This is a genomic window from Actinomyces sp. ICM39 (genome assembly GCF_000282935.1).
Taxonomy (GTDB): domain Bacteria; phylum Actinomycetota; class Actinomycetes; order Actinomycetales; family Actinomycetaceae; genus Pauljensenia; species Pauljensenia odontolytica_B.
In genome coordinates this window covers 1-46,148 of sequence record NZ_ALCB01000143.1, presented here as the reverse complement: position 1 = coordinate 46,148, position 46,148 = coordinate 1, and the positions used below count along the sequence as shown (strand labels likewise).

Below are 46,148 nucleotides of genomic sequence, written 5' to 3'. Positions count from 1 at the left end.
GGCGGGCGACCCCGCCACGCCCAGCACCCCGCCCAGCGCGGCGCCGAGGCGGGCCCCGGCCTCGTCGAGAAAATCGGAGAGATCGGTGCGCGAGGAGTGCTTGGCGGCCAAGACGATGCGCCTCAGTGATCCCGCGTAGTCGCCCATGGCTAGCGCTGGCAGGTCGCCGCGCGCACCGTCAACGACGGTCGGGATTGGCTCCGCCTGCGCACGGCGACGGCACGACGGGCACAGGACCTCGTCCCAGGCGCGACACCCGGCGCATTGCACGGGAAGCAGCGCACCCACGAATCCTCTCCCAAGGGCACCCAGGCCGCGCACTCCCGCCACGTCTCTCACCCCGCGTAGCGCGCGGAGGTCAGTGTGTCAGGGGCATTTTGCCACAGGGCGCCCGAACGGATGAGCACCTGTTCCATACCGGCGGCATCGGTGCCCGTAATGACGACGGCAGAAGATGACCCACCGGCGCTCATCGACGTCACATGAATCGGAAGGGACACGTTGGACGGCAGACCGCCCAGGGGCATCGTGACGAGCTGATCGTCCTCACCTGTCGCGCGCACGACAAGCGCGAGACCCGTCGGCGTCGTCCACGAGGCATCGACAACCGAGCCGTGTTCGAGGGGAATCTCTTCGAGGGAACGGATTGCCAGCGGACGCCCGCTCGCTCCACGTTCAACGACGCCTACCCACGCGGTTGCGTCGCTGCCCCGCAGGACGAGGGCGCGCGTACCGTCGGGCGAGATGCGAACCGCGCGGATCTGCCCGGCACTTTCAGACTCAACGCTCACACTGAACGCGCCGTCGACTCCCCCGCCGACGCTCACCGACGAGACCGTGGCCGGACCCCACACCCATCCGAAGCGGTCCACCGACGGACCGAGAGGTGCTTGTCCGGGCAGGAACGCAACCGTCGTCCCACCGCGCTGCGCGTACACCCCGTCAGTGCCGCTCCAGGCCACGAGAGAAGAGTCGACGGGCGACACCGTCGGATTTGAGGCATCGGTGACCGCGGCCAGCTCCGTCACCGATGAGGAGGAAACGAGCCCAACCCCGCCAGGACCGGCACCCACAAGGGTGTCCAGCGAGTAGGTGGGCGGTACCGGAATCGCCTGCGTATCCAGCACATCACCGGACAGGGAGGCATTGACACGCGACACGTCCGCTACCTGAGTCAGGGTGCGGACCAGTTCCCACGCGAGGGTCGTGCGCGCACTCTCGCTGCTGGGCATCACCGCGTTGAGCTCGACGCGCGCAACCCCATCGGCGACGTCCAGCCCCTGGGACGGGACGGTCGTGCCCGCCGGGATCGCGTTCGCCGTCACCGGAGCGAGGGATTGACGGGGACCTTCGACGAGGCCCGCAAGCAGGTGCGAGGCCAGACGCCGAGAGGGATACCAGCGCGGGTCTGCAACCAGGTCACCACCCTCCGCCGTCGGAAAGTAGAGGTTGGCGAGCGAGAACGAGGCCGTGAAGGACGCCCGGCTCATCAGAACCATGTTCTCGGGGTTGTTAATGCGCCACTGTCCCTCCTCACGCACGAGGGTGAAGGTACGAGACACAGTCGAGGCGGCCACGCGGGTCAACACGCCAAAGGCATCGACGCTGGCCACACCGAGCACGGCGACCGTCACATCGACCTGCGTTGCGGTCTCGGAGCCGGCAGTAACGGAGGGTGCCGTGTCTGTGTCGTACACGAGGATCTCGGTCTCCGGCTGCCAGGAGCGCGCCGAGGCTGCACTCAAGAACAGGCGAGCCGTCGCATAGTCGTCCTGGGGGCCGGCGGCACAGGCGAGCAGGAAGTCATTGACCAGGGTCGCGGCATCGGCGTCCGCGGAGGGACCCTCCGCGGAAAACTGGATGCCGCTGCCGTCCTTGGCGGACACGTCGAAGGGGGCCGGGGCCGATGAGGTGGGCAGCGAGGTACACCCGGCGAGGGCCAAGCAGGCGGCGAGAGCGAGAGGCATCAGTCGGCGTTTCATTCGTTCTCCCACAGGGCCAGGGGGCGGCTAACGATGTCCTCGCCGGCTTTCTTCGGCAGCGTCATCAGGAAGGAAGCCCCGCGTCCGGGCTCCCCGTATGCCTGAAGGCGCCCACCGTGGATGGCGACGTCTTCCGTCGCAATCGCGAGGCCGAGGCCGGTTCCACCGGTCGTACGTGCGCGCGCGGTGTCCGCCCGGTAGAAGCGATCAAAGACGTGGTCCGCAACCTCCTGGGTCATGCCCACTCCACGGTCGCGGACGCGGCAGGCGACATCGGTCTCGGTCGTTGCGAGCGTAATCGTCACGGGCGTGCCGTCGGCGTGCTCGATCGCATTGACGACGAGGTTGCGGATGACGCGTTCGATGCGGCGCTCGTCAACCTCGGCGGCGACGCGGGTGGGGGCGACGATCTCGACCGCGACCCCCTGACGCTCGGCGAGATCGGCGCACGCCTCGACGACGCGGGTGACGATGGGACGCAGGTCGCGGTCTTCTGCGTCCAGCAGGGCGCTCGCCGCGTCGTAGCGAGAGATCTCGAGCAGATCCGCAAGCATCTGTTCCATGCGTTCGGTCTGGTCATGCAAGAGCTCAGCGGAGCGGCGCGCGTGCGCGGGTAGGTCGTCGCGATTATCCCAGACGATGTCGTCTGCCATACGGATAGTCGTCAGCGGCGTGCGCAGCTCGTGGGACACGTCGGACACGAAGCGCTGCTGCAGTTTGGCAAGCTCGTCGTATCGCGAAATGGTGTCTTGCAGCGAGGACGTCATCGCGTTGAAGGCGCGCCCCAGGTCCGCCATCTCATCGTCACCGCGAACCTCGACGCGCACGTCCAGGTCCCCCTCCGAGGCTTTCGTCGCGGCCGCAGCGGTCACGCGCACGGGCAGGAGCAACCGGTGCAGGAGCGCAAACACGCCAATCGGTAGGGCGATGATGATCGGCAAAGCGGACAGGAAGAGAACCCGAAGGACCACGTCCACCTGCGCCTGATCGGCGGAGAGCGAATAGAGAATGTAGAGCTCGTGTGTGCCCGCGCGGGGCAGCTGGACCTGTGTACCGACCAGGATCCCCGGCTCTTCCCTCTTGTCCTCACCGGAACGAATGGCGACCGACTGCCACTGCGCCCCTCCCCCAGCGACCGCCGCACGCATCTCGCTCGTCACGAGGGCACGCATCTGCTCATCTTCGATCTGATTGATGCGCAGCGAGGCTGTGGTGCCCTCCGAGCGCAGCAGCGCCACGTTCGTCGCACCCGCGCCGGCCGCCGAGGCCTTGAGCGAGGCCAACGCCCCCCGCGCGGATTCCTGGACCTGCGCCGGGGACGAGGCGGTCGAGGAGGAGAACACGGACTGAGCCGAGGAGAAACGCAGTGACGCATCCGCCAGGATCGCATCCCTGCGCGTCTCGAACATGGACGTGCGTAGCTGGGAGGCGATGATCACGCCAAAGACAAGAACGATGATGAGAGTGGCGACCGTGATCGCGAGGGCAATTCTGGCCGACAGGGAGTGTCGAATGCGGCTGGCGAGGTGCGACGAGGCGAGGAGGGCCCACGGCCTCGAGCCTGTGATGGCGCGCAGCAGGTACCTCAGCGCGTCCCTACGCCCCTGCGCCTGCACGGTACCCAACCCCGCGGACAGTCACGACGAGCTCCGGACGCTCGGGATCTCGTTCGATCTTCGAACGCAGACGCTGCACGTGAACATTCACGAGCCTCGTGTCGGCGGCGTGACGGTATCCCCACACCTGTTCGAGAAGTTCCTCGCGAGAAAAAACCTTCCAGGGCGCGCGCGCCAGCGTCACCAGCAGATCGAATTCGAGGGGCGTCAGGGCGATCACGCGGCCCTCACGCTTGACGATGTGTCCGGCCACGTCGATGGACAGGTCCTGCAAGCTGAGGCCCTCTTCCACCTGGGCGTCCTCGCGTCCGCGCAGGCGAGCACGCACGCGGGCCACCAGCTCCTTCGGTTTAAAGGGCTTGGGCACGTAGTCGTCCGCCCCGGCTTCGAGCCCCGTCACCACATCAGAGGTGTCAGAACGAGCGGTCAACATAACGATCGGGGCATCCGACACGCGTCGAATCGCGCGGCACACGTCGAAACCGTCCATGCCGGGAAGCATCACATCGAGAAGAACCAGGTCTGGGTGATGCTCCTGGAATTGAGCCAACGCCTGGGATCCGTCGGCACAAAAGACGACGTCGAAGCCCTCGTTCTGGAGGACAATCCCGATCATCTCGGCCAGGGCGACGTCGTCGTCGACGACGAGGATGCGCGAACTCATGTCACGATAGTGTCACGAAATCGTCACAAACGCAGAAGACTCGCGCATCAACGGCCCAATTTCTCAACCGGACAAGGTTTCACGCAACGGCGCTGTGTGGCAGGATTGATGACAGACCAGCACCATCAACATGGAGGCACGAATGAGCACCCCGTGGACCGCTCCCGACTCGTCGACCCCGTACCAGTCTTCCCCGACCCCTTCAGGTGCGGGCGACCAAGGCTATGGCGCTCAGCCCTCCTACGGTGCGCAGCAGGGTTACGGCGCCCAGCCTGGCTACGGCGCTCAGTCGGGTTACGGCGCCCAGCCCGGATACGGCGCTCAGTCGGGATACGGCGCACAGCAAGGCTACGCGCAGCAAGGCTACGCGCAGCCCGGATACGACGCCCAGCAGGGTTACGGCGCGCAGCAAGGTTACGCGCAGCCCGGCTACGGTGCTCAGCCAGGATACGGAGGCCAACAGAGTTACGCGTCGTCGCAGCCCGGTGCTTCCGGCTACAGCGTCAACGCCAACCAGTGGGGCTGGGAGGCCAAGCCCGGCATCATCCCCCTGCGTCCGCTCACCATCGGTGACCTGATGAGCGGCTCCTTCGCAGCAATCCGCCAGAACCCGAAGATCCTTTTCGGCTTCACCCTGGCGGTCATGGCGGTCATTTCTCTCCTCACCATGGTGACGTCGTTCCTCCCGACCTCCCTCGGGTCTATCACCGGATCGAGCGATCCCCAGGGTTCCCTCACGGGTACGGAGGACTTGGCCATCATGCTGCTCGGTAGCCTCGCGTCGCAGGGTGTGCAGACGCTGGCGACACTCGCGGGCACCACCATCATCATGGGCATGCTGGCAACCACGGTCTCGCAGATGATGATCGGCAACAAGGTGACGCTCTCGCAGGCCTGGACCATGACCCAGCCGCGCCTGGGTGCTCTCATCGGCACGTTCCTCCTCACCGGCATTGCGACGTCGATCCCGCTGATCATCTACGCCGTGCTCATGTTCGTCCTGTTCTTTGCTTTCATCGGGTCCGACTCGGTCAGCTGGCTTGTTCTGATCGGAATCCTTCTCCTCATTCCGACCTTGGTTGCCACGTACTTCGTGACCATTAAGCTTGCCTTCGGCTCCGTCATCACGGTGCTCGAGGAGATCGGACCGATCGCGGCCATGAAGCGTTCGTGGACCCTGAGCAACGGCTACTTCTGGCCGACGCTCGGGCGGTTCATGCTCATCTCCGTGGTCGCCGGCTTTATCGGTGGTTTCATCGGTGGTTTCGTCGGCGGTTTCGCGGGCGTGGCGATGTTTGCAGCGGCCGATAGCGAGACCGGTTCGACAATTGTCTTGGCTGTGACGGCAGGTCTGACCACGCTCGTGAGCGGCCTCGTCACGCCGCTGACGGCCACCTACGAGACGCTCATGTACGCGGACCTGCGCATCCGTAAGGAGAACTTCGCAGCGGTCCTCATCCAGGCGAGCACCCAGCCTCAGTGAGCCCCATGCTCGGATGCGAGATTCCGCTGACGCCCGATCAGGGCGAGGCTCGAGACTGGCTCCTGGAGGAGCTTTCGAAGGGTGTCTACGGTGAGATTTCGGGCCCTATCGTCAGCTTCGTCTCGGACCTGATCGATGGTTTTTTCCATCTCTTGTCGTGGAGGGGCGAGGGCACCCCACCGATCTCGTTGATCCTCACGATCCTCGCGATCATCGCGATTGCCGCCCTGATCGTTGTGCTCATCCTCCATCCGATTCGACTGGCTAAGCGCCGGTCCGGATCCGTTTTCGAGGAGGAGACCAGCACTCCGCAGGTTCGGGCCTCGTTCGACGAGGCCGTGGCCTCCCAGGATTGGAACCTCGCGTACGTGTGGGCCTACCGTCTCATGGTCCTAGGCCTCGACGACCACGACGTCGTCTCCTCGACTCCGGGCTTGACCGCCCGCGAGGCTGCCGACGCCGCGACCCGTGTCGCCCCCGGACTTGCCCCGCAGCTGTCCACCTACGCCGAGACTTTCGACAAGGTGCGCTACGGTCACTCCACGATCACTCGCGAGGAGGTGGATGCGCTGCGTTCCTTCACGCCGGTCCTCCTCGATGTCTGTAGCCACGCGAAGGACCTGTCATGAAGTCCCGGCAGGTTTCCATCGTCACCCCGACGGCCCGTGAACGTTTTTCGACGGCACGACCGATGCTGCTCCTCATCGCCATCACAGTGATTGCTCTGATGGGCTCTGTGGTCCTCAGCCAGATGGGATACAACAACGAGCCCGTCGGTATTCGCAACAGGCACGGCAACGGTGCCCGGGCGCTCGCCCAAGTTCTTGGCAACCACGGAGTGTCCGTACGCGAGGTCAACGCCGATCAAGCCGCCACTGTGGACGATGACACGACTCTCGTCGTCATCTTTCCCTCGCGCATGCGCGACTCTGTCGCCAAGGCAATAGAAACTCGCGCGAACGTCGTCTACGTCGGGCTCGAAGAACAATACGATTCGTCCTCCCCCTATCTGGGTGGACTGCGCGCGCAACGCGACTGGGAGAGCCCGCGTGTCGTCACAGCCGGGTGCCAATCCGAGATCGCAACTCGTGCGGCCTCACTGACATCTTCTGCCTACACGATCACGGGCAGTGCTCACGGCTGGGAGCTGTGCTTCTCAACGACGAGAGACGCCTACGGGTACGCAGAAAAGATCGAGGATGGCCGTTTCCGTGCGATCATCCCCGATTCCCTTCGCCTGCGTAACCGCGCGATCACCGACGAAGGAAACGCCGCCCTCGCCATCAACGCGATCGGGCGCACCCCGAAGGTCGCATGGTATTCGCCAACGGAAAAAGATACCCTCGGCCGCGATCAAGACCTCGGCACCGAGGCTCCTTTCCTCGCGCCCGCGTTCCTCCTGACCATCGGCGCGTGCCTCATCGCTGCCGTTGCTCGAGGCAGGCGCCTCGGCCCCCTGACACCGGAGAATCTACCGATCGAGGTTCCCGCCTCTGAAACCATCATCGGCAAAGCCCGCCTGATGCGCTCTCAGCGTGCCTACGAGCACGCCGCCACGGCGCTGCGCAGCGCGAGCGCGTCACGTATCGCGACCGCGGTTGGCGTCGCCCACACGGCTGACCGTGAGACTCTCACCCACGCGATTGAGCAACGAGGCCTGCTCACGTCACGCTCGACCACTCTCTTGTGGGGGCCTCCCCCCACCTCCGAGAAAGAACTCGTCCGCCTCGCCCATGACCTCGACGCTCTCGAAAAGGAGATTCGCCAATGACTAGCCCGATTCCCGGCCCCTCGTCCGACGGCGTGCCCCAGCCCGGGCCCGCCCCCACGGGAGCGCCCCAGCCGGTTCCGGCGCCCACGGCGGCTCCGGGCGGTTACGCACCGCAGGGAGAGGCACCCACACAGGGCGCTCCGGCCTCGTACGTGCCGACCGCGCCCACGGCCCAGGCAGCTGCGCCTCAGGAAGGTGCACCCCAGGGGGCGCCGCAGCAGGCCCCCTCATACTCGGCCCCGACGGGCGAAGGCTGGTCCGGTCGTTCGCTGAGCGAGAGTGAACGACGCACGCAGGAGTCTCTCCTCACCCTCAAGTCGGAAATTGGCAAAGCCGTCGTCGGCCAGGACGGCGCTATCACCGGCCTGATCGTCGCCCTCGTCGCCGGCGGTCACGCGCTGCTGGAAGGCGTCCCCGGCGTCGCCAAGACGCTGCTCGTGCGCACGCTGGCCCGCGCCCTCGACGTCGACATGGCGCGCATCCAGTTCACGCCCGACCTCATGCCCGCGGACATCACGGGCTCCATGGTGTGGGACGCGGGTCAGTCCAAGTTCGTGTTCCGCGAGGGCCCGGTGTTCACGAACCTGCTGCTCGCCGACGAAATCAACCGCACTCCCCCCAAGACTCAGTCCGCGCTGCTGGAGTCCATGGAGGAACACACCGTCTCGATCGACGGTGAGACGCGCATCCTGCCGGATCCCTTCATGGTGATTGCCACCCAGAACCCGGTCGAATACGAGGGCACCTACCCGCTGCCCGAGGCCCAGCTGGACCGTTTCCTCCTCAAGCTCGAGCTGCCCCTGCCCTCGCGTGAGGCCGAGATCGATATCATCGCCCGCCACCAGGCTGGCTTTAACCCGATGTCCCTGGCCGAGGCCGGCATCCAGCCCGTAGCGGGTGCCGCCGACATCCAGGCCGCTCACGAGGCTGCATCCCGCATTGAGGTCGCCCCCGCCGTCATGGCCTACCTCGTGGACCTGTGCCGAGCGACGCGCACCTCCGCCGCCGTGCGCATGGGCGTATCCCCGCGTGGTGCGACTGCTCTGCTGCGTACCTCGCGCGTGTGGGCGTTCCTCCAGGGACGCGGCTTCGTCACCCCTGACGACGTCAAGACGATGGCCCCCGTCACCCTCGCACACCGACTCGGGCTGCGCGCCGAGGCCAACCTCGAGGGCGTCAGCGCTACCGACGTCATCACGGGTGTCCTCGCGGCCACTCCCGTCCCCCGCTGAGGCTGCCCGTGGCGATCTCAGCGCGCAGCGCGCTCCTCGTCCTGGTGGGCCTGATTCCGCTCGCCTTCGCCCCGTCTCGCGGATTCGCGTGGATGTGGTGTGGCATCGTCGTGCTCGTGTGTCTGCTCGATGCTCTCGCGGCGCCCTCACCGCGCACCCTGCGCATGAGCCGCGAGGTAACGGGCTCGATTCGTGCTGATCAGACAACCGAGGCCTCGCTGCGGCTGACGAATACGACGAGGCGCCAGATGGTCCTGGACGTGCGCGACGCATGGCCTCCCTCGCTGCGCCAGTCGCCGCCGCGCCAGCGTGTGCGCCTGCACCCGAAATCCGCTGAGAAAATCACGACACTTCTGTCCCCCACCAGGCGAGGAACCCGCCACGCTGACGTCGTGACGATCCGGTCCTGGGGTCCCCTGCACCTGGGGGCCCGCCAGGTGTCCATCGCTGCGCCCCTGAGCCTGTCTGTGCTCCCCGAGTTCAAGGCGCGAGTGCTCCTGCCCTCGCGCCTGGCTCGCTTGCACGAGCTCGAGGGCACCACGCCGACGACGCTGCGCGGCGCCGGTACCGAGTTCGACTCGCTGCGCGCCTACGTTGTGGGTGATGACCCCCGCGATATCGACTGGCGCGCCTCCGCCCGCTCAACCGAGCTGATGGTGCGTCAGTGGCGCCCCGAACGCGACCGTCACGTTGTGATCGTCGTGGACTGCGGTCGCGCGTCCTCCGCACTTCTCGGAGCGCCCGAGCACGAGGAGGTCGACTCCATTGCGCTGGGGCGCGCGCCGCGCTTGGATTCCTCGATCGAGACCGCCCTGCTTCTGGCGGCGCTGGCTGACCGCGCGGGCGACAAGGTCCACCTGGTAGCCGTCGATTCGCGCGTGCGTGCCCGCGTCTCCGGCGTGCGCGGCGCCAAGATTATCGAGACACTCGCGCAGACCTTCATGGACTTGAACCCGCGCCTGGACGTCACCGACTGGTCGCGGGCAGCGGACGCGGTCGAGCAGACCGTGCGTCACTCGGCATTCGTCGTCATCGCCACCAAGATTCCGCCCGCCGGACTGGAAACAGAGTTCACCGACGCACTGGCGAGACTCAGCAAACGCCACACGGTCCTCGTGGCCTCGGCAACTGACCCCGACGAGATCCGCGCCCGCAACGGACGCGAGGATGCCGAGTCCGTGTTCCTCGCAGCTTCGGCCTCGCTCGCGGAACGTTCCGACGCAGCTGGGGCAGCCGACGTGCGCCTCGCCGGCGCCCTGACCCTGCAGGCATCGGCTGGGCTGCTCCCCGCGCGTACGGCCGACCGCTACATCGAGTTGAAGAAGAGCGGACGTCTGTAACCGCAGGTAGCGACGCTCAGCCCGATACCGGCTGGTAGTAACCTGCGTCGATGCCGACGTCGGCATTCTGGCCCGCGAGGTGCGCCCTGCGGCCAAGGATCAACGTGTACGCCCATACAGCGGCCGTCATAAGGGCTCCCAGCGTGATCTTAACGGCGTCAGGCAGGTCGGAAGGAGTCACGAAGCCTTCGAGGACACCGGATCCCGCGAGGAGAAGCGCGCAGCCGACAGCCACCGTCATGGCGCTACGCGCGGCCACGCCCACCGCCTGGAAGCGCGTCGCTGGACCGGGAACGAGGAGCGACCAAAATACGCGCAGGCCCGCTGCGACCGAGATGAAGACGGCGGTCAGTTCGGGCAGCCCGTGCGGCAAAATGAAACGGAAAAAGTGCCAGGGGCCCGCGTACACATACACGATTGCGCCAGCCATCCCGACGCCCGTCGCGTTGCCCCACAGGATCCTGAGCGGGTACACACCGGTGATACCCGTGACGACTGCCTGGAGAGCGATCCACGCGTTGTTCGCCCACACGGACAAGCCGAACTCCGCATTGGTGTCCTGGTGGTAGTACTCGACGAAGTCGCTGTGGGCATAGCGACGCAGCTGCTCCGGTGTCCCCAGCTGATTCATCGCCTCCGGTGTGGTGATCAGGTAGTGCGCCTCCAGCACGCCAATGGCGATGAAGACGAGCATGACACCGACCGTTACCCATCGGATCTGATAGAGGGCGTACGGGAGGGACACCTTGAAGAAGCGTGCGATCACAGTCCCGCTGACTCCTCCCGTTCCCGCCAGACGCCCGCGCGCCGCGGACAGGATACGCGAGAGCTCGGCGATGACGTCGGGATCAGGACTGGTCGTGCGGACGCGCGCCAGATCCGTTGCCGCAGAGCGGTAGAGGCGATCGAGCTCGTCGATCTCCTGCCCCGTCAGAGAGCGGGTACGCGTCAACTCCTCAAGACGTTTCCACTCCGTTTTTCCGCTCACCCGCAGCACATCGATGTCCATTGGACTAGCGTGTCATACATGAGCGCGCAACGCAGTCAATCACGCGTCATTCAAGACGACTACGTCCGGACGGGTGAAGCCGTCACCCTCGACATGACCCCAGCTTCGCCGCCCGTACGTTTCGCCGCCGCAATCATGGACGGCATCACGTACCTCGGGGCAGGACTTCTCATTCTTCTCTCTGCGGCACGTACGTGGTCAGGTGATTCTTACTCCCTCGTGCGCGTGTTCGTCGTTGGGCTGATCTCGTCGATCATGTTTTTCATTCCCTTTATTGTCGAGATTGCCACGGGTGGCCGTTCGCTCGGCAAGTGGGCCATGAACCTGCGGGTCGTGCGCGACGACGGCGGCGCGATTACCGCACGGCACAGCGCTGTGCGCGTGGGCGTCGGGATCTTGGAGAACTGGCTCATGTGGGGCGGGCTGGCGTTCTTCGTCGAGCTCTTCAACAAGAAGGGCAAGCGCCTGGGCGACCTGGCCGCGGGAACAATGGTCTGTTCTCAGGGGGACTCGGTGTTTTACCCACCCCTCGTGATGCCCCCGGGGCTTCAAGACTGGGCGCGCACAGCGACAATCCTGCCCCTCGACGACGCACTGGCTGCCGAGGCACGCGCTTTCCTGGGAACGAATCGCGGCATCGCACCGAAGCTGCGCGGAGAGGTCGCCTCATCCCTCGCTGATCGGCTCATCAAGCGCGTTCAGACGCCTCTGCCACCCGGATTACACCCGGAGATTGTGATTGCCGCGATTCTCGTGGCTCGCCGTGATCGCGAGTGGGAGCGTGAGCGTGAGCGCCGAGCGCGCGGCAAGGCACGCTTCCACGAAGCAACACAGGCGCGCTTCGGGCTGTAGCTGCTAGTCCTCGTCGCCCTTCTCAGAACCGTCCACCACCGTGAACTGCGCGCGTCTACGCGCGTATGGGCTCGACGGATCCAGGGGACTCGAGGTGTCGGGAGTTCCGACGGAGCGAGCGGGCCCGAAAGGTCCCGCCTGGGGTCGGCGCGCTGTGTGAGCGGGGGCGGGCTCGGCCTGCGCCTCCTGAGCGACACGACGCACGGCGTCGACGAGCGCGGCAAGGTCGTCACCGGACGGCGGGGCCGGCTCGAAATTCGTCGCCAGTCGAACGACCTGCCAACCCAACGGTGCAGTCAGATTCTGCGCGTGTTCCTCGCACAGATCATAAGAGTTGGGGTCGGCGACGGTCGCCAGGGGGCCGACAACGACCGTCGAATCACGGTAGTCGTAGGTCAAGGTGGCGACGGCGGCCGTCGAGCAGCCGGGCTTCGAGCAGTGGCGTTGGGCAATCACGTCCCTAAGAGTACGACACTCTGTGCGCGTATGGCCCACTCCAGCGCGCCATGCGCCTACCCTGAGGGGGTGTTTTCCACGCGCCGCCACATCTCGAGCCGCAACCGCCACGGTCGCGGCCCTCGTGGTCCCCTCTTTTTCCCGGGAACTCCGGCATGGCGGACGCGTCGCGAAGACTTCGATTCTATGGTGAGTGAGCTCGTCACCGAGCTTATTCGTCGCTGGCCTCAGGTCTCCACGATCGAGTTCGCGGTCGAAGATGTTCCGCCATCAGATCCCGCGCCATGGGAGTCACACAGCGTCGTTGTCGCGCGTATTTTCCCCGCTGATAGGCGCCGGGGTCTGCGGGATCGAATCGTGGTCTACCGCCTGCCGATCACGTTGCGATGCCCGCCCGAGGAGATTGCGATGATGACGCGCAGGGTGCTCGTGGAGAGGATCAGCCACATCCTGGCGCTCCCGCCGGACGAGATCGACGACGCGATGCGCTGAGGAGCGCCCTAGTTTATGGTGCGGATCGAACCGGTCACGGCGCTGATACCCTCGGTGCCGACGTTCCAGGTGGTGCTCATGCGTCCCACCGCCGTATCTGCGGAGATCACCAGGGCAGCCTGAATGGGGGTGTCCGCACTCATCTGGCTGGCTGAATCGGGGAGGCTCACCAAGGTCGGGACGCCGGGCGCGACGTAGATCGTGCGTCCTCCCACGCGCACGGCGACGGCGCCCGGGGTCGAGGCTGAGGTGCCGCTCGACTGCGCTTCCTGCGAGGCGCCGGACTGGGATGCACCCGATTGGGAGGTCACGGGCGAGGGCGAGGCCCAGATGTCGGGTGTTGCGCTCGGTCCGGGCTGGGCCGATTGAGGCGTTTCTTCCTGGCTTGCGGCCGCGGCGGCAGCATCTGCGGGCGCGTACAGCAGGAGGCTAGCAGACGTGGCGTTCACCCCGGAGTCGGTGGCGAGCGAGGTTGCTCGGATGGGGGTCGACGAGAGTACCGAGGAGGTCATCGCGCTCAGCTGGCTTGCTCCCGGGATCGTGGCTTCGGTGAAGGGCGTCGCGGGGCTCGCGTTGGACCGCATGATCCACGCGCTCGCACGCTGCACCCACGGAGCACCCAGGGTGATCGTCGTCGTCTGCGCCACGACCTCGTGATCGGAGGTGACGATCAGCGCGATCGGCGAGGAATCGCTCGATGCGCCGTCGAGGGGCATTTCCAGGGTGGTTCCCTCGGCGACGGTCGCCTGGCCGCCAGGCAGGGGATGCACGCCGGTGGAGTCAGCGACGGAGACACTCACGTGCGCCTCACCCGAGGGCGACACCAGGCGCAGAAGCGACGTGCCCTTGGGGTCAACACCAAGGATCGTCTGCGAGGTGGCGGGCACGACCGCGGAGGCGAGCGTGGCGCCCTGGGGAACCTCGCCGTTCATGAGAGAGGCCTGCACCCAGGCAGCGACCCCTCCCCCGTCTGCACGCACGTGTACGGCGAGGGAGTTTTCGTCGGGGAACCATCCCGCGAGAAGAACCGACACCGAGGAGGTAGCGGGGACAGTGACCTGGCGCGATGAGGCGTTCAGGGGGCCCGACGCCCCGTATCCGTCGATGCTCACGACCGAGGCCGTTGTGCCGGGGTTGGACAGGATGAGCACCATGTCCGCACCGGAAATCGTCGCTCCGGTGGCGATCCACTGGGAGGTACGCGGGGCCGCGCATCCAACGGCACTAAGACCAGCGAGTTCGCCTCCGCCCTGTCCGGCGAGGGTCAGCGCCGAGGGGATGGCTCCCCCGTTGCCCGTCACAGACGCGGGTGCGGGGCTCGTGGGGGCGGATGCGAGGGAGGACCAGGTGGTCCCTGCTGCAACGTTGGTCGTCTCGAAAGGATCGACAATGCCCGAGGGGCACGCGAGGCGCACCTGCGACGGGTGAGCGCTCTGCACTGTCCCCTCGACCCGGCTCGGCGATGCGCCGACCCACATGGATGCGCCAGCCATAACAGCCACGGCGATCCCCGCGCCCGCGAGCGTCGTCAGCGAACTAATGCGGGGCTTTGTCATCTCTTCCTCCACGCGGATAGGGCGCTGGCCATGGCGACGATCAGGCATGCGGCCGCAGCAATGCGCCACGGGACAACCCACCATGCGTTGTAGGTGACGGTCAGGTGCCCCGCGGTGGGCATATCAAACGCCTGCGACCATCCGTCGGCGGCTTCGACGGGGGTCAGCGCCACACCGTCGACCCACGCGCGCCATCCGGAGTCGGCGCGTTCAGCGAGGATGAGGGTGCCGGAAGCCTGCACATCCCCATCCACACGCAGCTGCGAGGACCCGACAGGGGTGGTGACGCCGCTGGCGGACTCAACGCGCACGCGTGCCGGTGTCAGTCCGTCGGGACGCAACCGCCAGACGGTACCGGAATTCGTATCGCCGACCTTCTCAAGCCCATCGGCTCGGTCGAGACCGGAGGTCAAAGCGACAGATCCGCTCGCACCGAGGGGCACGAGGATCGTGTCGATGTCGTGCGCGGCCAGAGTCTGAACGGTGGCGTCGTCGGGGTAGACGACCAGGGTGTAGGCGGCCTGGGCGAGCGAGGCGGTGGCCGGGTCACTCAGGGTGCCCGTTGCTGCACCGTTGCGCGCCTGCGCGAGAGTGAGAGCGTGAATGGCCGGGGTCGATGCCGTGAGCGACGGGCCGTTTCCACGCCACAGCATCGCGTTGACGGTGTCGGTGGTCGGGTCGCCGTCGAGGACGAGGATGCGTCCGGCGCGCGTAGAACGCTGTGCCTGGGATGCGACGGCGGAGACGATGGGCGACGACAGAGCGGACACCGTCTCGCGCTGGGACATCGTAAAGGTCGGGATCTCATCAGCCTTGGAGCGCCCCTCGACGGCGGACACGCTCACGGCGGATCCCGATCCGAGGAGGGCGATGGCGACGAGGGCCCCCGAAGCGCGCAACACGAACGGCCTGGACGCGTCCCATGCCGCACGCTGACTATCCGAGTCGGCAGGCAGCACGGACCTCGTGCGCGTCGACAGGATCACCAGCAAGCCAAAGGCGAGGGACAGCGCGGGCGATGCCCACGCGGAAGCCACCGACGCACCGGTCATGCCCACGCCAACGTGGGAGGCACCCCAGGCGAGTGCGGAGGCAATAAGAGCACAGCAGAAGGTGAGCATCGCGGCATGAGAACGCGAGCGAAGCAGGGCAACGACCGCCAGCAGCGCAGCGCCTCCACCGACGACGCACAGCGCGACTGCCTCGAGTGTGCTCGAGGGGGCAGCGGGCAGACCGATCAATGCCATCCACGAGGGGGCACGAGTGTAGGCATGGATGCCTCCGCTCGTAGAGGCGAGCGCGGGCCATGCGGCGGGGCGCACCAGGATAGAGACATAGGTGGGCAGGAGAAGCGTCAGCGCGGGCAGGGCCACGAGAAGGCTGCGCCGGGAGCGCCACGCGAGCGCGAGCACAGCGACGGGCAGCGTCCACGGTGCACAGCAGGACAGGATGACAAGCGCGAGGCCAGCGCATCCTGCGTTGATGCCACGAGGTGCCAGGGGCGCGGGCTCAACGCCGGAGGCACCCGCCACGAGCAGAGGCTGGGGTGCGCCGACGCAGAACGCAGCGACAACGGGCAACACGATGTGGGCGAGGGTCCCGGCGAGGACGCCGTGGGTTGCACTCAGCACCAGTGCGGGCGCGACAGCCCAGGCCAGCGAGGCAAGGAAACGCACGCGCAACGAGGCACTCAGGCTACGGCTCGGGATCCAGGCGACCAACGCGGCGAGCGGACTGGAGGCCACAAGCAGGAATGTCGCGAGCGCTCCGGGGCTGATTCCCAGCGGCGCGACGGGTGCACTCAGGAGTGCCAGCACTATCGTGAGGGGGTCCGCTCCGCCCGCATATCCGTCGCCACCAGGCACCCACGCGGACCACGCAGCGTTCCACAGCTCGGTCCAGGTCGCGGGCATGGACACCCACGCTCCACCGACGAGGCCAGCAGAGGTCCCCCACCACTGGGCGGCGGCAAGCAACGAGGTCACGAGAGCGAGGCCGAGGCAGGCGGATACGGAACGGACGCGGTATCGCCGCATCGAGGAGACGATGAGCGGATCAATGCGCTCCCCGTGCTCGTCTTCGTCGACACCGGCCGGTTCCTTGCGCAGCGAGGCGGGAGCCGTCTCGAGAGCGCGCAGGGCAGAGCGGGGAACAGTACGAGACTGGGCGGCGCGGGCACGACCGGCCAGGAGGCGCGGGGTCGCGCCGATGAGAGAGACGAGCGCTCCCATTTCAGGTAGTGCCAACGAGGCACGCCCCGTGAGAATCCGTCCCAGGGCACGCGCGGGGCTCCATACGAGGAGCCACAGGGCGAGGAAGGGAAGAAGGAAGGCAGGAACGGCCTTGCACCAGTTGTACATCTGGGCATAGCGGCGTTTACGGAACGATCCGTCGGTCGCGACGTCGCCGTCGGCGATGCCGTCCGAAACGTCACCCGTCGGCTCACTGTGCTCTGTGTCGTGGGTGGTGTCGAGGCCGGAGTAGAGGGATACGCGGGCGTGACGCACGCGGGCCTTGGGGGCGACGATCACGCGGTATCCGGCCAGGTGGAGCCTGCGCCCCAGGTCAAGTCCGTCGCCGAAGGGCCCGAGCGCGGTGTCAAATCCTCCGACGGTCTCGTAGGCCTCGGCGCTGATGAACAGGCCGGCGGTGCCGACGCCAAGAACGTCACTCGTACCGTCGTACTGTCCCTGATCAATGTCGTCGTCGCCGACGCGCTCAAGGCGACGGGCGCTCGCCGTTGCGAAGATTCCCAGTTCAAGGAGGCGAGAGCCGTCCCAGCTCATCTGTTTGACGCCGACGGCACCGACGGTCTTGCCGACGGTGGCGGCCTGGATCAGCTCGTCGAGGCACTCGGGTTCTGGGGCACTGTCCTCGTGAAGGATCCACCACCACTGTTCCGAGGTGAAAGCAGCTCCCTGGGCGCGTGCACGCTTGATGGCGTCGCCCAGGTTGCGGGCACGACCGACGCGCACGAGCTGCGCTCCCTCGGGAACTCGGTCGGCCGGGAAGGGGGTCACGTGACGCCCTGCGACGTCAATGATGGTCAACGAATGCGGGGCCACCGATTGATTCTCGATGGCCCGCACAACGGACTGAGTGAGCGGCGCGTCTCCCCTCGTGACGAGGATCGCACCGACGGAGCGCTGCGTCGGACTCAACCGGCCATACGGCGCAGGCGCCGCCTCTCGCGCTCGGACATGCCGCCCCAAATACCAAAGCGCTCGTCGTTAGCTAGCGCGTACTCGAGGCAATCCTCGCGCACCTGGCAGGCCTGACAAACAGCCTTCGCCTCGCGAGTGGAGCCACCCTTTTCAGGGAAGAACGCCTCCGGATCCGTCTGCGCACAGAGCGCGTGCTGCTGCCACGCAAGGGGGCCGTCAATGCGGGCGTACTGCGCCGCGTCGGCATCCTCGGACCACTCGAGGGGTCCGTCACCGAAGATGTTCCACATTGCGGGAGCTCCTTATAACGAATCAATCACTACGAGAATTACACGCGTGTCATTGCAGGAAGTCAAGCCGTTTCGCGATAATGAGACCTTTTCCGTAGCACTTGACCCAACGGTAAAACAATGCCCTATTTCAAGGACTTCACAGTTACTAAGTATTTGGAATGTCTAGGACCTTCGATATACTTGAAACCATGAACAATAAGTCCTTAGAAACTATGAGCAGGCTCACCCACTGTATCACAGTGATTAACGAATGGTCAGGGCCAGCGCTGACCCAATACGGCCAGGAGCGCGTTGAACTGGGAGGACCCGTGGTCAGCCGGTGGCTAGCGAAGATCGCCAACTACCTGACAAACGAACTTGCGGCCGACCTATTCGGCACAGGCGAACCAACACCGACTCGCATCTACACGACTCTTCAGCCTTGGCAGGACACCCTCTGGCAGATCGCCGCGCGGGCGATGGGATGGGAAGTTCTCGATACACGACGCCCCCTGCCCGGGGACCTTTTCGTCACCAATATTCTCGGTTCCGAAGCATCCAACGCGCTGGACGCTGGCGCGCATGTTCTCGCCCAGCCCGCCCAGTACCTCTCCTTCGCGTGGGATGGTCCCTTGGAGGGCGCAATGGACGGCCTCGCGGAAATCGCCATGCAGCCGGACGCCCTCGTCGTTGACACTCCCCCGCTGCTCGGGGCGGCCCGGGACGAGGCCCTGGCCGGCTTGCGCGCGTCGGTACCGGTTCACGGTCGGCGCGTCGCGCTGCTGTGGGACGCACGAACAGGCGCGGGACAGGTGCTGGATCAGTGGATGCAGGGGCGCTCGGTCGTCATCATTGACCCGCAGGCCGTCTCGCCGGATAATCTCCCCCAGATTCTTGCCACGGAGGACGTGGACGGAGGCCTCGTGACCTATCAGAGGTAGAAGTCACCACACGCCCAGGACGCGCGCAGCTGCGAGCTTGAGGCCCTCCATGCGGTCGCGACGGATCTGATGCCAGCGCAGGGCGAAGCGCAACCTCGAGGCGATGCCCTGTCCCTCGAGCTCGCGCAGGATGGCGCGCAGCTGGCGCGCGCGGCGCTCGTCGAATACGCCGACGTTCTGAGCGGTGCGGGCAGTCAGAATGAACTGGTTGCGATAGAAACCGCTGCGTAGCTTGGCCATGCGGGCATCGCGCGCCCCGGAGCCGGAGTTCGCACCCTGCACGTTGCCGCCGTGCTGACGGTACTCCAGGGTGGGTTCCTCTCCGATCACCCAGGTCAGGCCGATTGAGCGAGCCAGCGCGTAGACATACCAGTCATGCACGCCGATCTCGCTGTAGTCAAGGCCCCTCAGCACGCGCACGAGGGCTTCATGCGCCTGCGGACTGAAGACGTAGGTGGATCCCGGCCCCGCAGCCTCGAAGAGGAAGTCCCAGGCCCGCTGTGGCTGCGACTTGCGGATCAGGCGTCGCTCCCCCACTTCCCCGCCGGGCAGCGACTGGAAGGACGTGACATTCGAGGAGACGACGTCAGCCCCCGTCGCCTCCATGAGGGCCAGCTGAGAACTGAGTTTATCCTCGTGCCACACGTCATCCTGGTCGGTGAATGCGACGTAGGAGCCGTCGGGGACGTGCGTCATGAAAAGGTGGAGGAAGTTGCCCGTCACGCCGGGCGTACCGTCGCGCTGGGGCAGAACCGTGATCCGAGGGTCGGCAGCGGCACGCGCCTCCACGTGCTCGCGTGTTCCGTCACTCGACCCGTCATCGGACACGACGAGACGGACGTCCACGCCCACCTGGGCGAGCACGGAGTCCACCTGTTCGTCGAGCCACGCCCCGCCCTCGGCCATCCCGTTGTAGGTGGCCATGAGGACGGTGACGCGGGGACGAGGCATCGCCTCGTCTCGGGTCACGTTGCCCAAGGACTCAGTGTCCTTCGGCGGCGTACTTCGCCTCGACGGCTTCCTTGAGGGGAGCCCACCACGCCTCGTTCTCGGTGTACCAGGCGATCGTGTCGGCCAGGCCGTCGCGGAAGTTCGTGAACTGGGGTTCCCAGCCGAGCTCGTTGACGAGCTTGGAGTTGTCGATCGCGTAGCGCAGGTCGTGGCCCGGGCGGTCGTTCACGTGATCGAAATCGTCGGGGGCGTAGCCCATGAGCTCGTTGAGGATGGCGACGACGTCGCGGTTGTTCGTCTCACCGTCTGCGCCGATCAGGTAGGTCTCGCCGATGCGGCCCTTCATGAGGATGTCCCACACGGCAGTATTGTGGTCGCGCACATGGATCCAGTCGCGCACGTTCAGGCCGTCGCCGTACAGGCGGGGGCGCACGCCACGCAGGCGGTTCGTGATCATGCGGGGAATGAACTTCTCGATGTGCTGGTACGGGCCGTAGTTGTTCGAGCAGTTCGAGATCGTCGCCTCGACGCCGAAAGAACGCACCCACGCGCGGACCAGCAGGTCCGAGCCAGCCTTGGACGAGGAGTAGGGCGAGGAGGGGTTGTAGGGCGTGGTGGGCGTGAACTTCGCGGGATCGTCCAGCTCGAGGTCACCGTAGACCTCGTCCGTGGAGATGTGGTGGAAGCGGACCTTGTGGCGGCGCACGGCCTCCAGCAGGGTGAAAGTGCCCACCAGGTTGGTCTGGATGAAGGGCGAGGGGTCCAGGAGGGAGTTGTCGTTATGCGACTCCGCGGCGAAGTGCACGACTGCATCGGCACCAGCCACAACGCCGTCGACGAGGTCGGCGTCCGCAATGTCGCCCTCGACGACGGTCAGGCGAGCGGCAAGCTCGGCGGGCACGTCGGTCAGGGACGCACGGTTGCCGGCATAGGTGAACTTGTCCAGGACGACGACGTCGACGTCCGGGTGGTCCTCCAGCAGCGTGTGAACGAAATTCGCTCCGATGAATCCGGCACCGCCGGTCACAACGATCTTCATGAGGTCTTCTCCTTTGCGCGCCCATAGGCGTCCGGGGGTGTAACTCACCCGATTCCTGCCCCTATTATGCCGTAGTTCTCACGCATTCCCCGCCACTGACCTCCACTTCCCCGTCGGATACGTCACTATTCGCCACGCTGGAGGTCCCGTGAGGGGCCGCAGCGCGCTGATAGATTGGACGTATCCCCCAACAGAAACGGACTTCTCGTGACTCGTCTCGTCCCCTCGCTCGCACTGCTCGCCCTGTGCGCCCTAGCCACGGCCTCGTGCTCCCCACTCGAGGACACCCAGAGCGCTCAGTCGACGCCCGCGGCCTCCGTTTCCCCGGGGGACCCCGGCCAGCCATCCAATTCGGCGATGCCGACCCTGCACGCCGCCTCCCCCGGCTGCGCGGCGATGGATGAGATCTTCTCCGAGGCTCTCAACGGTTCCGAGACCGGCCAGGCCTACAGGTCCCTGGCGGCCAAGCGCTCGGGGGAAACGAACGCGGAGGAGCGTCACCGCGCGTGGGAGGCATTCGCGGCCGCCTTCAAGAACGACTACTCCGACCGCCTCACCCAGGCGGCCACGGATGAGACCTCCAAGCAGGCCCTCGCAGCCCTCGCGGTCTACGTCGAGCGCAACGCAGCCCTCGACTCCGGCGCGATCCCCGAGTTCGCCGATCAGCAGGGAGCCGAGGAGGCACTCAAGCGCGGTGAAAAGCCCGAGGTGAACCCCGCCTACACCCAGGCCCTCGCCGAGGCCACGAGCGCCCACGCCACCCTGACGAGCTGCATGCCTCACTGGCCCGTCGTTTTCTAGCCGCTGGGCGGGCTCGCACCCGCCGGGCCGCGCCCGGACTCGTGTACATTAGACGTATCTATCCCGGACAGATTGGCTCATTTCATGGCACGTGCGCTCGTCGACCAGCTCGCCTCCGCGCGGGATCGTTTCGTCTCTACCGCAGCGCGGCCCCTGGCCTTCGTCTTCCTTGCCCTGGGCATCCTCGCCGTAGCCGTGGGCTGGATCTTCGCCTCTCCTCCGGGCGCTTCCCCCGATGATGACTACCACCTCGTCTCCACGTGGTGCCCGCGTCCCATCGAGTCCACGGGCTGCGGGACGACCACAATTGACGGCGACCTGTACGTCTTGGCCCCCGTGACCACCTCCCACGCGCAGTGCGAGGCCTTCAGCCCCGACAAATCGCACAAGTGCATCAGGAAATACTCGGACGACACGATGGCCCCGTCGTACCGATACAACGACGGCCAGTACCCCTACGGCTTCTACCAGTTCCACCACCTCTTCGCGGGCCACAGCGTGGAGCACTCCGTGTGGATCATGCGTTCGATCAACGTCGGCATCGCCATGGCGCTCATCGGAGCGGTCTGCGCGCTGTCAACCCGCGAGGTACGCCGCGCGACCGCGCTGGCCGCGCTCATCGCGTGGACACCGATGGGCCTGTACTTCATCGCCTCCAACAACCCCTCGTCCTGGGCGATTACGGGTGTGTTCACCTACGGCGCGGCTCTCTACGGCGCACTGAACGCGCAGGGCTGGCGTCGCTGGACGCTCCTGGGCGTGGCGACCCTTGCCTCCCTCCTGTGCTACGGCTCGCGTGGCGATGCGGCCTTCTACGTCTTCGTAGCATCGCTCGGCATTCTCATCCTGGCAGCCCACCGCCGTCACCTGCCAGAGATCGCTATCGCGGCGGTCCTGAGCGCCATCGGCATCTGGTGCATGCTCGGATCCGGCCAGTCCGGCCAGATCGCACGCTCCGAGGCCTCGGTGACCCTGAGTGATCGCATCGAGGTCGCGATCATGAACATCCGCTACCTGCCGGAGTACTTCGCGGGCTTCATCGGATTGAACTCCGGCCCCGGCTGGCGCGACACTCCCCTGCCCGGATACACGACAATCCTCGGCCTCCTCGTCCTAGGAGCGGTCCTCTTCTACGGCGCCCGTACCATGAGCCTGCGTAAGGCCCTGGCGGCCTTCATGGTGTTCGGGGCAATGGCCGGCATCCCGCTGCTGATCGCGACGCCGACCGCGTTCCCCAACCTCGGCGGCTACCACTCCCGCTACGCCTTGCCGCTGCTCGGCACGTGGCTGCTCATCTGGCTGTCCTGCGCGGTCAAGAAGTCCTCGATAACCCGAGGCCAGATCGTTATGTTCGTGTTCTTCCTGAGCGTCGTCGACGCCGTTGCGATGCACACGACGATCGCCCGCTACGTCCGAGGACTCCTCGAGATTCGCCACATCGGATGGATCGCACCGGGTAACCTGAATGGTGACATCCAGTGGTGGTGGGCCGACATGCCGCTCAGCCCGATGGCCCTGTGGGGCCTGGCCTCGCTGGGATATGCACTTGCCCTGGCGAGCGCCATCTACCTGCTGCGGAACCGCCAGGTGGAGGCGTCCGCCTCGACCGCTCCGACCGAAGAGGAAGAAACTGCATGAGCGCAACAGTCACCGTCGTCGTGCGCACGCGTAATCGCCCGGCGATGCTTACCCGTGCCCTCGCATCGATTGCTTCTCAGACCTTCGACGACTACGAGGTCGTCATCGTTAACGACGCCGGCGACGAGGCCGAGGTTCGTTCGATCGTCAAGAAGCAGAAGAGCGCCGTTCGTTCGAAGATCACGATCGTCACGAACGAGGTCTCGAAGGGCCGCGAGGCCGCACTCGAGTCGGGCCTGGCGGCATCGCACAACCGCTACTACGCGGTCCATGACGATGACGACTCGTGGCACCCGCACTTCCTGAAGAAGACGGTCGCCTACCTCGATGAGCATCCGAAGGCGGGCGGCGTCGCCACCCGCTGCGAGATCGTCCGCGAGCGCGTGCGCGCCGACGGCACCTGCATCGAGATCGAGCGCGAGGTCCTGTCGACGGATAACTACGGCTTGTCCCTCGTGGACATGATGGTGGAGAACTACACGCCGCCGATCTCGCAGCTGATCCGCCGCGAGGTTGCGGACCGCGTGGGCCACTGGGACGGTTCACTGCAGACGCAGGCGGACTGGGACTTCAACCTGCGCCTACTGGCGGACTCGCCGGTCGGTTTCATCGACGGAGAGCCTCTGGCCTACTGGCACCACCGTGACACGATGGATGCCTCGCTGGGTAATTCCGTCGTCACGGACGCGTACCTGCACAAGTGGGACAACCTGCATATCCGCGACCGCTACCTGCGCGCGATGCTGGCCACCGAGGATCCCTCGTCCCCACACCTGGGTCAGGCCCTGCTGTCGGCGGAGTACTACCGACGGATGCGCGAGGAACTCGCGCGCGTGGATGGGGGTTTCCATTCGTCGCTCAACCTCGTGCACGTCGACATGCTCAATACGATGACGGCCCTGCACCAGCAGGTGCATGAGTTGCGCGAGGAGGTGACGTCGCTGCGCGCGGAGCTCGCGGCAGGCTCGCAGATCAAGCGTTCGGTGAGGAGCGCGGCGTCGAAGTCGAAGCGTGCCGCCAAGAAGCTAATGGGTCGCGGCTAGACATCGGTGCGCGCGTTGTTGCGCATGAGGCCGGGCCGGTCGCGGGTGTTCCCGTGGCCGGCCCGGCCTCATTGACGCAATGCCCGTTAGGGCAGCGGGCGCACGACGTCTGGCGTCATGCGGTCCCATCCGTATCCGGCGGTGATGTGCTGCATGCGGGCGGGGCGCCCCATCCAGTCGGTGTGAACGATCATGTCGTCGCCCAGGTAGATGGCGACGTGCGTGACGGTGCCGCTCGTCGTGTAGAAGATGAGGTCACCGCGTTGACGCTGAGCGAGGGGCACGTGCTGGAAGCGCGGGTATGCGTAGAGCTCCTGCGACGTGCGGTAGGACGGCCACGCGTGCTTGATCACATCGATGGGCTGGGGATCCAGGCCCGCGGAGTAAAGGGATTGAAGGACCAGGCCCGAGCAGTCGAATCCCTGGTCGTAGGGGCCTGCCCCTCCCCACGTGTAGGAGGAGCCGGTCTGGTTCCACGCGTACCCGATCATGGCCTCGATGCGCTCGGAGCGGGTGGCCGTCAGGGGCAGGGGCGTGGCCTGGTACTGGTCGACGGTCCACGGGTAGCCGGTGTCCATGGCATCCCAGGTGGCCTTGTCGACGACGCCGGTGACGGGTAGGCCTGCACGCTGCTGGAAGTTTTTGACGGCGGCGACGAAGGGCGCGTCGACGGAGGCGAGTTTGTTTGCATGCCACAGGCCGAGGCGTACCTGGACGATACGCACCTTGGTGCCGTTCATACCCCAGGTGAGCGTGTTGGTCGCATCCCCGAGGCTCGTGATGTGGTCGGTGGGCTGCAGGTAGCCAGCCGGGGCCTCGTATCCGCGCCACGCGCCCGAGGCGTCGAATTCGTAGCGGCGGCCGTTCAGTTCCAGGGGCGCGGTGCGCATGGTGCCGGTGTCGGGGTCGAGGTAGTACCACTCTCCCCCGTCGCGCAGCCAGCCTCCCATCTGGGCGCCGTTGGACGCGAAGAAGTGCCAGCCGTCGGCCAGGCGTTCCCAGCCGGTGCGCATCGCGCCCGACGATCCCAGGTAATACCACGTACCGTCCACGGGCGTCAGGCCCGTGCGCATCACGCCGCTGTTCGGGTCGAGGTAATACCACTGGCCCCCGTCACGCAGCCAGCCTCCCATCTGGGCGCCGCTGGACGCGAAGTAATGCCACCCGTCGGCCAGAGCCACCCAGCCGGTACGCATCGCACCCGAGGAGTCCAGGTAGTACCATGTGCCGTCCACGCCGGTCATACCCGTACGCATGACGCCGCTGGCGGGATCCAGGTAGTACCAGGAGCCGCCTTCCCTCAGCCAGCCGCCAACGAGCGCTCCGGAGGGAGCCAGGAAGAACCAATCGGCACCGTCACGAAACCAGCCGGTGGCCATGTAGCCACTGTCGTAGAAGAAGTAGCGCGCACCCCCAATCCGCACCCACTCGGAAGCCGGGTACGATCCATCGACGCGCCGCCACCACCAGCCGACCGAGTCACGCATCCAGGTGCCCCGTCCGGTCTCGTCCTGCGCGCCCATCGTCGGGGGTTCGTCACTCTCCGACGAGGCCGGGGCCGCCCGGTCCTCGTCGCTCGCGCTGGGGGTGGCGGGCTCGAGCGCGTCCGTGGTCTCGGGGCTAGGCAAGGCCGACGGCGCGGCGGGAGAGCCGGACTGGGCCGCGGTGGAGCTCTCTGCTGCGGACTGCGGCGCGGCCTCGTCCCCGGCGTCGGCGCGGGCCTGCGCGGGCAGGGCGATGAGCGCGAGGGTTAAGACGGCGGTGAGGGCGCGAGCGATCGCGCGGCGGGCGAGTGTGGGCGTCGGTGCCATGACAGTGCCTTGTCGCTGGAGAACAGTTCTCCTATAAGTGTAGGGCACTCATCACACTGCGCGGGTGCCTTTGAGTCGTCAACTCGACAAAAAGCCGGGGCCCGGCGGCATCACACCGCTGGGCCCCGGCCTCGAACGTTGATGCGTCCGTCAGTCCTCGTTCTCGAGCGCGTCGGCCTGCTGGGCCTGCATGCGCGCGAGGTGCTCGTAGTCGGCGGCGCCGCGCCTGGGCACGTCGCGCATGGGGCGCGCGGGCGTCAGGTCCATGAACGACGCTCCCAGGTTCACCAGGCCGCCGGACTCCATGCCAGGGCCGGGCAGGACGTCGAAGCGGCGCGCCTTCTGCAGCGCGTCGATAACGCTGGTCATGTCCTGGTTCTGGATGGCCGCAGAAATCGTGTACGCGCCCGGGTTGAAGGTCAGACGCGGAATGTCGATGTCGAGGTGACCGGTGCCCGGCTCGATCGAGGTCGGGACGTAGCAGGCGTCCATACCGTGCAGGCCCCACACGAAGACGCCCTCGCGGGTGTCGATGGAGGCGCCGAAGACCGGGGACTCGATACGCTCGTTCGCGCGGTAGTGCAGGCGCAGGCGCACGGGATCACCCGGGTACACGAGCGACGTAGGCTCGCCGGAGGCGTTCAGCAGCTCGATGCGTTCGATCATGGCCTCGCCGCTGCCGAATCGCGTGCCTCCGCCCTCGACCTCGACGGCGTGGTGGGCGACGTCGGAGTAGGTGTCGATGACCTCGGCGGCAGCGCCCACGTCGACGAGCGTGCCGTGGTCCAGCCAGGCGGCCTGGTCGCAGAAGGTGCGCATCTGCTCGAGGCCGTGGGACACGACGACGACCGTGCGCCCCTGGTCCTTGAGCTGGGCGAACTTGTCCATGCACTTGTTCTGGAATTCCATGTCGCCCACGGCCAGGACCTCGTCGACGAGGAGGATATCCGGCTCAACGTGGATGGACACGGAGAAGCCCAGGCGCACGTACATGCCGGAGGAGTAGTTCTTCACGGGCTGGTCGATGAAGCGCTCGACGCCGGAGAAGTCGATGATCGCATCCAGCTTGGAGTCGATCTCCTTCTTGCTCATGCCCAGGATCGCGCCGTTGAGGTAGATGTTCTCGCGGCCCGACAGCTCGGGGTGGAAGCCGGAGCCGACCTCGAGCATGGCGGCCATGCGTCCCGTCGAGGAGATCGTTCCCCTGTCCGGAGTGAGGATCTTCGCGATGCACTTGAGCAGCGTCGACTTGCCCGAACCGTTGTGTCCGAGCAGGCCGAAGGTCTTGCCCTGCGGGATCTCGAAGGAGACGTCGTCGAGAGCCCAGAACTCCTCGAACTGTGCGCGCGAACGCTGCAGGAACGCGCCCTTGAGGGACTGGTTGCGGTTCTTGTAGATGCGGAAGCGCTTGGAGACGCCCTCCACCGAAATCGCGTTCGTCATCAGAGTTCCTCCACGATTCGTGCCGAGAAGCGGCGGAAGATCAGCGAGCCGAGGCCAAAGATGCCGAAGGCCCAGGCGGCGCAGCCGAGCCACACCTGCCAGGACGGCATCGCGAAGCCGTACAGCGTCGAGCGGTAGGCCTCAAGGAAGAGCTCGGCGGGGTTGAGGCGGAAGATCGTGACGATTGGAAGCGGCTCGCCGCCCCACGTCCAGCCCTTGGCTGCCAGGTCGGTCTGGACCTTGTTGAGCATCGACAGGGAGAAGACGACGCCGGAGGCGTACATCCAGATCTGGTTGAAGATCTGCCACAGGTGCGAGATGTCGCGGAAGTAGACCGAGGCAACCGACAGGATGAGGCCCATACCGATCACGAAGAGCATCGCGAGCAGCGTGATGACGATGACCGCGGGGATCATGAGCAGCACGCCGGGGCCACCCGCGATGCACATGATGAGGATGATGACGCCCAGCTCGAAGGCAAAGTCGTAGGCCAGGGCCAGCACCGAGGAGTAGATGAGGACCTGACGCGGGAAGTAGACCTTGGTGAGCAGGCCGGAATTACCCACGAGGGAATCCATGCCGCGCTGGATACCGCTCGACATGAAGTTCCAGGCGATGACGCCCACGCCGATCCACAGCGCGAAGGAGGACAGTCCCGAGTTCACGCCCTTGTCGGCCTCGCCGCGGAAGACGACGCCGAAGATCAGCGCGTACACGGCGATCGTGGCGATCGGGTTGATGAAGGACCACAGGCGGCCGAGCGCGGTGCCCTTGAACTCCGAGGAGATCGAGCGCTGCGCCATGCGCACCGTCAGGTCAATGACCCGTTTCGTCTCAGACACGGCTACTCCCATCGCTTCTGTCGTGGTCAGGAAATCTATTCTACTTGGCGGCGGCCGGCGTGAGCGCGAGGTAGCGCTGCGTGAACTCTACGATCACGACGCTGGGCTTATAGGCCTCGATGAGGGCGGCGACGTCCGTCGGCTGCTCAGAGTCGAGACCATGGCCGACCTGGATCGTGTACTCGAAGGTCGCGGCCACGTCGGGTCCCAGGTTGTTGCCCTGGGAGTCACGCACGATGAGCGCGGTGCCGCGTCCGTTCGGGTTATAGGTGAGCGCCGGCTTGTTCTGGAAGTCGACGGGGCTGGCCAGGGACACCTCGGGGGCACCTGTGACCTCGGCCAGGCGCGCGGCGGTGTCGGCCAGATCGTCGCGGGTCTCCAGCTGCAGGAGGTGGACGTTGCCCGGGTCCTGCTCGTAGGTGGGAATCGCCCACGGACCAGTCTGGGCGGGGGCTCCCAGGGCCTCGTACTCGTTGGGGGCGTCCACGCCGGTTGTGCCCGAGGGCGTCAGGGAGGGCAGCCCCTCAAGCTGCGGGTTGACCGCGGCCAGGCAGGACAGCGTCTGGTTCCACGCGACGTGCGCGGCGTAGGGCGACCAGTGGGGGTTGACCGTCGAGTACAGCGGGGCCTCGCTCCCCTCGCGGGCCTCGCGCAGACTCTCGCGCACATCCACCCACGCGTGGGTGGGCAGCGCCGAGCGCATGAGATCCAGGGAGGTCGTGCCCATCAGCGGGTCGGCCCACTGGGGCAGCTTGTCGGAGTAGACATCCCAGGTAGCCGGGGCGGGCACAAACAGCGCGGTCGCGCCCTGTTCGCTCGCGGCGGTCTCGATGCCGCTCATGTAGCGGTCCCACGCGCTCACCTGCTCGGAGGTGGGGCGCACGCGGCCCAGTGCCTGGGAGAAGTTCGCGTTGAAGACGTCAGAGAGGAACAGGTAGCCGTCGCGGCCCTCAACGTAGGTGGTCACGCCGGTCATGGACTGCTCGAACGAGGCCTGGGCGGCGTCCGTGGGCAGGTAGCCCGCGGTGCCGGCCACGCCGGGCGTCCACGGACCCACGTCGGCGCGCGGGGTGGGGGCGCAGACCTCGGGCAGGGATTGGGGCGTGGTGCGCGCGAAGGACGAGGCCTGGGCAGCGGGTGCCGGAGCTGGCTGAGGAGCGGGGTGGGTGGCCTTGTACCACGTGCCCACGCCGGTGGCCGCGCACGCGCCCGCAAGGAGAATGGCAAGAGGCACGTAGTGGAGGCGATGCTTCCACGAGCCCGCGGGCACGCCCTCGTCGAAGGAGACGTCGCGCAGACCGGACTCGGATTCCTTGAACTGGCCGGCGGCCTTCTTCTCGCTCACTTGCTCTCCCCCTCGGTGCGCGCGGAGGCCTCTTCGGCCTCCATGACCGTCGCGATCCTGGTCGAGGACAGGGCCGGCGTGACAATGCGGCGAGCCACGGCCTCGTACGTGGGACGGAAGTGCTCGATGAGCTTGTCCATCCAGCGCGGCAGGTAGTTCTTCTGGCTCATCGCGGGCTTCTCAATGAGGTGCCACGACAGGTAGGCCAGGATGTGCACGGTCACGACGACCGTCAGGTGGTAGGCGATCCAGCCGCGATCCTGCAGGTGGAAGTAGGCGGCGAACGCCATGATCGGCCACGCGTAGATGTAGATGCCGTAGGACAGGTCGCCGTGCTTCTCCCAGTTCTGCAGGGGCAGGCGAATCGCCAGGTACATGAGGAAGTACAGGAAGCCATACTGGCCGACAATGTTCCAGCCGCCCGACGCGTAGGAGAGCACGCCGAAGATGAGGCCGCCCCACGCCAGGCGCGAGTCCATGGGAATCTTGTCGCCGTAGAGCGTGAACAGCATACCGAAAGCGAAGGGGCCCATGAACATCAGCATGTAGGGGTCGCGCAGCAGGTAGTTGACGTTGGCGACCTGGCCCGCGCCCATCCACTGCAGCGCATTGAGGGCGATCAGCACGAGGGCGAAAGCGCCGCCCACCTTGCGGTTCGCGAGCGCCCCGAACAGGCCCAGGATCGCCACCAGGATGTAGGCCTTGAACTCGTAGATGAGCGTCCAGGCCGAGCCGTTCCAGTCGCGCGCGCCGTGCAGGATGAAGTACGGCAGGTTCTCGCCCATGCCGGCGATGTTACGTTGGCCGAGGTTCAGCCACATGTTGTTCACGAAGTACGTGAGCGGCGACTCGGTGGCCGGGTGCAGGTAACCGGAAATGTTATGGAAGGTGTGCCAGTAGGCGATCGGCGCGAGGATGCCGACCGTGAAGAGCAGGGCCGCCCAGAAGGCGGGGAAAATACGCAGGACACGGCGCCACATGTAGCGCCAGATCGTCGCACGCCCCATGCGCGAGCGCGTGATGAGGAATCCCGAGAAAAAGAAGAATCCCGCGACGGCGACGCCACCGATGGACTGCTCCTTGGAGATCTGCACGCCCAGGTCCTCGCCGCCGTAGAAACCGGCAATCGGGCCAGCGTGCGAGAAGATGACCATGAAGGCCATCAGCCAGCGCAAAAACCCAATCGAGTTGGACCTGGAGTTGAATGCCTGCGCGACGGACTGGGGCGTGTGAGGGGCCGCAGCCCGGATCGTGGAGGCCAGGCTCATCGCTCACCCTTCATGGATCGGATCTTGTGGGCGACTCCGCGGGCCGCGCGGTACGCCGGCTTGAGCGCGTTCCCCAATCCGGGCGTGCGCACCATGATGTTGGTCTTGACGGCGCCCAGCAGGTTCGGAACCGTGCCCATGCGCGCCTTGAGGAAGGGCACCTGGTCGATCGCGAAGGCGGGCATCATCGAGGAGGTCGCCGCCAGCTTGTACTCGAGGTAGCCGTAGTACACGCCCGCCCACTTCGGGGTCATGACGGGACGCACGTAGTAGCCGCGCGACAGGACCGCGTAGGACAGGAGGCGTTCGATGACGTGTGCCAGGGAGCCATCCTTGTAGCCGCCTTCTTCCGGGAAGTCCTCGGGGACGAGGCCGGCGCCGGTCAGCAGGGACAGGGCCTCCGGGCGCGCGATGAACATGGAGCCGTAGGGGGCCAGCGGCTGGTGGTCATCGAAAGGCACGGTAATGCCGACCTTCTTGGCGAACTCGCGGGCGGGCTGGCGGTTCGCGAACCACGCGTGGCCCATCGTCGGGTAGCCCATGTGCGGCATGGGCGCGATCGCCATACCCAGGCCCGGATGGGCGGCAAACTCGGCGAGGATGCCGGCCACGTGATCGGAGGAGGCCAGCAGGTTGTCGTAGAGGTGCTCCTTGAAGAGCTGAGCGGCGTTGTAGTCGTCCTGGACGGACTTCTTGGAGTGGATCTTCACAACGATGTCGTACTCGCCGGAGGTGAGCACGTCGTTGCAATCCACCAGGAACGCGCCAATGTCGCGGCCGCGGTTGGAGGACACGACGCGCACGTCGGCGTCCACGCCTCGTTCCTGGGCGCGCGCCTCGATGAGGGCCTTGTTCTCCTCGTTCGAGGTCGTCGCCACCAGGTGGTAGCCGGCGGGCAGGACGCTCAGACGGTCGAGGATCTCGTCGGCCATGTCGGCGTAGAAGATGTGTGCGACCGCGAGGACCTTCAGGGAGGCGGCGGCGTCCAGGGTGGCCTGGTCGGCGCGCGGGGAGATGACGGTCGTCAGGCCCGCGTTGGTCACGAGGTCACGCGGACGCGAGGTGCGTGCGAGGTTCGTGAGGATCAGGTCGGTGTCGTAGCCGGCCTTTTCCGCCAGTTCCAGCATGTCCGCGCCAATGATCGCGTGGCGGTCCAGGTAGAGCGGGTCGTGGAAGAGGTTGCGGCGCTTAAGGATCGGGCAGCCGTCCGCGAGCAGCATCGAGGCGTTGTCGAAGACGGGGTTGCGCGAGGGGTAGTCCTCGCGCGGGTAGGCCACGACGTGCGTGTAGCCGAGGTTGCCGAAGTACTCCGTGAAGCGCGACTCGTGCCACTGGATCGAGTCGTTGTAGGAGCGGATCGGGGGCATCTCGTCCCAGTACTTGCGGAAGTCCGGGGAGCTGAGCAGCGGGTTGCGCACGGCGATCCAGTGGGACTGGATGTGGCGCGGCATGCGGGTGGCTGCCAGGAAGGGGTGGGGGCGCACCTCGTCGTGTTCGGTGATGCCCCAGAAGTCCACCGCTCCGGCGGCGTCAACGCGGTCGAAGAGGTTCTTCCACGGGTTGACGGGCGCGAAGAAGGTGTAGTTGAAGAGGATCAACTCGTCGATCTGGCCGAGGCGGTCCCAGCCGAAGCGGGCGATGCCGTCGCGGTAGCCGCCCACGTCGAAGCCGGTGTTTTCGCGCTCGAAGACCTCGGTGGCGCCCGTGAGGAGGCGCTCACGAGCGGTGTCGTCCAGGGCAGAGTTGGAGACGACGAGGATCTCGTCGAGGTACTCGCGCAGCGAGGTCAGGCACTCCACGATGTAGTCGTCGACGAGGCCCTGGGGATCAAAGAACAGGAAAATACCGGCGCGCTTCACGGCCTTACTCCCCCGTGCCGTCGACGGTGGCCAGGATCTGGCGGATCTTCGTGGCGTCGCCCCACACGCCGGGCGAATCGTAGGGACGATCCGGGAAAGCCCCGTACTCGAGGGTGATGTCCAGGTCGTTCTCGCGGATGTAGGCTTCGACGCGGTCGGCGAGGCTCATGGGTTCGCCGCTGCAGATGTTGATGATGCCGTTGACCTCGTCCTGGGAGACGGCGGCCGCGATCTGATAGGCCAGTCCCTGGATGGAGATGAAGTCGTAGAGGTTCTTGCCCGTGGTGAAGGGGAAGGTCTTCTTACCTTCCTGGGCGGCGGCCAGGAGCTTGGAGAAGATCGAGGAGCCGTGCGCGTCGTCGCCGACGATGTAGTAGCCGCGCAGCCACTGCATCGTCGCGCCGTGCTTGGCGGTCAGCAGCGACGTGATCTGTCGCAGCGCGTTCTTGGAGATGCCGTACAGCGAGGCGGGGTTGCACGGGGAGTTTTCGTCGATGGCGCCCTCCCAGTAGCCGACCTCGTGCATGGAACCCATGACGGCCAGGTGGGTGCAGCCGCCCTCGAGGAGGTTCTCGATGAAGCGGTAGTGCGCAGGCAGGTCCTCGATGTGGGCCGGCGAGTTGTGCACAAAGCCGTCGCGCCACGCGAGGTGCAGGACCACGTCCGGGCGTCCGAGCTGGTCGTAAATATCAGCGTCACCGCTGAAAATCTGGGTGTCGATGCGGCGCGCGCGCTCGTCGACACCGTCGAGGCGGAAGTCCACGACACTGACGTCGAGGCCGCGCTCCAGCAGGGCGTGAACAATGTGGCGGCCAATGTAGCCACCGGCTCCGGTAACGAGGACAGTCTTCACCATGTCAGCCAGTCTATCAAGGCGTAGGCGCTACGCAGCTCCGCCCCGCGTTGTGTGCCGTGACGCACCCACCGGCCCCGACCTTGTCCACGAGGCCGACTCCCCTATCATCGGGGACGCTGCGCGGTGCGGTGGCGCAGCGCGCGAGGCAGGGCGAGGAGCCCCTGAAAGACTCCGCGGGCGACCGGCCCCCGTCCGCCCGAGCGCACCGCCCGAGCAATTGAGCGGGTGATGGCGCGTGCAACGACGCCCCAGGGGGCGTGCTGGGCGGCGACGATGATGCGGTTGCGCGCGTTGACCCGCAGGAACATGGGCGAGGACGTGCCCGAGGAGGCAGCGTGCTCGTGGTCAACGACGGCGCCGGCGACGAAGCGCACCTCGTACCCGGCCTCGCGCAGCTTGTAGGACAGGTCGGTGTCCTCGTAGTACATGAACAGGTCGGTGCGTACTCCCCCGACGGCTCGCCACGCGTCGGCGTCGATCGCGCAGGCGCCGCCGCACAGGCCGAAGACCTCGGGCGCGGGCATCGGGGAGTCAGCGGGGTCCAGCCAGGAACGGTCATAGCCGTTGCCGGCGTGATCGACCTCGTTGCCGGTGGAGTTGATGAGTACCTGCCCGCCGCTATCTCCGTCGGCGACGCGCGTCCAGCGGCTGCCGTCGCGGGCGACGAGGAACTGCGTGTCGGAGGGGGTGGAGGGACGCCAGGTGCCGGTCAGGAGGATGAGCGCGGTCGTAGCACCCACGGCCTCGCTCAGGGGCGCCAGGAGCGCGTCGAGGAATCCGTCGCGCACGGTCGCGTCGTTGTTGAGCAGGACGACGGCATCCTCGCTCAGGCCGGCCGCTCCTGCCATGACACCGGCGCCGAAGCCGTCGTTCGTCCCGGCGTTGACGAGGGAGACGCGCGCGGGATCGGCAGCGCCGCGCAGCTCGTCAAGCCCCTCGCGCAGGACGATGAGCGAGTCGTCGTCGGATCCATTGTCGACAACGACGAGGTGGTCCCCCTCCCCCATCTGCGGGGCGATCGAGTGGGCGGCGCGCAGGGTCAGCGGCGCGTTCTTCCAGTTGACGAGGATGACCCTCGCGCTGCGCGCCCTCATTGGCCACCCGCCAGGGACGCGTAGATGGCTGCGTGGGCGGCGGCGGAGGCTTCCCACGTGTAGTCGCGGGCGCGCTCGATACCGGCGGCGGCGAGACGGTCGTGCTCGCTTCCGGCGGCAGTCTCGAGGGCCTCGGCGAGGGCCGAGGCGTCGGTGGCCGGCACGAGAAGGCCAGCATCGGTGCCCGTAATCTCCGCCATGCAGGTGTCCACGCTGGTCACGACGGGTGTTCCGTGCGCCATGGCCTCGAGGACGGGCAGCCCGAAGCCCTCCCAGATCGAGGGGAAGGTGAAGACGCGGGCGCCCGCGTACGCGCAGGCCAGGTCGGTGTCGTCCAGGCGTCCGAGGATGTGAACGCGCCCGGCGGGAAGCGGCGCGTCGGTGGGGTCGGTTCCCCATCCGGCGGGTCCCACGAGGACGAGGTCGAGGTCGGTCCCGCGCATCTGCTCGTAGGCCGCCAGCAGGGTGGGGAGGTTCTTGCGGGGCTCTCGGGTGCCCACCCACAGGATGTAGGGGCGGGACAGGCCGTGGCGCGCGCGAAACTCGTCGACCTGCACATCGGTGACGGGGGTGTGGCTCAGGCCGTGCGGGATGACGGTGATGCGCGAGGCGTCTAGGCCTGCCTCGATGCAGTCGTCGGCGGTGGCTTGCGAGGGCACGATGATCGCGTCGGCGCGCTTCCTCGTGATCTCGAGGGCGCGGTGGAAGTACGCGGATCCGTGGGCCGTGAAGTGGTCGGGGTCGCGCAGGAAGGCGACGTCGTGGACGGTGACGGCCAGGGGGCGCGAGGTCGGCGGAATCGCCCACGTGGTCGCGTGCACGACGTGCGCTCCCCCGCCCGATCCGACGCCGAGCATCCGATCCACGCTGGGGGTACCCAGCCGATCCCAGGCGGCGTACAGCGCGCGGCGCGGCAGCGCCGAGTTGAGCACGGGGATGGTCAGGCCCACCTCGTCAGGGGTGGGTTCGTCCTTTCTGCGGCGCGCGGCAATACCGATAGCGCGCACGTCCTGGTCTGCCAGGCGGGCTGCGACCTCGACGATGTACCGGCCGGACCCTCCGGGCACCGGCTGCCACATTTGCTCGACGACCATTCCAACGTTGACGCTCATGTGTCCAGGGTAGTTCACGGGCGCGCGGGGGCGGTAACAAAAGTATGAGCAGCCGCAAAATGGCATACGATAAGGGGAATAGTTGTTGCTCCCGACCCAATGGGGATGATCGTGGCCTACTCCGTTTCTCACTCGCATCCAATCCGCGTCCTGCTGGACGGCACCGCGATCCCCGCAGACCTGGGCGGCGTCGGCCGCTACGTGGATGACCTGGTGCCGGAGCTGGTCGAGCAGGGCGTGGACCTGACGATGGCTGTCCAGGAGCGCGACGCCGAGCACTTCGCGACACGCCTGCCCTCTGCGCGCATCATCCCGATTGCGCAGCGCTTCGAGTCCCGTCCCGCGCGCATGGCGTGGGAGCAGACGGGCCTGCCTAAGCTCATCCGCAAGGTACGCCCCGACGTCCTGCACTCCCCCCACTACACGTCCCCGCAGTTCCCGGGCGTTCCGGTCGTTATCACGCTGCACGACGCGACGTTCTTCTCGCACCCGCAGGCGCACTCGCGTCTCAAGCAGCGCTTCTTCACCGCGGCGATCCGCCGCGCGATCCGCCGGGCGGACGCCCTCGTGGTGCCCTCTCTGGCCACGCGCGACGAGACGATCAAATACGCGGGCGGGGACCCCTCGCAGTTCTACGTGGCCTACCACGGCGTGGATCGCTCAATCTTCCACCCGGTCTCCGACGCCGAGCGCGAACGCGTCAAGGCCTCCCTGGGCTTGGAGGGCCGCGACTACATCGGTTTCCTGGGCACGCTGGAGCCCCGTAAGAACGTGCCGAACCTGGTGCGCGGATGGGTGAAGGCTGTCTCGGACCGTCCGAATCCGCCGGCCCTCGTGCTGGCCGGTGGCAAGGGGTGGGACGAGGACATCGACCCGGCCCTGGCCTCGGTTCCCGAACACCTGACGGTCCTGCGCCCCGGCTACCTGCCCCTCGAGGATCTGCCCGGTTTCCTGTCGGGCTGCGTCATCCTGGCCTACCCCTCGATCGCGGAGGGCTTCGGCCTGCCGGTCCTGGAGGCAATGAGCTGCGGCGCAGCAACGCTGACGACCCGCCTGACCTCCCTGCCGGAGGTCGGCGGCGACGCCGTCGCCTACTGCGACATCGACCCGGACTCCATTGCCTCGGCCCTGACGGAGCTGCTGGACGACCCGGCTCGCCGCGAGGCGCTCGGGGCCGCCGCGATTCCGCGCGCCGACGAGTTCACGTGGGCCCGCGCCGCTTCCGTCCACATCGAGGCATTCCGCGCCGCTGCCCGTTCCTGAGTCGACCGCACCCGAAGGAGGCCGCCGCATGCCCACGTCAGCGTCGCAGCGCCGCACGTTTGTCGCCGCGCTCATCCTTGTCGCCGCGGCGATTGTGGCCTCGCTGGCGTGGGTCGTGGCATCCCCTGTCGGTTCTTCCCCGGACGAGGACTTCCACGTTGGCTCCATGTGGTGCCCTCCCCCGGTGGACGAGACCGGCTGCCAGATTTCCACCAAAGACGGCGAGAAGGCCGTCATGGTGCCACAGTCATTGGCCAAGGAATACGTCACCTGCTACGCCTTCGACCACAATAATTCCGCGCAGTGCGCCCTCAACGCCTCGGACGAGGAGCTGGCGCCGACACTGCGCTGGGACGACGGGAACTACCCGTGGGGCTACTACCAGTTCGCCCACCTCTTCGTTCAGCACTCGACGAGCCACGCGGTGCTGGCGCTGCGAACGGTGAACACGCTGCTGGCGATCGGTCTGATCGGCGCGATCATCGCCCTGGCTGATTCGGGTCTCAAGCGCGCGATCAGCGTCGCCGTGACGGTCGCGTGGCTGCCGATGGGCTTCTACTTCGTCGCCGGCATGAACCCGTCGTCGTGGGCGATGACGGGAACCTTTGTGTTCGCGGCCGGCCTGCTGGCGGCCACGCGCTCGGTGGGGGCGCACCGGGTGGGCCTGATCGCCTGCGCTGTGGCAGGCGCAGTCATGGCCTGCACGTCGCGCGGTGACAGCGCCTTCTTCCTCTTCGTCATCACGGTCGCCCTGGCCTTCGCGGTGCCGCTGAGTAAGCGCATCATTCCCGAGGCCGTGGTGGCCTGCGCGGCATCGGTCATCGGTGTGCGAGTGATGTCCTCGACGAACGTTTCAGCAAACCTGGCGACGGCGCAGGAGGGTGTCATGACCGCAGGTCGGCGAGAGATTCTCATGCAGAACCTGGATGCGCTGCCCAACTACCTGCGTGGCTTCGTCGGCCATTTGCTGGGGCCGGGGTGGAACGACGTGTCCTACCAGGGCACCGTGTCCTACGGCGCCTCCGTCGTGGTCGTCGCGGTCCTGTGCTGGTCGCTGCGCTCACTGTCCTGGCGCAAGGCCCTGTCGGCGATCACGGTGGCCGGCGCAATTACGGGTGTTCCCGTGGTGATTGGCCTGCGCGGACACTTCAACAACGTCCTCACCTACCAGCCGCGCTACATGCTGCCGCTCTTCGCGGTATTCCTCCTCATGCTTCTGGCTCCCTCCCCCGCCCGCGCGGACGAGGCGGGGTGGCGCGTGGGCAGCGAGGAATTCCGCCTCCCCACCAGCATCGTCGGGCGCGTAGGCACGGGCCTCGTGGCGGCGCTGTGGGCACTCACCAACGCCCGGGCGCTCTACCTCGTCATCGAGCGCTACGCGTTCGGGCGCACGGCTCACGCAATGCCCATCGACCTGTCGACGCGCAACCTGAGTGCCGGGAACGAGTGGTGGTGGCCAACGGCTCCGATCGGCCCAATGGCCGCATGGATCCTTGGTTCTGTCGCTGGCGCAATCGCGATTGGCCTAGCCGTTGTCCTATGGCAACGCTCCCCCGAAAAGGCGCCCGAGCCTCGTCGATAGACACTTCACACCCAAACCGTTCACAAATCAACTCAGTAGTGCTACGCTCGAACATGCAGCACTTAGGTGACCTCCGTGAACGAAAGGTGATCGCATGCCCACGACCAACGTCGGCACGCTCAGCGAGCCCCAATTCAACATCCTGAACGCACTGGCCACGGCCGGCTCTCCCCTCACGCAGCGGGCCCTGTCGGAGGCCACCGGCATGAGCCTGGGGCGCGTCAACACCGCCACCCGCGAGTGCGAGGCCGCCGGCTACATCGACGAGCGCGCGATCACCGACGCGGGCCGCGAGGCCCTCGAGCCCTACCGCGTCACGGGCGCCGTCATCATGGCCGCGGGCCTGTCCTCGCGCTTTGCTCCCATCAGCTACGAGCGCCCCAAGGGCACGCTCAAGGTGCGCGGAGAGATCCTCGTCGAGCGTCAGATCCGCCAGCTCCACGAAGCCGGCATCACCAACATCGCGCTGATCGTTGGTTACAAGAAGGAATACTTCTTCTACCTGGCCGACAAGTACGGCGTCGACATCATCGTCAACCGCGAGTACGCCACCCGCAACAACAACGGCTCCCTCTGGCTCGTCAAGGACCGCCTCGACAACACCTACGTGTGCTCTTCGGACGACTACTTCACAACCAACCCCTTCGAGCCCTACGTCTACAAGGCCTACTACTCGGCGAACTACGTCGAGGGCCCCACCGACGAGTGGTGCATCAAGACGGGTCCGGGCGACCGCATCACGGGCGCGACCGTTGGCGGCGCCGACGCGTGGGTCATGCTCGGCCACGTCTACTTCGACCGCGTCTTTTCCGCCAAGTTCCGCGAGATCCTCGAACAGGTCTATCACCTGCCCGAGACTGTCTCGAAGCTGTGGGAGTCCATCTACCTGGACCACATCAAGTCGTTCGACATGGTGATCCGCCGCTACCCGGACGGGGTCATTCACGAGTTCGATTCGGTCGACGAGCTGCGCAGCTTCGACCCCCTGTTCATGGAGAACGTGGATTCGGAGGTCTTCGACCACATTGTGGCCACCCTGGGCTGTCAGAAGTCGGACATCCGCGACTTCTACCCGCTCAAGCAGGGCATCACGAACCTGTCGTGCCACTTCACGGTGGGCGACGAGGAGTACGTGTATCGCCACCCGGGCATCGGCACGGAGAAGATCGTGGACCGCAGCGCGGAGTTCGCCGGCCTGCGCCTGGCCGCAGAGCTCGGCATCGACGACACCTTCCTCACGGGTGACCCCGCAGCGGGCTGGAAGATCTCGCGCTTCGTGCGCGACGTGCGCAACCTGGACGTCACCCGCCCCGAGGAGCTCAAGGCGGCCATGGAGATGGACCGCGCTCTGCACACCTCCGGTCGCGTGCTGGACCGCTCCTTCGACTTTGTCACCGAAGGCTTGCGCTACGAGGGCCTCCTCAAGGCCTTCGGCCCCATCGACGTGCCCGGATACTTTGAGCTGCGCGACAAGGTCCTGCGCCTGAAGGCCTTCGCTGACGCGGATGGCTTCGATAAAGTCCCCTCGCACAACGACTTCTTCCCGCCGAACTTCCTGGTGGATAAGGACGGAAAGATCAGCCTCATCGACTGGGAGTACGCAGGCATGTCGGACATGGCCGCCGACTTCGGCACGATGACCGTGTGCACGGCGGAGATGACCCGCGAGCGCGCGGCCGCCGCCCTGGAGTACTACCTGGGCCACGCCCCCTCCGAGCGCGAGGCGCGCCACTTCTTCGCCTACGAGGTGTTCGCCGGCTGGTGCTGGTACCTGTGGGCGCTGGTCAAGGAGGCCGAAGGCGACGACGTCGGCGAATGGCTCTACATCTACTACTCGCACGCGACACGCACGCTCGATTCCCTGCTCGCAGCCTACGAGGCCGCCTCGAGCACTCAGATCTCCACGGAAGGTGAACTGGCATGAAAACTCAGCACGGAGGCAAGCGCTACGGCTTCTTCTCGGGCGTCCTGTGGGGCCTCGACACGGTCGTGCTGGCGATTGCGCTGGCCATGATCCCATTTGCCGACTTCGGCCAGTCGGCGCTCGCCGGCGCGGTCCTGCACGACGTCGCGTGCGCCGTGATTCTGCTCGTGTACATGGCGGTTCGTGGTCGTCTGAAGGACACCTGGGCGGCGCTGCGCACGCGCCCGGGCAAGTCGGTGATTGCGGCGGCTCTGCTGGGCGGCCCGATCGGCATGAGCGGTTACCTGATCGCTATCGACAACATCGGCCCTGGCCTGACCGCGATCATCTCGACATTCTACCCGGCGCTCGGCACCCTGTTGGCTTTCATCCTCTTGAAGGAGCGCATGGCGCCCCGCCAGATCGCAGCGCTCCTGGTCGCCCTCGCGGCCATCGTCGCGACGGGTTGGTCGGCGACGTCGGAGCCGATCGAGGGCGGCAATGCGGTGCTCGGCGTGATCGGCGCGCTGGCCTGCGTGATTGGCTGGGGTTCCGAGGCCGTGATCCTCACGTGGGGCATGCGCGACGAGGCCGTGGATAACGAGGTGGCCCTCCAGATCCGCGAGACGACCTCGGCGGTCGTGTACCTGTTCATCGTGGCCCCCATCGCCGGCGTCTTTGGCTTCACGCTGCACTCGCTGGCTCACCTGTCGGCGGGCGTCGTGGCGCTGGCCGGCTTGGCGGGCACTGCCTCGTATCTCTTCTACTACAAGGCCCTGTCGGCGATCGGTGCGTCGCGCGGCATGGCCCTGAACATCTCCTACTCGGCGTGGGCGATCATCTTCGCTCTCGTCCTGCAGGGCACGGTGCCCACGGCCACCCAGGTGGTGTGCTGCGTCGTGATCCTCGTGGGCACGGTCCTGGCGGCCACCTCCAACTGGGGTGACCTGCTTCCCAAGCGAACGGAGAAGGTCAGCGGCCAGTAGCCGTGAGACAATGGCGGGTGAGCGCACGTGCGCTCACCCGCTTTGTCACATTCGGAGGACTGATGACGACACCCGATTACGACCTGCGCAAGGTCCAGAAGCTCCTGACGCTGATCCTGGCCGAGCTGGACCGGGTGTGCCGACAGATCGGGGTCTCCTATGCGGTCTACGGCGGCACGGCGATCGGCGCGATTCGCCACGGCGGCTTCGTTCCGTGGGACGATGACATCGACGTGATGATGACGCGCGCAGACTACGAGCGTTTCCTCGTCGAAGCACCCAAGCACATGGATGAGCGTTTCCGCCTGGATAACACCCGCACGTGCCCGGACTTTCCGTTCATGTTCACGAAGATGGTGATGCCGGGGACGCTTCTCGTCCCGGAGGCGGCGCGCGATTCGACGTACCGCATGCCGTTCTTCCTCGACATCTTGCCCCTGGATGAGATTCCCGAGGACGAGAAGGCGTTCCGTCAGATGTCGCGCGCCTCGTGGTGGTGGGGGCGCCTCCTGTTCCTGCAGGGCACGCCCCGCCCGTACCTGATCAATCCCCCGGCGTGGAAGAAGGCGCTGATCTATTCGGCGACGACCGCGGCGCACCTGGGCCTCAAGGCATTCCGTGCCACTCCGCGCAGCCTCCAGGCCCGCTGGGAGAAGGCGGTTCGCCGCTACGAGGGGACTGGTACGGGCGTGTACGCCGACTTCACGATGCGCGACCCGCAGAACTGGATCGTTCGCGAGGAGGAGTTTTTCCCGACCCGCGACGTGCCCTTCGAGGACATCACGGTCATGATCCAGAATGAGTACGACACGCTGTTGCGGCGCGGATACGGCGACTACATGCAGTTGCCGCCGGAGGACAAGCGCTACAACCACGCGCCCGCGTTTATCGACTTTGGCCCCTACGACTCTCTCCTGTAGTTCTCTAGTACCTCTTTGATGATCGGACCCTCATGAGCGAAGCTGATTCCGCAACCCTGGCAGCCATTCAGCGCGTGACCAAGCGGTGCCTGGCCGAGATCGACCGCGTCTGCACACTCCTGGACATTCGTTACGTCGCCTACGGTGGGACGGCAATCGGGGCCGTACGCCATCAGGGCTTTATCCCATGGGACGATGACGGGGACGTGTGCATGCCCCGCCCGGACTATGAACGCTTCATTTCCGAGGCACCCACCCTCCTGCGAGACGAGTTCGTCATCGTGTCCCCCGAGTCCCACTCGGATTACCCGATTAGCTTCGGGGTGCTGGGCCTGAAAGGCTCGGAATTCATCTCCAAGGTGGCCAAGGACAGGCCATTCCGCATGCCGATCGGCGTCGACTTGTTCGTCCTGGACGAGATCGCCGAGGACCCGGCTCGTTTCCGCGCGCAGCTGCGCGGCACGTGGCTGTGGGCGCGCCTCATGTTCCTGCGCTCCATCCCCACCCCGCCCACCGGCCTGCCCACCCCTGCCAAGCAGCTTGCCGCAGCGGCGATGGCGTGCACACACTGGGGGATGCGCGCGCTGCGCGTGAATGAGGCCTCGCTCTACCGCCGCTGGCTGCGCGCCGCCCTCAAGGGCCGCGAGAACCCCGTCAAGGCTGCGGATGGGACGACGCTCTACGGCGACTTCTCGACGCGCGATCCTCGTCGCTGGAGCGCGTCGGAAGCCGAGCTCTTCCCCGCGCGCTCCGTTCCTTTCGACGACATCACCGTGCGTATCCCCGCTGCCTACGACGTCGTGTTGACGCGAGGCTACGGCGACTACATGCGCATTCCCGAGCCCGAGGATCGCGTCACCCACGAGCCGTATCGCATCGTCTTTGGCCCCCATGACCCCGGCCTCGACACACCGACCGAGGGCGGCGACCTGTGAACGACAAGGACACCACGGCCTCGTCCCCCTCCGACGAGGCACAGGTCGAGGCCACCGAGGAGGCCCTTGAGTCGCGCGGCCAGCTGGGGCGTGACTACCTGTGGAACACGGCGGCCTCGCTCATGTCGAGTCTCGCGGTGGTCATCATGGGTGTGGCAATCATGCGATCGGGGGCCACGGATTCCTTCGCACGCGCCCAGTACGGACTGTTCACGCTGGCGCTGGCGATCGGCCAGCAGTATCAGACGGTCGGCCTGTACGAGGTGCGCACCTTCCACGTGACGGACGTGCGGCGTCGCTTCGACTTCGGCACCTACCTGTCGACACGCCTGCTGACCTGCCTGGTCATGGTCGGCCTCATCGCCTACCACTCGTGGAACGCGTCAACGAAGGACCCCTACCCCGCGTTCACGGTGATCGCCGCAATGGCGCTCCTGCGCATCTTCGACGCCTTCGAGGACGTGTACTACTCGGAGTTCCAGCGCGCGGGCCGCCTCGACATCGCGGGCAAGGCATGTTTCCTCCGCATCTTCACCACCACGTTCCTGTGGTCGGGCCTCTACTGGTTCACCCAGGACCTACTCACCTCGACACTCATCACGTTCGCGGTCACCTGCGTCGTGCTCGTCGTGGCGTACGGGCTGCCCGCGCGGGGTGTCTTCCCCCTTCTTCCCTCGTTCAATCTCCGAGGCATCGCGGGAATCCTGTGGGAGTGCCTCCCCCTGTTCCTCGCAGCTTTCCTCAACCAGTACCTGGCGAACGCGCCGCGCTTCGCGATTCATGCGGCGCTCGGCGACGAGGAGCTGGGAGTCTTCGCGATCATTTACATGCCCGCGGTCGCAATCAATATGCTCTCGCTCTTCGTGTTCCGCCCGCTGCTCACACGTATGGCGCTGCGTTGGGCCGAGGGCAAGCGCGGTGAGTTCTTCGCCATCGTACGTAAGGGCTTGCTGACGACGGCCGGCGCGTTCGTCATCGTCGCCGCTGTCACCTACGCGATCGGTTCTCCCCTGCTGACCCTCGTCTTCGGCACGGACGTGTCGGGCTACGTCGCCGAGCTCATGGTCCTCGTCCTGGCGGGCGCACTCAACGCGGCCAGCGTCATCCTCTACTACGCCCTGGCAACGATGCGTCGCCTGCATGCTGTTCTGGCAGTGTTCGCGGTGACCGGCGCGACCGCATACCTGATCGCACCCGCGCTCACACGGTCCTACGCCATGATGGGCGCGTCGCTGGCCTACGCCGCCACCATGGGCTTGCTTGCCCTCCTCTTCACCGCCGTCATGCTGATCCCCACCCGCCGCGCGCCCATCGGCGCCGAGCCCACTACCGACTGAAGGATTCCCTATGCGCATCGCGTTCGTCGTCAACAGTTACCCTCCGCGTCTGGGCGGCCTGGAGTCGCACATCTATCACCTGTCGGTGTCACTGGCGCAGCTAGGCCACGAGGTCTACGTCTTGACCATTTCGGATGAGCCGGGTCAGCGCACTGAAGAACACGTCGACATCCGAACGAAGAAGCGCTATCTGCCGGTCGCTGACATCATCAGCTTCCCCGCCGTGGGCGCAACCCGCTCGATCGCCCGCTTCTTGCGCGCCAAGCACATTGACGTGGTAAGTGTCCATACGCGCTTCTTCCCCATGAGCTTCGTGGGCGTGCGCGCAGCACGCAAGGCTGGCATCCCGGTCATCCACACCGAGCACGGCTCGGGATTCGTCGCATCCTCCTCGCCGATTATCGCTCCGGCCTCACGCATGGTGGACGTGACCATGGGCCGCTACGTCCTGCGCCACGCCGACCGCGTGCTGGGCGTGTCCGAACAGGCCGCAGCCTTCGCATCGCGCCTCGGCGGCGTCGACGCAGGCGTGTTCTACAACGCGATCACACCCCCCACGCCTCACGACGAGCCGATCAAGGACCGCCCCCATCACCTGGTCTTCGTCGGTCGCATGGTGCCGGGCAAGGGATGGGACACCTTTATCGAGGCCGTGGCGCAGCTACGCTCCAGCGGCCTGGAGGTCACGGGCGAGCTTCTGGGAGCGGGTGCCGATCTGGAGGCTGCACGCGAGCTCATTGCGGCACGAGGCCTCACCGATGCCGTGAGCGCCCCTGGCCGAGTGAGCGCCGACGAGGTACGTTCCCGTTTGGCGGGTGCCACCCTCGTCAATCCGACGGTCCTGTCGGAGGGTTTCCAGACGACTCTCCTCGAGACGTTGGCCGAGCGCGGCCGCGTCGTCACTTTCACGGTTCCGGGCGCACAGGTGCTGGCCGACCAGGGCCTTCCGGTCGTCATTACGCCCGAACGCACCGTCGATTCTCTCGTGGCGTCGCTGCGCACGTTCTTGGAGAACCCGCCTGCTCTGGGTGATCCGAGCCTGATCGACGCGTGGACGTGGCCGGTCCGGGCGCGTGAGTACGCGAGCATCGCGCAGTCACTGATCGAAGCCTGAATCACCCAAGCTCCGCGTGAGCGCGCGAGGCCTGCCCACGGCTGCTCCGCGCGACCTCCCGCCGCCAGACCTCCGTGCGGCCTCCCACCGCCAGACCTCCGTGCAGCCTCCCGCAGCCAGACCTCCGTGCGGCGCGAGGCCTGCCCGCCCGCACACGTCTTGCCGCCCGTGGCTGC

The 46,148-nt window shown here is 66.5% G+C and carries 38 protein-coding genes and 1 pseudogene; 19 read left to right on the top strand and 20 right to left on the bottom strand.

Annotated elements, in window-relative coordinates; genetic code table 11:
* From HMPREF1137_RS09570 to mtrA, 4 genes and pseudogenes are all read right to left on the bottom strand, one after another.
* A pseudogene (locus tag HMPREF1137_RS09570) lies at positions 1–288 on the bottom strand (competence protein ComF); the annotation flags it as partial.
* 47 nt (positions 289–335) lie between these two features.
* Complete coding sequence (locus tag HMPREF1137_RS09565; RefSeq protein WP_034497693.1) at positions 336–1,982, bottom strand: LpqB family beta-propeller domain-containing protein; 1,647 nt, start codon at positions 1,980–1,982, stop codon at positions 336–338.
* On the bottom strand, positions 1,979–3,598 hold the full coding sequence (gene mtrB, locus HMPREF1137_RS09560; RefSeq protein WP_009054825.1) for an MtrAB system histidine kinase MtrB: 1,620 nt from the start codon (positions 3,596–3,598) through the stop codon (positions 1,979–1,981). The genes HMPREF1137_RS09565 and mtrB overlap by 4 nt, the downstream gene beginning before the upstream one ends.
* Positions 3,579–4,262: an MtrAB system response regulator MtrA gene (gene mtrA, locus HMPREF1137_RS09555; protein ID WP_009054826.1), complete on the bottom strand. Its 684-nt coding sequence runs from the start codon at positions 4,260–4,262 to the stop codon at positions 3,579–3,581. Before mtrA ends, mtrB begins: the two co-directional genes overlap by 20 nt.
* Positions 4,263–4,404: 142 nt before the next feature.
* Here mtrA and HMPREF1137_RS09550 point away from each other — a divergent pair, with 142 nt between their 5' ends.
* From HMPREF1137_RS09550 to HMPREF1137_RS09530, 5 genes are read left to right on the top strand one after another with little or no spacing between them, the layout of a single operon-like run.
* Positions 4,405–5,745, top strand: coding sequence for a DUF7847 domain-containing protein (locus HMPREF1137_RS09550; protein ID WP_009054845.1), 1,341 nt, complete (start codon positions 4,405–4,407; stop codon positions 5,743–5,745).
* A gap of 5 nt (positions 5,746–5,750) precedes the next feature.
* Entirely contained in the window at positions 5,751–6,374 is a 624-nt protein-coding gene (locus tag HMPREF1137_RS09545) for a DUF4129 domain-containing protein (protein ID WP_009054795.1), read from the top strand.
* Positions 6,371–7,516 (top strand): DUF4350 domain-containing protein, encoded by a 1,146-nt coding sequence (locus HMPREF1137_RS09540; protein ID WP_009054839.1) that lies wholly within the window; start codon positions 6,371–6,373, stop codon positions 7,514–7,516. Before HMPREF1137_RS09545 ends, HMPREF1137_RS09540 begins: the two co-directional genes overlap by 4 nt.
* Entirely contained in the window at positions 7,513–8,748 is a 1,236-nt protein-coding gene (locus HMPREF1137_RS09535) for an AAA family ATPase (protein WP_009054836.1), read from the top strand. Before HMPREF1137_RS09540 ends, HMPREF1137_RS09535 begins: the two co-directional genes overlap by 4 nt.
* A gap of 8 nt (positions 8,749–8,756) precedes the next feature.
* A complete protein-coding gene (locus tag HMPREF1137_RS09530) occupies positions 8,757–10,088 on the top strand; it encodes a DUF58 domain-containing protein (protein ID WP_009054784.1) in 1,332 nt (443 codons plus the stop codon).
* Between the two features lie 16 nt (positions 10,089–10,104).
* On the opposite strand, the gene HMPREF1137_RS09525 is transcribed toward HMPREF1137_RS09530, so the two are convergent.
* Positions 10,105–11,097: a stage II sporulation protein M gene (locus HMPREF1137_RS09525; protein WP_009054797.1), complete on the bottom strand. Its 993-nt coding sequence runs from the start codon at positions 11,095–11,097 to the stop codon at positions 10,105–10,107.
* A gap of 18 nt (positions 11,098–11,115) precedes the next feature.
* Here HMPREF1137_RS09525 and HMPREF1137_RS09520 point away from each other — a divergent pair, with 18 nt between their 5' ends.
* Positions 11,116–11,949 (top strand): RDD family protein, encoded by an 834-nt coding sequence (locus HMPREF1137_RS09520; protein ID WP_034497690.1) that lies wholly within the window; start codon positions 11,116–11,118, stop codon positions 11,947–11,949.
* A 3-nt stretch (positions 11,950–11,952) separates the two neighbouring features.
* On the opposite strand, the gene HMPREF1137_RS09515 is transcribed toward HMPREF1137_RS09520, so the two are convergent.
* Positions 11,953–12,405: a DUF3499 domain-containing protein gene (locus tag HMPREF1137_RS09515; RefSeq protein WP_009054791.1), complete on the bottom strand. Its 453-nt coding sequence runs from the start codon at positions 12,403–12,405 to the stop codon at positions 11,953–11,955.
* Between the two features lie 186 nt (positions 12,406–12,591).
* Between HMPREF1137_RS09515 and HMPREF1137_RS09510 the strand changes: the two genes are divergently transcribed.
* Positions 12,592–12,897 carry a metallopeptidase family protein gene (locus HMPREF1137_RS09510; protein WP_009054849.1) on the top strand — a complete coding sequence of 102 codons (306 nt, stop codon included), beginning with the start codon at positions 12,592–12,594 and terminating at the stop codon, positions 12,895–12,897.
* Positions 12,898–12,905: 8 nt separating this feature from the next.
* Here the strand turns inward: HMPREF1137_RS09510 and HMPREF1137_RS09505 are convergent, their stop codons facing one another.
* From HMPREF1137_RS09505 to HMPREF1137_RS09495, 3 genes are read right to left on the bottom strand one after another with little or no spacing between them, the layout of a single operon-like run.
* On the bottom strand, positions 12,906–14,453 hold the full coding sequence (locus HMPREF1137_RS09505) for a DUF5719 family protein (RefSeq protein ID WP_009054830.1): 1,548 nt from the start codon (positions 14,451–14,453) through the stop codon (positions 12,906–12,908).
* Entirely contained in the window at positions 14,450–17,614 is a 3,165-nt protein-coding gene (locus HMPREF1137_RS09500; protein WP_034497687.1) for a glycosyltransferase, read from the bottom strand. The genes HMPREF1137_RS09505 and HMPREF1137_RS09500 overlap by 4 nt, the downstream gene beginning before the upstream one ends.
* The gene (locus HMPREF1137_RS09495; protein ID WP_009054857.1) at positions 17,611–17,907 is read right to left on the bottom strand and encodes a WhiB family transcriptional regulator; all 297 of its coding nucleotides are present in this window, start codon (positions 17,905–17,907) and stop codon (positions 17,611–17,613) included. Before HMPREF1137_RS09495 ends, HMPREF1137_RS09500 begins: the two co-directional genes overlap by 4 nt.
* Positions 17,908–18,218: 311 nt before the next feature.
* Here HMPREF1137_RS09495 and HMPREF1137_RS09490 point away from each other — a divergent pair, with 311 nt between their 5' ends.
* Positions 18,219–18,830 carry a hypothetical protein gene (locus tag HMPREF1137_RS09490; RefSeq protein ID WP_009054794.1) on the top strand — a complete coding sequence of 204 codons (612 nt, stop codon included), beginning with the start codon at positions 18,219–18,221 and terminating at the stop codon, positions 18,828–18,830.
* 3 nt (positions 18,831–18,833) lie between these two features.
* Here HMPREF1137_RS09490 and HMPREF1137_RS09485 read toward each other — a convergent pair whose 3' ends face one another.
* Positions 18,834–19,808: a glycosyltransferase family 2 protein gene (locus HMPREF1137_RS09485; protein ID WP_009054809.1), complete on the bottom strand. Its 975-nt coding sequence runs from the start codon at positions 19,806–19,808 to the stop codon at positions 18,834–18,836.
* A gap of 4 nt (positions 19,809–19,812) precedes the next feature.
* Positions 19,813–20,820 carry a dTDP-glucose 4,6-dehydratase gene (gene rfbB, locus HMPREF1137_RS09480; RefSeq protein ID WP_009054855.1) on the bottom strand — a complete coding sequence of 336 codons (1,008 nt, stop codon included), beginning with the start codon at positions 20,818–20,820 and terminating at the stop codon, positions 19,813–19,815.
* Between the two features lie 207 nt (positions 20,821–21,027).
* Here rfbB and HMPREF1137_RS09475 point away from each other — a divergent pair, with 207 nt between their 5' ends.
* From HMPREF1137_RS09475 to HMPREF1137_RS09465, 3 genes are all read left to right on the top strand, one after another.
* Complete coding sequence (locus HMPREF1137_RS09475; RefSeq protein ID WP_009054799.1) at positions 21,028–21,621, top strand: hypothetical protein; 594 nt, start codon at positions 21,028–21,030, stop codon at positions 21,619–21,621.
* Between the two features lie 84 nt (positions 21,622–21,705).
* Positions 21,706–23,259, top strand: coding sequence for a DUF2142 domain-containing protein (locus HMPREF1137_RS09470; RefSeq protein ID WP_009054802.1), 1,554 nt, complete (start codon positions 21,706–21,708; stop codon positions 23,257–23,259).
* On the top strand, positions 23,256–24,302 hold the full coding sequence (locus HMPREF1137_RS09465; protein ID WP_009054847.1) for a glycosyltransferase family 2 protein: 1,047 nt from the start codon (positions 23,256–23,258) through the stop codon (positions 24,300–24,302). Before HMPREF1137_RS09470 ends, HMPREF1137_RS09465 begins: the two co-directional genes overlap by 4 nt.
* 86 nt (positions 24,303–24,388) lie before the next feature.
* Here HMPREF1137_RS09465 and HMPREF1137_RS09460 read toward each other — a convergent pair whose 3' ends face one another.
* The 9 genes from HMPREF1137_RS09460 to HMPREF1137_RS09420 all read right to left on the bottom strand — a co-directional run bounded on the left by HMPREF1137_RS09460 (position 24,389) and on the right by HMPREF1137_RS09420 (position 35,932).
* On the bottom strand, positions 24,389–26,113 hold the full coding sequence (locus HMPREF1137_RS09460; RefSeq protein WP_009054841.1) for an NlpC/P60 family protein: 1,725 nt from the start codon (positions 26,111–26,113) through the stop codon (positions 24,389–24,391).
* A 150-nt stretch (positions 26,114–26,263) separates the two neighbouring features.
* Complete coding sequence (locus tag HMPREF1137_RS09455; RefSeq protein ID WP_009054843.1) at positions 26,264–27,556, bottom strand: ABC transporter ATP-binding protein; 1,293 nt, start codon at positions 27,554–27,556, stop codon at positions 26,264–26,266.
* Positions 27,556–28,398 (bottom strand): ABC transporter permease, encoded by an 843-nt coding sequence (locus tag HMPREF1137_RS09450; RefSeq protein ID WP_009054832.1) that lies wholly within the window; start codon positions 28,396–28,398, stop codon positions 27,556–27,558. The genes HMPREF1137_RS09455 and HMPREF1137_RS09450 overlap by 1 nt, the downstream gene beginning before the upstream one ends.
* Positions 28,399–28,438: 40 nt before the next feature.
* Complete coding sequence (locus HMPREF1137_RS09445) at positions 28,439–29,743, bottom strand: alginate O-acetyltransferase AlgX-related protein (protein ID WP_009054851.1); 1,305 nt, start codon at positions 29,741–29,743, stop codon at positions 28,439–28,441.
* Entirely contained in the window at positions 29,740–31,011 is a 1,272-nt protein-coding gene (locus tag HMPREF1137_RS09440) for an acyltransferase family protein (protein ID WP_009054780.1), read from the bottom strand. The genes HMPREF1137_RS09445 and HMPREF1137_RS09440 overlap by 4 nt, the downstream gene beginning before the upstream one ends.
* Entirely contained in the window at positions 31,008–32,870 is a 1,863-nt protein-coding gene (locus HMPREF1137_RS09435) for a rhamnan synthesis F family protein (protein WP_009054819.1), read from the bottom strand. Before HMPREF1137_RS09435 ends, HMPREF1137_RS09440 begins: the two co-directional genes overlap by 4 nt.
* 4 nt (positions 32,871–32,874) lie before the next feature.
* Entirely contained in the window at positions 32,875–33,726 is an 852-nt protein-coding gene (locus HMPREF1137_RS09430; protein WP_009054823.1) for an NAD-dependent epimerase/dehydratase family protein, read from the bottom strand.
* 104 nt (positions 33,727–33,830) lie between these two features.
* Positions 33,831–34,820 (bottom strand): glycosyltransferase family 2 protein, encoded by a 990-nt coding sequence (locus HMPREF1137_RS09425; RefSeq protein ID WP_009054859.1) that lies wholly within the window; start codon positions 34,818–34,820, stop codon positions 33,831–33,833.
* On the bottom strand, positions 34,817–35,932 hold the full coding sequence (locus HMPREF1137_RS09420; RefSeq protein WP_155835421.1) for a glycosyltransferase family 4 protein: 1,116 nt from the start codon (positions 35,930–35,932) through the stop codon (positions 34,817–34,819). The genes HMPREF1137_RS09425 and HMPREF1137_RS09420 overlap by 4 nt, the downstream gene beginning before the upstream one ends.
* Positions 35,933–36,031: 99 nt before the next feature.
* Here HMPREF1137_RS09420 and HMPREF1137_RS09415 point away from each other — a divergent pair, with 99 nt between their 5' ends.
* The 8 genes from HMPREF1137_RS09415 to HMPREF1137_RS09380 all read left to right on the top strand — a co-directional run bounded on the left by HMPREF1137_RS09415 (position 36,032) and on the right by HMPREF1137_RS09380 (position 45,972).
* The gene (locus tag HMPREF1137_RS09415) at positions 36,032–37,195 is read left to right on the top strand and encodes a glycosyltransferase family 4 protein (RefSeq protein WP_034497680.1); all 1,164 of its coding nucleotides are present in this window, start codon (positions 36,032–36,034) and stop codon (positions 37,193–37,195) included.
* Positions 37,196–37,223: 28 nt separating this feature from the next.
* Positions 37,224–38,777 (top strand): DUF2142 domain-containing protein, encoded by a 1,554-nt coding sequence (locus HMPREF1137_RS09410; protein ID WP_009054808.1) that lies wholly within the window; start codon positions 37,224–37,226, stop codon positions 38,775–38,777.
* 94 nt (positions 38,778–38,871) lie between these two features.
* A complete protein-coding gene (locus HMPREF1137_RS09405; RefSeq protein ID WP_009054804.1) occupies positions 38,872–40,701 on the top strand; it encodes a phosphotransferase in 1,830 nt (609 codons plus the stop codon).
* Positions 40,698–41,666 (top strand): DMT family transporter, encoded by a 969-nt coding sequence (locus HMPREF1137_RS09400; RefSeq protein ID WP_009054813.1) that lies wholly within the window; start codon positions 40,698–40,700, stop codon positions 41,664–41,666. The genes HMPREF1137_RS09405 and HMPREF1137_RS09400 overlap by 4 nt, the downstream gene beginning before the upstream one ends.
* A gap of 62 nt (positions 41,667–41,728) precedes the next feature.
* Positions 41,729–42,586, top strand: a complete 858-nt coding sequence (locus HMPREF1137_RS09395) for a LicD family protein (protein ID WP_009054786.1) — start codon at positions 41,729–41,731, stop codon at positions 42,584–42,586.
* A gap of 32 nt (positions 42,587–42,618) precedes the next feature.
* Entirely contained in the window at positions 42,619–43,521 is a 903-nt protein-coding gene (locus tag HMPREF1137_RS09390) for a LicD family protein (RefSeq protein WP_009054834.1), read from the top strand.
* Positions 43,518–44,858: a lipopolysaccharide biosynthesis protein gene (locus tag HMPREF1137_RS09385; RefSeq protein ID WP_009054788.1), complete on the top strand. Its 1,341-nt coding sequence runs from the start codon at positions 43,518–43,520 to the stop codon at positions 44,856–44,858. The genes HMPREF1137_RS09390 and HMPREF1137_RS09385 overlap by 4 nt, the downstream gene beginning before the upstream one ends.
* A gap of 10 nt (positions 44,859–44,868) precedes the next feature.
* Positions 44,869–45,972 (top strand): glycosyltransferase family 4 protein, encoded by a 1,104-nt coding sequence (locus tag HMPREF1137_RS09380; protein WP_009054782.1) that lies wholly within the window; start codon positions 44,869–44,871, stop codon positions 45,970–45,972.
* The last annotated feature ends 176 nt before the right edge of the window (positions 45,973–46,148 follow it).

Excerpts from the sequence above, each read along its gene's own strand:
- HMPREF1137_RS09405 (WP_009054804.1), top strand. The coding sequence starts at position 38,872 with ATGCCCACGACCAACGTCGGCACGCTCAGCGAGCCCCAATTCAACATC.
- HMPREF1137_RS09505 (WP_009054830.1), bottom strand. The coding sequence starts at position 14,453 with ATGACAAAGCCCCGCATTAGTTCGCTGACGACGCTCGCGGGCGCGGGG.
- HMPREF1137_RS09400 (WP_009054813.1), top strand. The coding sequence starts at position 40,698 with ATGAAAACTCAGCACGGAGGCAAGCGCTACGGCTTCTTCTCGGGCGTC.
- HMPREF1137_RS09460 (WP_009054841.1), bottom strand. The coding sequence starts at position 26,113 with ATGGCACCGACGCCCACACTCGCCCGCCGCGCGATCGCTCGCGCCCTC.
- mtrA (WP_009054826.1), bottom strand. The coding sequence starts at position 4,262 with ATGAGTTCGCGCATCCTCGTCGTCGACGACGACGTCGCCCTGGCCGAG.
- HMPREF1137_RS09395 (WP_009054786.1), top strand. The coding sequence starts at position 41,729 with ATGACGACACCCGATTACGACCTGCGCAAGGTCCAGAAGCTCCTGACG.
- HMPREF1137_RS09535 (WP_009054836.1), top strand. The coding sequence starts at position 7,513 with ATGACTAGCCCGATTCCCGGCCCCTCGTCCGACGGCGTGCCCCAGCCC.
- HMPREF1137_RS09420 (WP_155835421.1), bottom strand. The coding sequence starts at position 35,932 with ATGAGCGTCAACGTTGGAATGGTCGTCGAGCAAATGTGGCAGCCGGTG.
- HMPREF1137_RS09550 (WP_009054845.1), top strand. The coding sequence starts at position 4,405 with ATGAGCACCCCGTGGACCGCTCCCGACTCGTCGACCCCGTACCAGTCT.
- HMPREF1137_RS09565 (WP_034497693.1), bottom strand. The coding sequence starts at position 1,982 with ATGAAACGCCGACTGATGCCTCTCGCTCTCGCCGCCTGCTTGGCCCTC.
- HMPREF1137_RS09465 (WP_009054847.1), top strand. The coding sequence starts at position 23,256 with ATGAGCGCAACAGTCACCGTCGTCGTGCGCACGCGTAATCGCCCGGCG.
- HMPREF1137_RS09545 (WP_009054795.1), top strand. The coding sequence starts at position 5,751 with ATGCTCGGATGCGAGATTCCGCTGACGCCCGATCAGGGCGAGGCTCGA.
- HMPREF1137_RS09430 (WP_009054823.1), bottom strand. The coding sequence starts at position 33,726 with ATGGTGAAGACTGTCCTCGTTACCGGAGCCGGTGGCTACATTGGCCGC.
- HMPREF1137_RS09455 (WP_009054843.1), bottom strand. The coding sequence starts at position 27,556 with ATGACGAACGCGATTTCGGTGGAGGGCGTCTCCAAGCGCTTCCGCATC.
- HMPREF1137_RS09425 (WP_009054859.1), bottom strand. The coding sequence starts at position 34,820 with ATGAGGGCGCGCAGCGCGAGGGTCATCCTCGTCAACTGGAAGAACGCG.
- HMPREF1137_RS09510 (WP_009054849.1), top strand. The coding sequence starts at position 12,592 with ATGGTGAGTGAGCTCGTCACCGAGCTTATTCGTCGCTGGCCTCAGGTC.
- HMPREF1137_RS09525 (WP_009054797.1), bottom strand. The coding sequence starts at position 11,097 with ATGGACATCGATGTGCTGCGGGTGAGCGGAAAAACGGAGTGGAAACGT.
- HMPREF1137_RS09520 (WP_034497690.1), top strand. The coding sequence starts at position 11,116 with ATGAGCGCGCAACGCAGTCAATCACGCGTCATTCAAGACGACTACGTC.
- HMPREF1137_RS09470 (WP_009054802.1), top strand. The coding sequence starts at position 21,706 with ATGGCACGTGCGCTCGTCGACCAGCTCGCCTCCGCGCGGGATCGTTTC.
- HMPREF1137_RS09495 (WP_009054857.1), bottom strand. The coding sequence starts at position 17,907 with ATGTGGAACATCTTCGGTGACGGACCCCTCGAGTGGTCCGAGGATGCC.
- HMPREF1137_RS09380 (WP_009054782.1), top strand. The coding sequence starts at position 44,869 with ATGCGCATCGCGTTCGTCGTCAACAGTTACCCTCCGCGTCTGGGCGGC.
- HMPREF1137_RS09440 (WP_009054780.1), bottom strand. The coding sequence starts at position 31,011 with ATGAGCCTGGCCTCCACGATCCGGGCTGCGGCCCCTCACACGCCCCAG.
- rfbB (WP_009054855.1), bottom strand. The coding sequence starts at position 20,820 with ATGAAGATCGTTGTGACCGGCGGTGCCGGATTCATCGGAGCGAATTTC.
- HMPREF1137_RS09415 (WP_034497680.1), top strand. The coding sequence starts at position 36,032 with ATGGGGATGATCGTGGCCTACTCCGTTTCTCACTCGCATCCAATCCGC.
- HMPREF1137_RS09540 (WP_009054839.1), top strand. The coding sequence starts at position 6,371 with ATGAAGTCCCGGCAGGTTTCCATCGTCACCCCGACGGCCCGTGAACGT.
- HMPREF1137_RS09410 (WP_009054808.1), top strand. The coding sequence starts at position 37,224 with ATGCCCACGTCAGCGTCGCAGCGCCGCACGTTTGTCGCCGCGCTCATC.
- HMPREF1137_RS09390 (WP_009054834.1), top strand. The coding sequence starts at position 42,619 with ATGAGCGAAGCTGATTCCGCAACCCTGGCAGCCATTCAGCGCGTGACC.